The organism is Pseudovibrio sp. Ad37 (assembly GCF_001623075.1).
GTDB lineage: Bacteria > Pseudomonadota > Alphaproteobacteria > Rhizobiales > Stappiaceae > Pseudovibrio.
On the sequence record NZ_LMCF01000022.1, the window covers coordinates 1 to 57,247 of the forward strand.

General features: G+C 53.2%; 55 protein-coding genes (1 of these 55 cut by a window edge). 30 read left to right on the forward strand and 25 right to left on the reverse strand.

Features of this window, described 5'->3' with window-relative positions:
* The 12 genes from istA to PsAD37_RS05905 form a co-directional block, all read right to left on the reverse strand.
* Positions 1-1,204 (reverse strand): IS21 family transposase (istA, locus tag PsAD37_RS05850; RefSeq protein ID WP_063295424.1); only part of this gene is annotated, 1,204 nt, incomplete at its 3' end.
* Between the two features lie 737 nt (positions 1,205-1,941).
* Positions 1,942-3,207: an NAD(P)/FAD-dependent oxidoreductase gene (locus PsAD37_RS05855; protein ID WP_063295354.1), complete on the reverse strand. Its 1,266-nt coding sequence runs from the start codon at positions 3,205-3,207 to the stop codon at positions 1,942-1,944.
* Positions 3,208-3,312: 105 nt separating this feature from the next.
* On the reverse strand, positions 3,313-4,014 hold the full coding sequence (locus PsAD37_RS05860) for a c-type cytochrome (RefSeq protein WP_063295355.1): 702 nt from the start codon (positions 4,012-4,014) through the stop codon (positions 3,313-3,315).
* Entirely contained in the window at positions 4,011-5,072 is a 1,062-nt protein-coding gene (locus PsAD37_RS05865) for a c-type cytochrome (RefSeq protein ID WP_063295356.1), read from the reverse strand. Before PsAD37_RS05865 ends, PsAD37_RS05860 begins: the two co-directional genes overlap by 4 nt.
* Positions 5,056-6,321 carry a sulfite dehydrogenase gene (gene soxC / locus PsAD37_RS05870; protein ID WP_063295357.1) on the reverse strand — a complete coding sequence of 422 codons (1,266 nt, stop codon included), beginning with the start codon at positions 6,319-6,321 and terminating at the stop codon, positions 5,056-5,058. The genes PsAD37_RS05865 and soxC overlap by 17 nt, the downstream gene beginning before the upstream one ends.
* Before the next feature lie 39 nt (positions 6,322-6,360).
* Complete coding sequence (gene soxB, locus PsAD37_RS05875; RefSeq protein ID WP_063295358.1) at positions 6,361-8,043, reverse strand: thiosulfohydrolase SoxB; 1,683 nt, start codon at positions 8,041-8,043, stop codon at positions 6,361-6,363.
* 138 nt (positions 8,044-8,181) lie between these two features.
* Positions 8,182-9,024: a sulfur oxidation c-type cytochrome SoxA gene (gene soxA / locus PsAD37_RS05880; protein ID WP_063295359.1), complete on the reverse strand. Its 843-nt coding sequence runs from the start codon at positions 9,022-9,024 to the stop codon at positions 8,182-8,184.
* 27 nt (positions 9,025-9,051) lie between these two features.
* The gene (soxZ, locus tag PsAD37_RS05885) at positions 9,052-9,381 is read right to left on the reverse strand and encodes a thiosulfate oxidation carrier complex protein SoxZ (protein WP_057463825.1); all 330 of its coding nucleotides are present in this window, start codon (positions 9,379-9,381) and stop codon (positions 9,052-9,054) included.
* A gap of 23 nt (positions 9,382-9,404) precedes the next feature.
* Positions 9,405-9,839, reverse strand: a complete 435-nt coding sequence (soxY, locus tag PsAD37_RS05890; RefSeq protein WP_063287072.1) for a thiosulfate oxidation carrier protein SoxY — start codon at positions 9,837-9,839, stop codon at positions 9,405-9,407.
* Positions 9,840-9,967: 128 nt separating this feature from the next.
* Positions 9,968-10,426: a sulfur oxidation c-type cytochrome SoxX gene (soxX, locus tag PsAD37_RS05895; RefSeq protein WP_057463823.1), complete on the reverse strand. Its 459-nt coding sequence runs from the start codon at positions 10,424-10,426 to the stop codon at positions 9,968-9,970.
* A gap of 128 nt (positions 10,427-10,554) precedes the next feature.
* Entirely contained in the window at positions 10,555-11,127 is a 573-nt protein-coding gene (locus PsAD37_RS05900; RefSeq protein ID WP_063295360.1) for a thioredoxin family protein, read from the reverse strand.
* A gap of 64 nt (positions 11,128-11,191) precedes the next feature.
* On the reverse strand, positions 11,192-11,929 hold the full coding sequence (locus PsAD37_RS05905) for a cytochrome c biogenesis CcdA family protein (RefSeq protein WP_063295361.1): 738 nt from the start codon (positions 11,927-11,929) through the stop codon (positions 11,192-11,194).
* 78 nt (positions 11,930-12,007) lie between these two features.
* Here PsAD37_RS05905 and PsAD37_RS05910 point away from each other — a divergent pair, with 78 nt between their 5' ends.
* The 9 genes from PsAD37_RS05910 (at position 12,008) to PsAD37_RS05950 (ending at position 21,732) form a co-directional block, all read left to right on the forward strand.
* Entirely contained in the window at positions 12,008-12,367 is a 360-nt protein-coding gene (locus PsAD37_RS05910; RefSeq protein ID WP_244272491.1) for a thioredoxin family protein, read from the forward strand.
* A gap of 64 nt (positions 12,368-12,431) precedes the next feature.
* On the forward strand, positions 12,432-12,938 hold the full coding sequence (locus PsAD37_RS05915) for a heme-binding protein (RefSeq protein WP_063287075.1): 507 nt from the start codon (positions 12,432-12,434) through the stop codon (positions 12,936-12,938).
* A 146-nt stretch (positions 12,939-13,084) separates the two neighbouring features.
* Entirely contained in the window at positions 13,085-13,432 is a 348-nt protein-coding gene (locus PsAD37_RS05920) for a helix-turn-helix transcriptional regulator (RefSeq protein ID WP_063295362.1), read from the forward strand.
* Positions 13,433-13,470: 38 nt separating this feature from the next.
* Positions 13,471-14,529 carry a YeeE/YedE family protein gene (locus PsAD37_RS05925; RefSeq protein ID WP_063295363.1) on the forward strand — a complete coding sequence of 353 codons (1,059 nt, stop codon included), beginning with the start codon at positions 13,471-13,473 and terminating at the stop codon, positions 14,527-14,529.
* A 337-nt stretch (positions 14,530-14,866) separates the two neighbouring features.
* Positions 14,867-15,493: a bifunctional nicotinamidase/pyrazinamidase gene (gene pncA, locus PsAD37_RS05930; RefSeq protein WP_063295364.1), complete on the forward strand. Its 627-nt coding sequence runs from the start codon at positions 14,867-14,869 to the stop codon at positions 15,491-15,493.
* Positions 15,490-16,782 (forward strand): nicotinate phosphoribosyltransferase, encoded by a 1,293-nt coding sequence (pncB, locus tag PsAD37_RS05935; protein WP_063295365.1) that lies wholly within the window; start codon positions 15,490-15,492, stop codon positions 16,780-16,782. Before pncA ends, pncB begins: the two co-directional genes overlap by 4 nt.
* A 115-nt stretch (positions 16,783-16,897) precedes the next feature.
* Complete coding sequence (locus PsAD37_RS05940) at positions 16,898-18,523, forward strand: FAD-binding oxidoreductase (protein ID WP_063295366.1); 1,626 nt, start codon at positions 16,898-16,900, stop codon at positions 18,521-18,523.
* 24 nt (positions 18,524-18,547) lie between these two features.
* Positions 18,548-20,197, forward strand: a complete 1,650-nt coding sequence (locus tag PsAD37_RS05945) for a glycerol-3-phosphate dehydrogenase/oxidase (RefSeq protein WP_063295367.1) — start codon at positions 18,548-18,550, stop codon at positions 20,195-20,197.
* Positions 20,194-21,732 carry an FGGY-family carbohydrate kinase gene (locus PsAD37_RS05950; protein WP_063295368.1) on the forward strand — a complete coding sequence of 513 codons (1,539 nt, stop codon included), beginning with the start codon at positions 20,194-20,196 and terminating at the stop codon, positions 21,730-21,732. The genes PsAD37_RS05945 and PsAD37_RS05950 overlap by 4 nt, the downstream gene beginning before the upstream one ends.
* Here the strand turns inward: PsAD37_RS05950 and PsAD37_RS05955 are convergent.
* Positions 21,729-22,991, reverse strand: coding sequence for a malonyl-CoA decarboxylase (locus tag PsAD37_RS05955; RefSeq protein WP_063295369.1), 1,263 nt, complete (start codon positions 22,989-22,991; stop codon positions 21,729-21,731). The two genes, PsAD37_RS05950 and PsAD37_RS05955, sit on opposite strands and share 4 nt — an antisense overlap.
* Positions 22,992-23,175: 184 nt before the next feature.
* On the opposite strand from PsAD37_RS05955, the gene PsAD37_RS05960 reads away from it, so the two are divergent.
* The gene (locus PsAD37_RS05960) at positions 23,176-23,856 is read left to right on the forward strand and encodes a cupin domain-containing protein (protein ID WP_063295426.1); all 681 of its coding nucleotides are present in this window, start codon (positions 23,176-23,178) and stop codon (positions 23,854-23,856) included.
* Positions 23,857-23,865: 9 nt separating this feature from the next.
* Here PsAD37_RS05960 and PsAD37_RS28655 read toward each other — a convergent pair whose 3' ends face one another.
* Entirely contained in the window at positions 23,866-24,015 is a 150-nt protein-coding gene (locus PsAD37_RS28655) for a hypothetical protein (protein ID WP_208991722.1), read from the reverse strand.
* On the reverse strand, positions 24,016-25,299 hold the full coding sequence (locus tag PsAD37_RS05965) for a sterol desaturase family protein (protein ID WP_208991723.1): 1,284 nt from the start codon (positions 25,297-25,299) through the stop codon (positions 24,016-24,018). It lies immediately after the preceding gene.
* Positions 25,300-25,819: 520 nt separating this feature from the next.
* Between PsAD37_RS05965 and PsAD37_RS05970 the strand changes: the two genes are divergently transcribed.
* The 6 genes from PsAD37_RS05970 to PsAD37_RS05995 all read left to right on the forward strand — a co-directional run bounded on the left by PsAD37_RS05970 (position 25,820) and on the right by PsAD37_RS05995 (position 29,649).
* A complete protein-coding gene (locus tag PsAD37_RS05970) occupies positions 25,820-25,990 on the forward strand; it encodes a XapX domain-containing protein (RefSeq protein WP_057463812.1) in 171 nt (56 codons plus the stop codon).
* A 175-nt stretch (positions 25,991-26,165) separates the two neighbouring features.
* A complete protein-coding gene (locus PsAD37_RS05975; protein ID WP_084407672.1) occupies positions 26,166-26,744 on the forward strand; it encodes an NADPH-dependent FMN reductase in 579 nt (192 codons plus the stop codon).
* Between the two features lie 460 nt (positions 26,745-27,204).
* Complete coding sequence (locus PsAD37_RS05980) at positions 27,205-27,855, forward strand: LysE family translocator (protein ID WP_208991724.1); 651 nt, start codon at positions 27,205-27,207, stop codon at positions 27,853-27,855.
* A 135-nt stretch (positions 27,856-27,990) separates the two neighbouring features.
* On the forward strand, positions 27,991-28,203 hold the full coding sequence (locus PsAD37_RS05985) for a hypothetical protein (protein ID WP_063295371.1): 213 nt from the start codon (positions 27,991-27,993) through the stop codon (positions 28,201-28,203).
* A gap of 5 nt (positions 28,204-28,208) precedes the next feature.
* Entirely contained in the window at positions 28,209-29,153 is a 945-nt protein-coding gene (locus PsAD37_RS05990) for a hypothetical protein (RefSeq protein WP_063295372.1), read from the forward strand.
* 43 nt (positions 29,154-29,196) lie between these two features.
* A complete protein-coding gene (locus tag PsAD37_RS05995; RefSeq protein WP_153039679.1) occupies positions 29,197-29,649 on the forward strand; it encodes a type III secretion system chaperone in 453 nt (150 codons plus the stop codon).
* A 9-nt stretch (positions 29,650-29,658) separates the two neighbouring features.
* On the opposite strand, the gene PsAD37_RS06000 is transcribed toward PsAD37_RS05995, so the two are convergent.
* Positions 29,659-30,501, reverse strand: a complete 843-nt coding sequence (locus PsAD37_RS06000; RefSeq protein WP_063295374.1) for an alpha/beta fold hydrolase — start codon at positions 30,499-30,501, stop codon at positions 29,659-29,661.
* 552 nt (positions 30,502-31,053) lie between these two features.
* On the opposite strand from PsAD37_RS06000, the gene PsAD37_RS06005 reads away from it, so the two are divergent.
* A complete protein-coding gene (locus PsAD37_RS06005; RefSeq protein WP_063295375.1) occupies positions 31,054-32,973 on the forward strand; it encodes a beta-N-acetylhexosaminidase in 1,920 nt (639 codons plus the stop codon).
* Positions 32,974-33,005: 32 nt separating this feature from the next.
* Here the strand turns inward: PsAD37_RS06005 and PsAD37_RS06010 are convergent, their stop codons facing one another.
* Positions 33,006-33,404, reverse strand: a complete 399-nt coding sequence (locus PsAD37_RS06010) for a VOC family protein (protein WP_063295376.1) — start codon at positions 33,402-33,404, stop codon at positions 33,006-33,008.
* Between the two features lie 58 nt (positions 33,405-33,462).
* Positions 33,463-34,230 (reverse strand): GntR family transcriptional regulator, encoded by a 768-nt coding sequence (locus PsAD37_RS06015; RefSeq protein ID WP_063295377.1) that lies wholly within the window; start codon positions 34,228-34,230, stop codon positions 33,463-33,465.
* Positions 34,231-34,602: 372 nt separating this feature from the next.
* On the opposite strand from PsAD37_RS06015, the gene PsAD37_RS06020 reads away from it, so the two are divergent.
* The 10 genes from PsAD37_RS06020 to nagA all read left to right on the forward strand — a co-directional run bounded on the left by PsAD37_RS06020 (position 34,603) and on the right by nagA (position 45,544).
* Positions 34,603-35,496, forward strand: a complete 894-nt coding sequence (locus PsAD37_RS06020; protein WP_193778224.1) for a carbohydrate ABC transporter permease — start codon at positions 34,603-34,605, stop codon at positions 35,494-35,496.
* Position 35,497: 1 nt separating this feature from the next.
* Positions 35,498-36,340 (forward strand): carbohydrate ABC transporter permease, encoded by an 843-nt coding sequence (locus PsAD37_RS06025; RefSeq protein ID WP_057463806.1) that lies wholly within the window; start codon positions 35,498-35,500, stop codon positions 36,338-36,340.
* 40 nt (positions 36,341-36,380) lie between these two features.
* Entirely contained in the window at positions 36,381-37,601 is a 1,221-nt protein-coding gene (locus PsAD37_RS06030; protein ID WP_063295379.1) for a sugar ABC transporter substrate-binding protein, read from the forward strand.
* A gap of 125 nt (positions 37,602-37,726) precedes the next feature.
* Complete coding sequence (locus tag PsAD37_RS06035; RefSeq protein WP_063295380.1) at positions 37,727-38,827, forward strand: ABC transporter ATP-binding protein; 1,101 nt, start codon at positions 37,727-37,729, stop codon at positions 38,825-38,827.
* Positions 38,828-38,836: 9 nt separating this feature from the next.
* Positions 38,837-40,021, forward strand: a complete 1,185-nt coding sequence (locus PsAD37_RS06040; RefSeq protein ID WP_063295381.1) for a Gfo/Idh/MocA family protein — start codon at positions 38,837-38,839, stop codon at positions 40,019-40,021.
* A complete protein-coding gene (locus PsAD37_RS06045) occupies positions 40,018-41,028 on the forward strand; it encodes an SIS domain-containing protein (RefSeq protein WP_063295382.1) in 1,011 nt (336 codons plus the stop codon). The genes PsAD37_RS06040 and PsAD37_RS06045 overlap by 4 nt, the downstream gene beginning before the upstream one ends.
* Positions 41,029-41,048: 20 nt before the next feature.
* On the forward strand, positions 41,049-42,155 hold the full coding sequence (locus tag PsAD37_RS06050) for an SIS domain-containing protein (RefSeq protein WP_063295383.1): 1,107 nt from the start codon (positions 41,049-41,051) through the stop codon (positions 42,153-42,155).
* Position 42,156: 1 nt separating this feature from the next.
* On the forward strand, positions 42,157-43,092 hold the full coding sequence (locus tag PsAD37_RS06055; protein ID WP_063295384.1) for an ROK family protein: 936 nt from the start codon (positions 42,157-42,159) through the stop codon (positions 43,090-43,092).
* Positions 43,089-44,402 (forward strand): class II D-tagatose-bisphosphate aldolase non-catalytic subunit, encoded by a 1,314-nt coding sequence (locus tag PsAD37_RS06060; RefSeq protein WP_063295385.1) that lies wholly within the window; start codon positions 43,089-43,091, stop codon positions 44,400-44,402. The genes PsAD37_RS06055 and PsAD37_RS06060 overlap by 4 nt, the downstream gene beginning before the upstream one ends.
* On the forward strand, positions 44,399-45,544 hold the full coding sequence (nagA, locus tag PsAD37_RS06065) for an N-acetylglucosamine-6-phosphate deacetylase (protein ID WP_063295386.1): 1,146 nt from the start codon (positions 44,399-44,401) through the stop codon (positions 45,542-45,544). Before PsAD37_RS06060 ends, nagA begins: the two co-directional genes overlap by 4 nt.
* Before the next feature lie 24 nt (positions 45,545-45,568).
* On the opposite strand, the gene PsAD37_RS06070 is transcribed toward nagA, so the two are convergent.
* The 3 genes from PsAD37_RS06070 to PsAD37_RS06080 form a co-directional block, all read right to left on the reverse strand.
* Positions 45,569-46,879 carry an HlyD family type I secretion periplasmic adaptor subunit gene (locus tag PsAD37_RS06070; protein ID WP_063295387.1) on the reverse strand — a complete coding sequence of 437 codons (1,311 nt, stop codon included), beginning with the start codon at positions 46,877-46,879 and terminating at the stop codon, positions 45,569-45,571.
* The gene (locus tag PsAD37_RS06075; protein WP_208991725.1) at positions 46,876-49,095 is read right to left on the reverse strand and encodes a type I secretion system permease/ATPase; all 2,220 of its coding nucleotides are present in this window, start codon (positions 49,093-49,095) and stop codon (positions 46,876-46,878) included. The genes PsAD37_RS06070 and PsAD37_RS06075 overlap by 4 nt, the downstream gene beginning before the upstream one ends.
* A 484-nt stretch (positions 49,096-49,579) precedes the next feature.
* Positions 49,580-50,476 carry a LysR family transcriptional regulator gene (locus PsAD37_RS06080; protein WP_063295389.1) on the reverse strand — a complete coding sequence of 299 codons (897 nt, stop codon included), beginning with the start codon at positions 50,474-50,476 and terminating at the stop codon, positions 49,580-49,582.
* A 145-nt stretch (positions 50,477-50,621) separates the two neighbouring features.
* On the opposite strand from PsAD37_RS06080, the gene PsAD37_RS06085 reads away from it, so the two are divergent.
* From PsAD37_RS06085 to PsAD37_RS06095, 3 genes are all read left to right on the forward strand, one after another.
* Positions 50,622-51,536 carry a hypothetical protein gene (locus PsAD37_RS06085; RefSeq protein WP_063295390.1) on the forward strand — a complete coding sequence of 305 codons (915 nt, stop codon included), beginning with the start codon at positions 50,622-50,624 and terminating at the stop codon, positions 51,534-51,536.
* Between the two features lie 116 nt (positions 51,537-51,652).
* Positions 51,653-52,393: a gamma-glutamyl-gamma-aminobutyrate hydrolase family protein gene (locus PsAD37_RS06090; protein ID WP_057463794.1), complete on the forward strand. Its 741-nt coding sequence runs from the start codon at positions 51,653-51,655 to the stop codon at positions 52,391-52,393.
* A 61-nt stretch (positions 52,394-52,454) separates the two neighbouring features.
* A complete protein-coding gene (locus PsAD37_RS06095; protein ID WP_084407667.1) occupies positions 52,455-53,768 on the forward strand; it encodes an FAD-binding oxidoreductase in 1,314 nt (437 codons plus the stop codon).
* A gap of 8 nt (positions 53,769-53,776) precedes the next feature.
* On the opposite strand, the gene PsAD37_RS06100 is transcribed toward PsAD37_RS06095, so the two are convergent.
* The 4 genes from PsAD37_RS06100 to PsAD37_RS06110 form a co-directional block, all read right to left on the reverse strand.
* A complete protein-coding gene (locus tag PsAD37_RS06100; RefSeq protein WP_063295391.1) occupies positions 53,777-54,412 on the reverse strand; it encodes a hypothetical protein in 636 nt (211 codons plus the stop codon).
* A 120-nt stretch (positions 54,413-54,532) separates the two neighbouring features.
* Complete coding sequence (locus tag PsAD37_RS27980; protein ID WP_153039680.1) at positions 54,533-54,760, reverse strand: hypothetical protein; 228 nt, start codon at positions 54,758-54,760, stop codon at positions 54,533-54,535.
* A gap of 189 nt (positions 54,761-54,949) precedes the next feature.
* Positions 54,950-55,870: an SDR family oxidoreductase gene (locus PsAD37_RS06105; protein WP_063295392.1), complete on the reverse strand. Its 921-nt coding sequence runs from the start codon at positions 55,868-55,870 to the stop codon at positions 54,950-54,952.
* Positions 55,867-57,247: the 3' portion of an NAD(P)/FAD-dependent oxidoreductase gene (locus tag PsAD37_RS06110; RefSeq protein ID WP_063295393.1), read on the reverse strand. The gene runs 2 nt beyond the window's last position; the window shows 1,381 of its 1,383 coding nt (coding positions 3-1,383); its start codon straddles the right edge of the window (only 1 of its three bases is visible, at position 57,247); its stop codon occupies positions 55,867-55,869. The genes PsAD37_RS06105 and PsAD37_RS06110 overlap by 4 nt, the downstream gene beginning before the upstream one ends.

Here is a 57,247-nt window from a genome sequence, read left to right on the forward strand (position 1 = left end):
GCTGGCCTACGGCTTCATAGAACTCCAGTGGGCGTTGACTTACACCGCTGTGTTTGGCTGGTTCTTTCCCGCCACGGCGGCGCTGTGTTGTCCGTGGAAGGGCTTTACGATGACGTGGGTCAACCTGGCGCTGGTTCTTGCCTTCCAATACCAGGTGGGTGGCAACAAGTTGACCCTCTTCATAGATGCGAACCTCTTGAGGGTGATGCTGGACTTCAACCCTGCGCTTCTTGACGGTATCCGGCACTGAATAAAGGTTCCCTGCAACTGAGACCATGCCTTCATGTGTCACGCATCGTTCCACCAGCAAAACAGCATCATAAGGGTGTGCTGGCAAAGGGATCAGAGCAGGCTGTTCCTCACTGAAAGCCTCCTGCACGACACGATTGGTGGTGGCATGAACGCGGGCATTGGCAAAGCCCTCACACCATTCGGTGAACTGGGCATTGAGATCATCCAGATCGCGGAATGTGCGAGCAAGAAAGAAATCCTGACGGATGTAGCGAAATGGGCGCTCGACCTTGCCTTTGGTTTTTGCCCGGTATGGCTGGCAAGCATCCGGCTGAGCGCCATAATGATCCAAAAGAGCGACAAGAGATGGATTAAAGCGAACAGTGCCATCTGGATCCTCTCCCAGTACGGCTGTCTTCATGCGATCATACAGCACCTCCAGTGTGGCACCGCTGAAAGCTTCAAAGGCTGCAATATGACAGCGCAGGACCATTTCCAGTTTTTGATTGGAACAATAGCGTCCCCACACAAACCGAGAATTACCAAGGACAATAGAAAACAAAAAGACTTTGCGCGTCACGCCCGGTTCACAGGTGAACTCCACCTGTGCCTGTTGGCCGGGTGCTGTCTCAAAGCGCTGTTCGAACGGGCGTGCCGGAGCTGGGCGAAGCTCGCGAAGATACTCAGTTACAGTGGAGTAACCGCCTTCAAATCCCAGGGCCTTTACCTCACGGTGTAAGCGCCGGGCAGACAGGCCAGGGAACCGCTCCAGGCGTTCGAGCAAGTAGTCTTTGTACTCCTCCAGCATACGCCCATCACGTTGACGAGGTCCGTAAACAGGGGCTTCAAGGCCTTGGTGCAGATATTTAGCGACTGTCTTTCTATTCAGGCTCGCTTTGCGCGCTATGGCACTTATAGACAAGCCTTGCTGCTTCAAATTATGGATCATTACGATCTTCCCGAGATTGACCACCCCCTTCCGCACCCCTTTTTCCAATCGGAACGTGAGGGAGAGTTTGGCCAACTTTTGATTGAAGGGGCATGCCCCTTCAATCAAAAGTCAAAGCTGCGAAAGTGGGGAATTTTCAAGCAGCACAAATGGGGAAAATACATCCAGCACTGACAGCAATCGTGCGTTCGTTTGCGTTATTAGCGTTGGGACTGCGTTGCTATGTCTATACAGCTCGCGAAAGTAGCTCTGGTAACACGTCAACGATAGACCGCGTTCTGTAGGATAACTCCAGCTAGCATCTGCTCTACACTGAGGCCACGAAAAGGGGATAGAATTAATCTATCCTCCCTATCTCAGATGAGGTCGATGAAATGCTCTGGAATGCAGGCCGGGGATAAGTGATTTGAGCTCATCGGGTCTCAAATGCAGTCAGTTAACAACAACCCAACCCAATCCTGCTAGCTTGTGAACTCCTCACATGTACGGTGATAGCATGGCACCTTCCTGATACGTGTTCGAGATAACTGCTGTGGCTATCCTTCCAAACCCAGCAAGAGAGCCATGCCGCTCCGTGAATCTTCAGCTCTCATAAGCCAGCAGGTACGTGCCCGCAGCTCTGAGGAACCAGCCAAATCAAGCGTCCCACACATAAGCAGGTGTTCAATTCACTTCAGCCCAGTTCTGCCACCACCAACAAGGTGCTCAGCAGTCCTCTCAGCATCACCTCAAACCCGCTGCGCACTCCGCAACTCAATCCCTTACCCAAACATGTCCGCAGTCATGCCAGCGTACCAGCCGAGGCTTTCCTCGTAGGTTTGCTTGCGCAGGGCGTCGTCCTCGTTGTTTTGGGAGATGAAGCCGTCCACTTTGGCGATCTTCTCATCCGTGGCAACATAGCTTGCACCAACCTTCACGCCGTTGTCTGGTGAGATCAGCGACCAGCAGGTGTTGGAGAACCGTGGTTTGAACGCCCGTGAGCCGGTGAGGGCGTGACGGATTGCCATGGCCGCAGCTTTGGCCTGACTGTTGGCAGAATAGCCGGACTTCGGCATGTCGCCGTTCTGGGTCGCATCACCAAGCACATGAATGTTTTCATCCATACGGCTCTGCAACGTTGCCGGAACGATCGGACACCAACCTGCCTCGTTGGTCAAACCAGCTTGCTGGGCAATGCTGCCAGCCTGCATGGCTGGGATCACGTTCACAACATCTGCTTTGATGGTCTCGTCTTCCAACACAATTTCCATGGTGTTCGGGTCAACACGCTGAACACCTCCGGTGAACTCGTCCGTTAGCCAGTCCACCATGCCTGCATAATGGTTCTCCCAGCCTTCCATGAACAGGCCTTGCTTGGAGAACTTCTCTTTTGGATCAAGAATGAGGATCTTGGCAGTCGGGTTCCGCTGTTTCAACACATGGGCAACCATGGAGATGCGCTCATAGGGGCCGGGAGGACAGCGGTACGGGTTAGGTGGAGCGACCATCGCAAAGGTGCCACCTTCCGGCATGGCCTCAACCTGCGCCTTGAGCAGCTGGGTCTGCGTGCCAGCCTTATAGGCATGAGGCATCTTGGTTTGGGCCGTTACATCCCAGCCTTCAATAGCCCCTTTTACAAAGTCGATACCCGGAGACAGGACAAGGCGATCATAGGAAATGGTGTCGCCGCCTGCGAGCCGGACCACCTTTTTCTCGCGGTCTACGGCAGAGGCCCAGTCATGCACGACGGTTACGCCATAGTCGCTGGCCAATGTACCGTAGGAGTGTGCCAGCTTGGACATAGGCTGGAAACCGCCAATGGCCAGGTTGGAGAAGAAGCATGTGTAGTAAGTGCGAGAGGGTTCAATGAGGATCACCTCAATAGCACCGTCGGAATCTTTGGCAAGGTAGCGGGCAGCGGTTGCCCCGCCAGCACCACCGCCAATGATGACCACACGGGGCCGCTTTTGCCCCAGAGCGATAGGAGAGGACAAGAGAGCCGCACTTGCAGCTGCAGTCCCTAAAAAACGACGTCGGTTCAGTCTCATATGTCAATTCCTCCCCTAAAGCGTATGCCCGGAAGTATCTCCGGTTTTGATAGAAATACGCGTGAAAACAATTTTTTGAGCGACGCCTGCCCAAAAGGCCTCGCTCTAATGCAATTCTTTAAAATAAGCCGCCAGCGCAGCAATCTCCTCCTCCGAGAGCCGTTTGGCGATCATCTGCATCACAGGATGAGGCCGATGTCCCTTTTTGTAGGCCCGCAGTGCAATCACAAAGTCTGGTTGCGGCCAACCTGTGATGGAAGGGATCCCTTTGTCCGCTCCGCTGGATTGATGGCAACTGGTACATTCGCCAGAAAGATATTCGCCATACTCAGCATCTCCATCCAGATAAGTCTCCTCGTGAAGGCTTGGCGCATCCTGTTGTAACAGGCTGGCAGAAGCCTCTGGAATATTGGCAGGACTCACGGAAAACTGGCGCAGGTAAGCGAGCAGATCAGAGCGATCCTTCTCCTTTCTCATTCCCCGGTAGTTCATGCGTGTACCGGAGACGAGGTTCTTAGGGTTCTGAATGTAAATGTTCAGCGTGTCGATTGTCCAGCGCAGACCATCAGCACCAGCACGCTTCATGGCCTTTGAGTATGTCGCACCTTCAATGGTTGCAGCCTTCCGGTCAAACACACCATTCAGGTGAGGGCCAATGCGGTTCTTTGCGTCCTTGCCAACGTCATGGCATCGCAAACAAGCATTGAACAAGCGTTCCCCACGCGCAATATCCTGAGCAGAGGCAACCGAAGTTGCCCCTGACAGGAAGCCAAACGCGAGGACGAGGGCAGGTATCAGTGCTCTCATTGGGAGTGGCTCTTCAGGAATTCGATAAGGGCAATGCGGTCTTTTTCCTTCTTGAGGCCAGCGAATGTCATCTTGGTGCCCTTCACAAACTTTTTCGGCTTGGTCAGGAAGACATCCAGATTTTCGTCAGACCAGACAAGGCCATCACCATTAAGCTTTTTAAGGGCCTTTGAGTATTTGAAGCCGGAAACCACAGCCGCCTGCTGGCCGATAATATCATTCAGGATCGGACCAACCTTGTTCTTGGCCTTCTCACCCACTTGATGGCAGGCCTTACACTTTTTGAAAACCTTGGCGCCTTTCTTAATGAGTGCATCATCAAGAGCAACGGGTTCCGGCATTGGAGCAGTCTCTGCAGCAGGCGCTGGTTCAGCCGCAGTCACAACTTCGGCCTCGGGCTTTTCAGTTGTAACTGCTGCTTCCTCAGCTGCTTTCGTCTCTTCCGGTGTCACATCCAGAACCTGAGCCCGTGCGGTGATCTTCACGTCCGCTTTACAATCTTTCATGCAGACATCGCGCTTTTTGAAGACCGGCGACTCTTCGCGGTCATCCATGTAAAAGCCGTCTTCATTTGGCAGGCGAACGGAGGTGAAATTCTCCTGGCTCAGCTCAAAGTCATCCTCAACAAGATCATTGGCATAAAGCAGGAAGGCCGTGATGGCGTAGACTTCATCTGGCTTCAAAGACTGAGCCTCGCCAAATGGCATGGCACGGTTCACATAGTCAAACACGGTTGAAAGATACGGCCAGTAAGAGCCGATGGTCTTAACCGGGCGTGCGGAAGTCAGTGTTCCATCCCCACCAGAAAGAACCGGCCAACGATCTACACCCTCCGCGAAGTCTCCGTGGCACACGGCGCAGCGCTCAGCAAAAATCTCTTCGCCTTGCTCCACGTTTCCGCGTCCGGCAGGCAGTCCCTGTCCATCAGGGCGCACATCAATATTCCATGCGGCAACTTCAGCAGGGGTGGCTGCGCGGCCAATATTGAAAGAACCGGCTGTCGCCGCGCTGGTAAGTAGTAACGTTCCAGTCGCAAGAACACTAAGAAATTTCAACATTTTCCGCCTCACCATTTTCGTCAACGTACCAGGTGTGGATTCCGTTGTTGTGGTAGATGGAGTTTTCGCCGCGAACAGCGCGAAGCTCATCTTTTGTTGGCTGTACGTAGCCCGTGGAATCGTGTGCGCGAGATTGCAGCAGTAACGGTTTTCCATCCCAGTCAAACTCGAAGTAGAAGCGGTGCATGGACTTGTCGAAACTCAGGCCATCCATACGGGCAGCATGCCAGTTCTTACCGCCGTCCAGCGTGATGTCCACGCGCGGAATAGTGCCGCGGCCAGACCATGCCAGACCAGTCAGGACCGTATGACCGCTCTTATGCAGGATAGGGGCCTGCGGGCTTGGATTGGTGATGATCGACTTACAGTCCATTTCCCAGGTAAAGCGACGAGCTTTCCCATTCTCCATCAGGTCGGTGTACTTTGAAGTCTCTTCCCTGTGGTGCCACGGCTCATCACCCACCTCGATGCGGCGCAGCCACTTGATCCACATGTTGCCTTCCCAGCCTGGAACCACCAGACGCAGCGGATAGCCTTGCTCAGGGCGTAGAGCTTCACCGTTCATCTTGAAGGCAACAAGGCAATCATCCAAAGCCTTCTGCAGGGGAATGGAGCGGGTCATGGCTGAGGCATCGGCACCTTCCGGCATCAACCACTTGGCGTTGGTCTTCAGCCCGGCTTCTTCCAGTAAAAGCCAAAGCGGAACGCCGGTGTACATCACGTTATGGATCATGCCATGGGTGAACTGACAGCCATTGAGCTGTGCCCCGCGCCACTCCATGCCGGAGTTAGCGGCACATTCCAGAAAGTAGATCCGGTTCTCTCGCGGAAACCGAAGGATGTCTTCCATGGTGAACACAAGTTCTTTGTCCACCAGACCGTTGATCATCAGGCGATGCTGGGCAGGGTCAATATGAGCCGCCCCGCCATGGTGACGCTCAAAGCACAGGCCGTTCGGCGTGATGATGCCGTCCAGTTCATGCAGCGGCGTAAAGTTGATGGAACTCACGCGGTCAGCCGTCAGCCATTCCACAGTGCGCCGTTTCACATGCGCCTCATATTGCGAGGGCACGCCATAAGGCATGGCATCAACACCGTCTCCCAGCTCCTGCATCCACGGCTGCAGATTGGTGATGGCAGGGTCATTCGCCCGAGCTGGAAGTGCAGCGCCAGTCAAGGCAGCTCCACTCAGTAAGGCCCCGCCTTTCAGGAGGTTTCGGCGGGTAGGTGACTTTAGTCTTTCACTCATGTCAATTACTCGTCATCTCAAAATCTGTCAGGGTTCGCCTCACACGCCTGTAACGCGAACGGTAGAATTGGGGTCCATTGTGATGGTGCCTTTACGGCTTATGTAATCTTCAACCACTTGCCAGATCTCAGGCCCCTCGGTGTCCTCTCCAACAGAGGCCCAGCCCGAAACCACATAGGTCTTGGCAGGATCAATGGTCTCGCCGGTTTTCAGCAGCGTCATGTTGGTCACGCGTTCACCCACCGGCTTGGAAACGTCGATGGAGTAACCCATGCCACCCACGCGAACCATGTCACCACCCTGCTGGTAGTAAGGGTCTGGGTTGAACAGGTTGTCGGCCACATCCTCCAGAATTTCATGCAGGTATTGCCCGGTCATCTCAGAGCGGTAGGCATTTGGGTAGGTCATGCTGGTGGCATTGTGGATGTCTTCGCGGGTGATGTTGTCACCCGGCAGCAGGGATGGTCCCCAGCGGAAGCCCGGAGACAGCGCAATGTCTGCTTCCCGCTCCTCAATCAGCGCCTGACAGATCAGGTCATCCCACGTACCGTTGAAGTTGCCACGGCGGTAAAGCAGGCTGTCGGTTGTGCCGATGACTTCTTCCAGCTCCTCCTTGAACGGCGCGCGCTCTTTCTTTATCAGAGCTGCCATCTCAGGGTCGGGAGCAATCACATCGGCAAACACCGGGATCAGCTTGTAAGTGAAGTCTTTGATGCCGTTCTTGTCGACGTCAAGATCCAGACGAGACACAAACTTACCGTTGGAGCCAGATGCGATGATCATGGTCTCACCGACCTTCACCGGCTCCGGCACCGCATCATGAGTGTGGCCGCTCAGGATCACGTCAATGCCGGTAACCTGCTGCGCAACCTTGCGGTCCACGTCAAAGCCATTGTGGCTGAGCAGAACGACAACATCAGCGCCTTCCTGCTTCACTTCCGCAACCATTTCCTGAATACGTGCTTCGCGGATGCCGAAGGAAAGGTTCGGGAACATCCAGCCCGGATTGGCGATTGGCATATAGGGGAAGGCCTGCCCGATCACAGCAACTTTGGCACCGCCGCGCTCGAAAATCTTGTAGGGTTCAAACGCTGGTTCGTCCCATTCATTGTCAAAGATGTTGGCGCCCAAAAACGGGAAGGGCAGTTCCTCAACAATCTCGTTCACCCGGTCAATGCCGTAGGTGAACTCCCAGTGCGAGGTCATCGCATCGGGGCTCAAGGCATTCATCAGGTTGACCATGTCCTGGCCTTGGGTCTTCGTGGCTGTCATGGACCCATGCCATGTATCACCACCATCAAGGAACAGAGCATCTGGACGTTCTGCCCGGATCGATTTCACGATAGTCGACACCCGGTCCAACCCGCCCATCTTGCCGTAGCTGCGTGCAAGTGAGACAAAATCCTCAGAGGTGAGGGCATAGGCTTCCGGCGTTCCGGTCTGGTAGTTGAACGCCTTCAGCAGGTCCTGACCAGTGATGTGCGGCAGCAATCCCTTTTGGGCACCCACACCAATATTCACGGAGGGTTCACGGAACCAGACAGGCTTCACCTGCGCATGACAATCCGTAAAGTGGATGATGGTCACATTGCCGGTGGTTTTGAAGTCCAGAAGTTGGTTCTGTGTCAGGGCCTGACGCGCGGCCAGCACTGGAAAACTACCAGCCCCAAAAATAGCGGCTGCAGCGACACCAGCCTGCAAGAAATCACGGCGCGAGATCATCTCCGCACCCTCCGTAGGTTATTAGAATTTCGAAAATTGTTTTAGATCAGGAGGTTGCTGTAAGTGAGCAACCTCCAAAATCACTATTTAGCATGAGCGAATTCTTATCACTTGATTTCTCAATCAAGTGGAATGCGCCTAGTTACGAACAGATGGGGTCTCGACTGAAAGTCCCATCCCGCGAGATGTTACATAAGCTTCCAGAGCAATGAACTCATCACTTCCGCGCTTGTAAGGCTCAGCCCGCACCTGATCCATACAGCCTTTAAACCGGCGATGAATGGACCCAAGTCCGCCCCACTTCAGACGATACACCGGGAACCCGTTGATCTGTCCCTGACTCAAATGGTCAGCACGGATCATGTTGCCGTAATTGTCTTCGTGGCAGTTGGCACAGGCCATATTCAGCAGGCCAACACGGGTGTAGTAAAGCTCCTCACCCTTCTTGACCCAGTCCGCAATCGGCCCGTCAGTCTTCATGGCAACCGGCATGCCGCGGGATTGCAAACCGATCAGAGCCGTCATGGCCAACATCTCGGCGCTTTCCCATTTCCACGGCTCTGCTCCCTGATGCGTCTCGATGGACGCATTGATCAGCATTTCCATGGTGGCAGGCTTGCCCATCTCGTCATTCCAGCGCGGCAACTTGGTCCGCAAACCGGTAAAGTTATTCGCATCTCCATGACAATCCGCGCAGGACTGATTGGATTTTCCGGCGGGCGTTTCCCAAATTTCCTCAGCATACTCAATGGCCACAAATGCTGGATTCTCGAAATCATCCATTTGCAGTGCCTGAGTTTCAGCAGAGCGAAAACGCCAACCTGAAATCAGCTCGTCCAGTGGATGGTCATCCGCCGGAACAGCAGTGGTTGCAATTGTTTCGCCGTCGATGACAAGTTCGCGTCCGTCATCTGCAAGCGCAGCAGTGCTAAGTGTGCCGAAAAGAAGCCCCCCAGCGAGTATTGAAACCGTCCTTTTCATACCCTTCTCCTCCCAAAGAATGGCTGCCTAGGCGACCGTGATTTTCTTTTCCATGTCGTAGACGGAGCCGTCATCATCCGTCCATTCAAACCGAACCGCACCAGACTCTGGAATCCGCATCTGAAACTCGATGTAAGGGTTCGCAGAAACAGAAGGTTCAATATCTGCCATGAACACGGGCTCGCCATTGAAGCTGGCAGCAAACTTATTGATGATCTTGCGTGGAATGGTCTCGCCGGTTTTCTTGTCCTTGCGCTGACCAGATTCCATTGGGTGCGAGATCAGTGTCTTGATGGTCACGACCTCGTTTACGCTTGCCTTTTTAGGCACTTTGACGCGTGGTTTTACCTTTGCCATGTATTTCTCAATGCCTTTTCTGATTAACCGCCACAGCCACCGATGGTGACCTTGACACTACGCTTTGTCATGATGGCGGACCCGTCCGGCATCTTTGCAATGGCGACAATGTCCTGCGTTTTTGCAAGGCGAATACGGGTCTTGGCTTCCTGAGCACCGGAAAGAGCGCTGAAATGGAATGTCGCAACACCTGGGCTCGGGTTGCCTGCTGCAAGCAGCATGATGGAGGCTGCACCCGGCGCAGACACTTCAATCGGAACAGTGTTCCCGTTTTCAGCAATCTCTGGCGCACCAATGGTAATGTCACCGCTTCCCGGCTTTGCGCCGCCAGTGAACTCCACAATTGCATCTTCAACAGCATTGCCCGCTGCAAACGCCGGCGCGGTAAAACGCAGTGTCGTCAGAGCGGCTGCGCCTCCCACTGCCAAACCAAGCGCTTCACGTCTGGTAACAGTCATTAAAAATCCTCCTTGGAGCGTATCTCCCCAACAGGCGCTGAGCACTCTTTGGGAAAATACGCTTAAGCAATAATTCTGAGCGTGCTGCGTAACCGGTCAGCAACGCAGCACGCTCAAGGCAAACGCGCCTATTCTTTCAAAGTCGCCAGATAAGCGACGATGTCTTCAACTTGTTCTGCTGAAAGAATGGTCTTTCCCGCAAACTTCTTTGCCACGCGGTTCAAACCTTCGCTCTTGTAGAAGGCAGGCATAATGGTCGCTTCCCCGAAGACTTCCTTCGAGTTGACAACAATCGCCCGCAATTCCGCTTCGGTATAGGTGTCTCCGATACCCTCAAGGTATGGACCTATCTCTCCGTGGAACTGCTCTTCAGCAAGATCATCATTCGCGTGACAGGCAAGGCAGTTTCCCAGTTTCCGGTTGGCGAACCATTCCCGTCCTTTGGCTGGGTCACCAACCGCACCGGTCAAAGACACCGGCACAGCCGCCTCGACAAATTGAACGTCACCTGGAGCAACAACTCCGGCAACGGCACTTCCTGAAATTAGCAGCGTTGCAGCCGCTATAGTTTTGGCAATCGCCTTCATTGCTCCCTCCCAATTACAGCGATTCAATATTTTTATGCTACTCAGATACGTAGAAACACTCAACTTAAAATTCACATAATTGAATATGTTAATATATCGACCTTAGTCTAAACAGTTGAGTGAAAACGCTATTCTGAGGCTGCTTTTTGTTTCAAAAATTCACGTGCATGAAATTTTTGAAAATGTTCTTCGCCCTCATAGCCCTTCTGTTTGACCCAGCGGAGCATGTTGAGGGTGGTCCATTTTCCAAATGAACCAGGCATGGTCTGCACAGAGGCAGTCCCTGCTGTTTTGCCAGTCCCAACCTCTTCAGGCAGGAACAGGAAGGTGGGGGTGAACACAACGCCCCAGCGACGTGCGATGTTCTTCTCGGTTTGAACTTCCCCGTCGAAGTCCGTCACCTCTTCATCGCCAAACAGGTTCATCTGAACCACGAAGTAGTTGTCTTCAATGAATTTGCGAACCTCTGGATCGCTGAAGACATTCTTATGCAAGCGTGAGCAATAAATGCAGCCGCGTTGCTCAAAGAGAATAACCATGCGTTTGCCTTCTTCATTGGCAGCAGCAAGGTCCTCTCTAAGGTCTTTGAAGGTTAAGCGAAGCCAAGGCTGTTTGTGGAGACCGTCCTCTCCAACCTCAGCAAAGCTCAGTGTAATGCTGGCGAAAATCATCGCTGCAGCAAGCATTAATTTTTTAAGCATCGATCCCTCCCATAACGCACCACTCCCGAGAACCCCTCAATGGTTTTCAAGAGATGGATACGCCTCAGCTTAAAGATGTCAGTCCTGGCGCATACTCAATCATTTGCTCTGCAATCCAGGAAACGGTGTTCGTCCCAATCAACACCGCGAAAATAATCAAAAGAACGCCCATGCCTTTTTCGATGGCACCAAGGTACTTCCGAAAACGGCCCATGAAACTCAGGAATGGCTTTGAAAAAACAGCTGCCAGAATGAACGGTAGCGTCATGCCGACCCCATACGCAAACAGCAGCAACATACCCTGAGAAACATCATCACTGGCACCTGCCGTGAATAGGATAGTTGCCAGAACAGGACCAACACAGGGGGTCCAGCCAAAGGCGAAAGCCAGTCCCACAAAGTAAGCGCCAATGATTCCAGCTGGGGCCGAAGAGCTGTCGAGCCGGGCTTCTCTCAGCAGCAGATTGAGCCGGATGATGCCGACAAAATGCAGGCCAAGAACAAAGATGACAGCAGCAGCCATGTAACGCAGCACGTCAAACCAGTCTCGCAGCAACTGGCCGAAGACCGTTGCTGTCGCGCCAAGGCCAACAAAGATTGTGAGAATACCGGCAGCAAAGAAAAACGATGTAAAAACAACACGTCGCTGGATGGCAGGGGTGACCCCGTCACCGGAAAGCTCATTCATTCCAATGCCTGCAATGTAGCAAAGGTAGAACGGCACAATCGGTAAAATACAAGGCGAAAGGAACGAGAGTAACCCCGCGCTCCCCGCCGCAATGATAGTTAGATCTGGATACATATGGGCACTTGCTAAAAACACATTCTATTATTAGAATATTTAGATATCATAGTTTTTAAAATGTCAATCGTGGATATCATGAGCACTTTTGGTTGGATCTCATTTGTCATTTTCGCCCTTCTTTTCAGCAGTGCCCAGGCGGCCGGTTCGACCATGAAATTGCTTCTGGTCGAGGACGAAATCTGCCCTTGGTGCGAACGCTGGGAAGAGGAAATTGGTGGAGCCTACGGCAAAACAGAGGAGGGGCAAAAAGCTCCTTTGATGCGGATGGATATTGATGATCCGATTCCCAAAAACGTGACCCTGAAAGGAAAGGCACGGTTTACGCCAACCTTCATCCTTTTAATTGACGGCGCCGAAGTCCAGCGGATTGAAGGTTACCCGGGAGAAGGTTTCTTCTACCCCGCCCTGAACCAGATGCTTCAGTCAGCTCAATAATAATATTGAAAAGAAATTCATCTTTCCCGGTCAGTCCGGGGCATAATTCAATTGGGAGAACTCCATGAAATCATTCATCACAGGGGCGGCATTGCTTGCAATGTCCGCAGGCTTCAGCGTTGCGCAGGCAGAAGATGAGTCCGCCTTTGTCAGCTTCAAATCTTTGAAGCCGGAAATCGCCATGAAGCTCGCTGTTGCCACCATGGAAGCTTGCCGCGAAGGTGGCTATCAGATCTCTGCTGTTGTCGTCGATCGCTTCGGCCAGACACAAGCAGCAATCAGGGATCGTTATGCTGGCGTTCATACAGTCGACACAGCACGCGGAAAAGCATGGACAGCCGTCAGTTTCCGTGGCTCTACACTGGAAATTCAGCAGGAGATCAAGGCAGGAAATCTGTCGGCAGGTCTGCGTGACATCCCGGGTGCTGTGGCACTGGGTGGTGGCCTCCCAGTCGAATCTGCAGGTGCAATTGTTGGTGGAATTGGTGTCTCCGGTGCGCCCTCTCCAAAAGTTGATGAGGAATGTGCCCAAAGTGGCCTAGAGGAAATCTCGGATTTGCTGGACTTCTAAAAGGTATTCGCGGTGCAATGGTTGAAAAATGATTGCATTCAGCGTATGCCACCACTTCAAAGGTGTGCTGTAAGGTCAGCTGTAATTTATTCAACTTTAACTGACCTTGCTCACTCCGTTCCAAATGGTCTGCAGGATTTGGTTTAATGGCTATACCCATGATTGAACGTGGGATGAAAGAAGAAGACATCGAACGCATGGTTGGCCATGCTAAGGATGCAACTGATTTCCTGAAAGCATTGACACACGAAGGCCGATTGATGATCCTGTGTCATCTCGTTACGGGCGAAAAGTCAGTAACAGAGCTGGAGCAGCTTCTGTCGTCTCGTCAGTCTGCGGTCAGTCAGCAACTTGCACGTTTGCGCTTGGATGGTCTGGTAAATTGCCGAAGGGACGGTAAGGCAGTCTATTACAGCCTCAAGGACGAACGGGCAGCTCGGGTTCTGGACCTGATTTTCGAGTTGTTCTGCACCGAAGGAAACAGCGATAAGTAATATTTAAGCTCCGGCGTTTTGGTCTTGGGAGGGATCAAATGTCCGAGGATATTCTGGCGGCACTCGCAGGCCTTGCGGGTGGTGTTTTGCTTGGCCTTGCTGCACGCCTTGGCCGCTTCTGCACACTTGGCGCGATTGAAGATGCTCTTTATGGCAAAGAGTGGCTGCGCATGCGCATGTGGGCCTTCGCCATTGCCATCTCCATCGCATCGACGTTTCTGCTGGCTCACCTTGACCTGATCGCGCTGGACCAAACCATTTACCTCACCCAAAGCTGGAACCCGCTCGCCTGCATCGTCGGCGGCTTGATGTTTGGCTATGGCATGGCAATGGCTGGATCCTGCGGTTTCGGTGCGTTGGCACGCTTAGGTGGCGGAGATATGCGGTACTTCGTGCTCTCCCTGGTGATCGCCATTTCAGCGGCCATGGCCGCGGGTGGCCCAACAGCCTACCTGCGTGTGTTCCTGTTCCCGACCGAACTCTCAGAGGTAAGCTCAACAGGCATCGCGCACGCTCTTGCCCAACGACTGGAGCTTTCCGAACTGACAATCGCCCTGGTTATTGCCGGAGCCATTAGCCTTTTCGCTGTCAGCAACAAAGAGTTCCGCCAAAGTCCCAAAGCTATTATTGCCTCACTGGCTGTCGCTGTCGCGATCCTCCTCGGTTGGGTTGCAACCAGCTATCTCTTTGAAGAAAGCTTTGAGGAAGTTGCAGTGGCCAGCCATTCCTTCACAGTTCCGGTGGGTGATACCCTTATGTATCTCATGACCGCATCTGGTGGCGGCCTGTCTTTTGCCGTCGGCTCAGTCATCGGCGTCCTCAGCGGGGCGTTTCTTGGTTCACTCATAAAAGGCCATTTCAGATGGGAAGCCTGTGACGACCCGCGCGAACTCAGACGACAGATCCTCGGAGGTTTTTTGATGGGCACTGGTGGCGTGATTGCTTTGGGCTGCACCATCGGGCAGGGCATATCAGCCTTCTCGACACTCGCAATCAGCGCGCCTGTAGTCATGCTCTCCATCATCGCCGGAGCCGCTATAGGCCTTCGTCAACTCGTTGTCGGCTTTCAGTTCGCCTTCTGGAAGCAGTCATCCTGACGGAGTACCCGCAATGACTTGTGCATAAAGATGCCCTTGGAGTAAGGCGGCCAAGACACACATTGCCTAAATTATAGATTTTACCTCTGGTTGCTGATTAATCCCGCATATTTTGCTTGAGTTTGGCGGAGATTATCGCAATATTTCGCGCTGGCCACTTCGGTGTATCTAAACGTCCTCGCATTTTGCTCTGCGAAAAATACCGCGTATCTCCGAAAAGTGGATGCCGGTTTTCGGAAAAAAGATACGCGAAAGCAAAAACTAAAGCAGCTCAACTAGTCCAGCTTAAATGCGAGCTGCTTTGAACAGGACTACTCATCGCGAACAGGAAGCAACCATGACACGACCGACAAACGAAGCTCTGATTATGATTGATATTCAGAACGATTTCTGTTCGGGCGGAGCTCTGGCTGTGAAGCACGGTGAGCAGATCGTCCCCTTGGTCAACGAGCTGCAAAACGAGTTTTCCGTCAAAGTGTTGACGCAAGACTGGCACCCGCAGCATCATAAATCCTTTGCGGACAATCACGACGCCAAGCAGCATTATGATATGACCGATATGCCCTATGGTCCGCAGGTTCTCTGGCCAAACCATTGCGTGCAGGGCACAAACGGCGCAGCGTTTCACAAAGACCTGAAGACCGACAGCGCCGACCTCGTTCTGCGCAAAGGCTTCCGTCCGCATATCGACAGCTACTCCGCGTTCTTCGAGAATGACCACACCACCCCAACCGGCTTGTCGGCTTACCTGCGCGAGCGCGGTGTCGATACCCTGCACATGGTTGGTCTTGCGACAGATTTCTGCGTCCGGTTCTCAGCTGTGGATGCGGCAAAACTGGGGTTCAACGTGATTGTGCATCTGGATGCTTGCAGAGCGATTGACCTGAACGGATCCCTGAAAGAGGCTTTGAATGAGATGCAAAGCCACGGCGTCAAATTCTCTGGCGAGATGGTTGCACAATGATTGATATTGCTTCCCGCGTTTATAACCACAATTGGAAAATCGATCCGATTGTTCGTTCCCTGATCGACACCGACTTCTACAAGCTGCTCATGGCACAGTCGGTCTTTCTGAAAAAGCCGAACACGCAGGTCACCTTCAGCCTCATCAACAGAGCGCAGCACATTCCGCTGGCAAAGCTCATTGATGAGAAGGAACTCCGCGATCAGCTGGACCATATCCGCACACTCTCCCTGTCTCGCGGGGAAAGCACATGGCTGCGCGGCAACATGTTCTACGGCAAGCGGTCCATGTTCCGCGCCGAGTTCCTTGAGTGGTTCGAAAACCTGCGCCTGCCGCCCTATCATCTGGAAGTCAACGACGATCAGTACGAGCTCACCTTTGAAGGCGACTGGCCCGCCGTGATGCTCTGGGAAGTCCCGGCTCTCGCTGTACTGATGGAACTGCGCTCCCGCGCCGTGCTCAAAAACATGGGCCGGTTCGAGCTGCAGGTCCTGTATGCCCGCGCCATGACCAAACTCTGGGAAAAAGTCGAATGCCTGCGCAAGGTTGAAGACCTGTCACTGGCAGATTTCGGCACCCGCCGCCGCCACTCCTATTTGTGGCAGGACTGGTGCGTGCAGGCCATGATGGAAGGCCTCGGCAAAAAGTTTGTCGGCACATCCAACTGCCTGATCGCAATGCGCCACGAAGTGGAAGCAATCGGCACCAACGCGCACGAGCTACCTATGGTCTATTCCGCTCTGGCAGAAAGTGACGAGGAACTTGCCGAGGCCCCGTATCAGGTGCTGAATGACTGGCAGGAAGAACACGACGGTAACCTGCGTATTATTCTGCCAGACACGTATGGGACCGAAGGTTTCCTGAAACGCGCTCCGGGTTGGTTGTCCTCCTGGACAGGCATCCGCATCGACAGCGGTGACCCAGTCAAAGGCGCAGAAGCAGCAATCAAATGGTGGAAAGCCTGCGGAGAGGATCCAACACAAAAGCGCGTCATCTTCTCTGATGGGTTGGACGAAGACATGATTGCCCACCTCCAGCGCAAGTTTCATGGCCGCGTCCGGTGTAGTTTTGGTTGGGGAACCATGCTTACCAACGACTTCCGCGGGCTGGTGCCAGATGATGCCTTAGCTCCGTTCTCACTGGTCTGCAAAGCCATTTCTGCAAACGGCAAACCAACGGTCAAGCTCTCCGACAATCCCAATAAGGCTATGGGATCACGGGAAGAAATTGAACGCTACAAGCGCGTTTTCGGGGTTGGCAAACAGATGAGCCAGAAGATTATCGTGTAACGCAGCGTATTTTAGTCATCACTCAAAATAATCCACTTGCATAGTTTCCCTATGCGTAAACTCTGTGTAGCATGCGTCACGCAGCACAGTTTATACGTGTGGGGGAGCGACAAAGATGAGAAGATGGAACGGTTGGGGCGATGATACGCACCAGGCTGAGCTGGCCGATTTTGCTAAGGCCTTGATCGCAGAGCTTTTAGGCGAAACACATCCGCTATCTGATGCCACCTTGCAAAGCGCTATTGACCGCGTTCCAGTGTCTCGCGCGCCAGACCACCCCCTGCTGGATAAAACGCCCGCAACACGTATCAGACATGCATCTGGCCAGAGCTTCTCGGATTGGCTGCAAATGCGCAGTGGCATGTTTGAGAACATCCCCGATGCTGTCGCTTTCCCGGAAACCTCCCAGCAAGTTCGGGAGCTTATGGACTGGGCAGCGCAGCAAGATGTGATCCTCGTCCCGTATGGCGGAGGCACGTCCGTTGTCGGCCATCTGGCGTGTCCGGCGAGTGAGAAACCGCAGATCACCATCGCACTCACACGCATGAATCGCTTGCTGGACTTCGATAAGGAAAGTCAGATCGCGACTTTCGGAGCTGGCGTGCGCGGGCCGGATCTAGAAGCTCAACTGGCGGCCATCGGTTACACGCTCGGTCACTTCCCGCAAAGTTTTGAGCTCTCCACCGCTGGCGGTTGGGTCGTCACACGTTCCTCTGGTCAGCAATCTCTGCGGTATGGCCGCATTGAACAGCTCTTTGCTGGTGGTACGCTGGAAACGCCCAAAGGCACATTGAAGATTCCAAGTCTTCCTGCATCATCTGCTGGCCCAGATTTGCGCGAGATGGTGCTCGGCTCAGAAGGCACACTTGGCATCCTGACTGAAGTAAAACTGCGCGTTACGCCATTGGCTGAAACCGAGCAGTTCTACACGGTCTTCATGCCGGATTGGGAAAGTGGCGTTGCTGCTGTCCAAGCCATCATGCAGGGCCGCATTCCGCTCTCCATGATGCGCCTGAGCAATGCGACAGAAACCGATGTGAGCCTGAAGCTGGTTGTGCCGGAGAAGAAGCTCTCCAAGCTCAACATGCTCTTCAAACTCAAGGGACTGACCGATCAGAAATGCATGCTCACATTCGGGCTGACAGGATCAAAGAAGCAAGTCTCCGTAAACCAGAAACTTGCGAACACCTGCCTGAAGCAGCACGGCGCCAAGCGCGTTCTTTCCAAGATGCTGGGCGATAAATGGAAGGAAGACCGCTTCAAAGGCCCATACCTGCGCCACCCATTATGGGAACATGGTGTGGGCGTCGATACCTTTGAGACGGCAATGGACTGGTCAGCCCTGCGCCCCTACATCAACGTGGTTGAACAGAGCGTCACCAAAGCACTGAAGGAGCAAGGCATTCCAGTGTTTGCGTTCACGCATCTGTCTCACGTCTACCCGCAGGGCTCCAGCGCATACACCACCTATCTGTTCCCCGTTGCCAGCACCTACGAAGAGACGCTGGAACGCTGGAAAATCATCAAGAAAGTCGCATCTGAAACCGTGGTTGCCCATGGCGGTACCATCAGCCACCAGCATGGTGTCGGGCGTGACCACGCACCGTACTTGCCTGCAGAAAAAGGCGCGCTGGGCATGAGTGCCTTAAAAGCACTGAGCCACAATTTCGATCCTGACCAGCGCATGAACCCCGGCGTTTTGATCTCCGAGGAAACCGTAGGCAACACCGAACCCGCATAACTCTCAATATTGGAGGAGGGTGCAATGGCAAATACAGGGCAACTCAGCAGGCACGAAAAACTGTCGCTCATAAAACAGCGCAGTAAGCCTTGGGACATGGTTGTTGTTGGCGGTGGCATCACCGGAGCTGGTGTTGCGTTGATGGCAGCGCGAGCTGGCCTCGATGTTTTGCTGCTGGAAAAGCAGGATTATGCATGGGGCACGTCCAGCCGCTCCTCCAAGATGGTGCATGGTGGCTTACGTTACCTGTCTCAGGGCGAGTTCCGGCTGGCACGGGAATCTGTACGGGAACGTGAAAGGCTGATGAAGGAAGCCCCTGGTCTCATCGAGCCTATGAGCTACCTTTTTCCGTTCCGCGAAAAGCAGTTCCCAACCCGCCGTGCCTTCTCTGTCCTTCTCAACATCTACGGATACTTCGCCAGAAAGCGTGGCCACAAATATTTGGACCGCGACCAGACCATCGCTGCTTTGCCGGGGCTCAATGAACATGGTTTGCTGGGCTCAGCGCAATATACTGATGCCCTCACAGATGACAGCCGCCTTGTCCTGCGCGTCCTTGCTGATGCCAGACGCAGCGGTGCAACCACACTCAACTATGTTGCTGTGAAGATGATCCATAGTGATGGGGAAGGATCAAAACTCCTTGAAGTGCAAGATCAGGAAACCAGCGAAGTCTTTGCCATCTCAACCAAAACAGTCGTCAACGCGACCGGAGTTTGGGCGGATGGCCTGCGCGAGCAATTGGGCCAGACCAAACGCATTCGCCCTTTACGTGGCAGCCATATCATGGTCCCGTCCTGGCGCATGCCAGTGCATCAATGCCTGACCTATCTGCACCCGCAGGACAAGCGCGGCGTCTTCATCTACCCGTGGTTGGGCCGCACGGTAATCGGGACGACTGATCTGGATCATTCTGAGGATCTGGATCAGGAAGCCGCTATCAAATCGGAGGAGGTGGCGTATCTGCTTGATGGTGCCAACCACAACTTCCCCGGCACAAAGCTTACTGAGAAAGATGTCATTTCAACATGGTCTGGCGTCCGGCCAATTGTAGGCAATGAGGGCGTTGACCCTAAAGAACTGCATCCGTCAAAAGCCAAACGCGACCATGTGGTGTGGGATGATGATGGCATCATCACAGTGACAGGCGGCAAGCTCACTACCTTCCGCGTGATGGCCGAGCAAGTGCTGGAAACCTGTGCGACTTATCTGAAAGGCAAGAGCATTGCGCGGGCAGGCGAGTGTGTGTTCGAACCTCCCATTGAAACGAAGGACAATATCGGGTTACCAGAAGCCGAACTCAAGCGATTACAGGGCTACTATGGTGCTGACTTTCCAGCGCTTATCGCAGAAATGTCTTCCAAGGGTCTTTCCTTCATCAGTGGCACAAACCGCATTTGGGCAGAGCTTGAATGGGCCGTCGTGAATGAAGAAGTCGTGCATTTGGACGATCTCCTTTTGCGCCGTACGCGAATTGGCTTAGTGTTGGAAGAAGGCGGGGCAGCATTAGCTGATGAGCTGGAAACACAACTGAGAGATAAACTGGGGTGGTCCATGGACAAATGGCAGGATGAGTGGTCGCGATATCAGAAGATTTGGCGAGACCACTACAGCTTGCCAACAACACGCGGGCCCCAAGAGCAGGAAATGATGCATGAGGTGACCGCAGGATGACCGAAACGCTTCTCGCCATCGACTGCGGCAGCCAGAGCATCCGCGCCTTGCTGTTCTCTCCAGACGGGACGCTGCTGTCCAAGGTACAAAAGCCAATCACGGATTATCGAAGTGATAATCCCGGTTGGTCAGAGATTGATCCGCTTATCCTGTGGGAGCTGCTGGGCCGCTGCTGCCGTGAGCTGTGGGATAGAGGAGCTGATCCTACTGCCGTCAAAGCCATGAGTGTCACCACACAGCGCGGCACGCAAATCTCAGTTGATGAGAGAGGCATCCCTCTGCGTCCTGCCATCACATGGATGGACGAGCGCATTGAAGACCAACAGAAACCATTGCCATTGCTTTGGAAAACAATCTTCGGCGTGGCAGGCCTGTCCCGGTCTATTAAGAGTGTACGCAGTGAATGTGAGGTGAACTGGATCGCAGTCAACCAGCCCGGAATTTGGAAGAAAACCTATAAGTTCCTGCAGGTTTCCGGCTATCTCAACTTCAAGCTGACAGACCTTTTTCGCGATTCAACAGGCGCACAGGTTGGCTACATTCCCTATGACTACAAAAAGCAGCAGTGGGCGAGTGATAACCACTTTCTCTGGAAGCTCTTCGCCTTCAAACGCAACCACCTACCAGAGCTCATAGAACCCGGAAATCCAATCGGCTATGTGAGTGAAGAAGCTGCCCAGCACACTGGACTTCCGGAAGGCTTACCAGTCATCTCTGCAGCTGCTGATAAAGCATGTGAAGCCGTCGGCTGCGGCGCAGTGGATGCCAGCGTTGGTTGCCTGAGCTACGGCACACGGGCAACGGCGACCATTCATTCCACAAAGTACTTCGAGGTGGAACGCCCTCTACCTGCCTATGCTGGCGGAATGCCGCGTATGTTCACCCCAGAAACCTCCGTCATTCTGGGGTACTGGATGGTCAACTGGTTCAAGGAAGAGTTCGGCCACCCGGAGCAGGAAAAAGCCAAAGAGATTGGCAGTCCGGTCGAAGTGTTCTTTGACGACCTGCTCAACAGCACGCCTCCCGGGTCCCATGGCTTGACGTTATTGCCCAAATGGGGCCGCGACAACGGGCGTTCCACGCCAGTGAAAGGCGCGATTATCGGCTTTGGGGATGTGCACACCAGAGGCCACATCTACCGCGCTATCATCGAGGGCATCACGCTGGAATTACATCGCGGTCTGAAGCGGATCGAGCGCAAAAGCGGTGAGAAGATCAAAGTCCTGCGTGTCTCCGGCGGCGGCTCTCAGTCGGACGCTATCATGCAGATCACAGCAGACATCTTTGGCCTGCCCACCGAGCGCCCGCATACCTTTGAAACTGCTGGTCTGGGCGCTGCCATTGCCGCAAGCGTAGGCGCTGGGGTCCATCCTGACTTCACGCAGGCCATGAAAGCCATGACACGGCAAAACGAGGTGTTTCAGCCGGACCCGAAAACGGTTCAGCTCTACAAGAAGCTGTTTGAGGATGTCTACCTGCCCATGCCGCGCAGGCTTGCCCCGCTGAACAAAGCACTCAGAAAGATTGTCGGCTAGGCAACATCGCTCTTGGGCTGGGATGCTGTCTGCACCACACCTGCTTTCGCAAGCGCCTGTACGCGTTTGGAGGCCACTATTTCTTTTTTATTCGCAAACACTTCGTGGTTCTGCGAGATCTTTTGCAGGTCATACAGGTAGTTCACCATCACCCCCGCCGATTGCTTTTTGCCATTCTCGGAAGTGTCCGCCCCCACATGCACATCATGCACCAGCGCACCGTTGTAAAGATGGAACCGCGCCACCGGATCAAACGGCATATCGTTCTTCCGCTTGCCTTCAAGAAGGTAATAAGCAGCGAGTTCTTTTAGGGCTGCATCAGTCTCCGGCAGCTCAATCTCTTGCTCTTTGGCCCACTTGCAGAAAGTAGGGATCGGCGATAGCGTCACAAACGTCTTCAGTTGGCTAAGCTCACGCGAAAGATCCTGCACCACTTGCTTGATCAGCGAGTTGCCAAAGGAAACACCGGCCAGCCCGCTCTGACAGTTGGAGATCGAGTAGAAAACCGCCGTATCCACCTCATCAACCGGCACAATATCCCGTTCTTCTGCAAGCACGCCTTGGATGGAGGAGGGCACCCCCTTGGTCAGCGCCACTTCAACAAAGATCAACGGCTCATCTGGCAATGAGGGATGGAAGAAGGCAAAGCACCGCCGGTCTTCCGGCTGCAAGCGACGGCGCAAATCATCCCAACTATCAATGGCATGCACGGCCTCATAGGCGATGATCTTTTCCAGTATCTGTGCAGGACTATCCCAGCTGATAGGACGAAGGACCAGAAAACCGCGGTTGAACCACGAATTGAACAGGTGCTGGAAGTCCAGATCTGTGCGCGCCAGATTCGGCTGCTCCTTCATGAAGCCCAGCAAGTCCTTGCGCATGTGCACCAGCTGATGAGTGGCACCGGGAACCTGATTGAGCCGCCGCGCCAACTCCTGCCGCTTAGGCTCCGCAGCTTCCACAAGTTTTCGGTAATTGGCTTCCGTCCGCTCTGTTTTATAACTGGAAACAACGGTCTCCAGCTTATCTGGATCGATGTCCATCTCGCGGTTCAAATGCTCAAAAAACGCCTGCTTTCCCTCAGTATCAGTGGTCGCGTACCCGTCCAATATCTCGTGGGCAATGGCAGCTCCGGAAACGTCTCCCTGACTGCTCATCAAGGCATTGCAAAGCTCGGTAAGGGGACGCTCATCCCGCTTGCCCATAAAAACATAACGACGATCAAAAAGAGTAGAAAGCAAATCTGCCAGCAGGCTCATGGTCAGGCGTCCCGTAGTTGCACAGCGCAGTGCATCAGAAAATCGCCGGAAGCCTAACAAGGGACTGCTGGGAACGGAATGCAACAAACAGCTTAACAATGAAGTGATCCCTAACAGCACGCTAACATCTGTAAATGAGCGGCAAGTGTGCTTAACTTGAGAGCATCATGTGATGGAGGCTTCAGTGAAGATCAACGGTGATTTTTCAAAGCGAGTGGTTGAGTTCAGCGACGATATTCCTTGGGTCGCGTCCCCAATGAAAGGCGTTGAGCGCAGGCCGCTTGATCGTTTGGGAGATGAAGTTGCACGAGCAACCACCGTTGTTCGCTTCGCACCCGGCAGCCATTTCTCTGAGCATGTCCACACTGGCGGAGAGGAGTTTTTTGTTCTGGCGGGAGTATTTCAGGATGAATACGGGGATTTCCCGGCTGGCTCCTACATCCGTAACCCACCTGAATCCAAACACACACCAGCCTCTGAACCCGGCTGTACCATCCTCGTCAAACTCTGGCAGTTCGACCTCGCAGACCGCACCCATGTGCGTGTGGACACCAACAAACTTGGCCGCGTAAACGATGCCACACGCGAAGGCGTTACCGTCTCACCTCTGTTTCAGGATGAGCGCGAGAACGTGCGCATGGAGCACTGGCAGGCAGGTGCAAACCACGCGGTTGAGGCCGAAGGCGGAGCAGAGATCTTCGTGCTGGAAGGCTCAATCATCGAAGACGGAGAGGACCTTCCCAAACACGCATGGCTCCGCGTTCCCGTCGGTTATGACCTCAACATCACAGCAGGAGAAGAGGGCGCCAAGCTCTGGATCAAGTCCGGACACCTCCCCTATGTCACTGCCCCGCATGGGGGATAAGAAGACCGCCTAAAGCTGCTCCTGCAACCAGACCCGACTGCTTTCTTCCAGCGCGTTGCGAGCTGATATGATGTTCGCAACATGCTCCGGGAAAGAGGATAGCTCATAGCGCAGCGTATATTCCAGCTGTCCTTGCTCCCCGTCAGGATGCCACGTCACCTACTGCACCGCAGGTGTGCTGCCATCCAAAACCGCTGGCTTCTCCAACCACGGTAAAGCAGAAAGCGTTGTTTCTTCAGAGAGTTCAATCTCAGGCGAAACCCCTTTTGCAACAACCATCCGCTGCGAGACCTGCGTCGAAATCGGCAAAGTCCAAAGCACGATGAGAAACCAGAGCAGAGCTGGCACGCGCGCGACCTCAACAAAGCGCAGTTGATACTTGCCCTCCAGAAACTGCGAGATCATCACGAGACCAGCCAGAATAAGCACCACACCAAACGCCAGCTCCCGCGCGCTCAGTTGAGGGGACAGGAAGATAAACATGGTCACCAGCAGCACCAGCAGCGCAAATGAAATTCCACAATACAGCTTGGTCAGAGGTGAGATCACCGGATCAAATTTTGGGCGATTGGTGACACCTGTTTTCTGCAGTTTACTGGTGTTCCGCCGCCTGTCTTCCGGTCGCCATCCCGTTGGTTTGAACCACAGCCGGACCTTGTCCCACCAGCTGCGCGTATGAAGGCTGTCGCGAAACAGCATGGACCAGTGCTGCAAGTTGGCTTTCACCGGATTCCACGTTTTCAGCGGCGTTGTGGTGCCATAATGGCAAGGGTGCTCTGCCTCCTCCGGCTGCCAACTGCCAAACATCCGATCCCAGATCACCAGCGTGCCGCCGAAGTTCTTGTCGATGTAAATCGGGTTCTTGGCATGGTGGACACGGTGGCTTGAGGGCGTGGAAAACACACCTTCCATCAGAGGGATACGATCAATCGCCTGGGTGTGTAGCCAGAACTGATATGCCTTCAGCAGCATAAATTGCACAAGGAACACTTCCGGCGGGCAGCCGAGGAAGGCGAGAGGCAGATAGAAGACCCACGAGAACGCATACTGAAACGCACTCTGCCGCAGTGCCGTGGTCAGGTTATACTCTTCACTTTGGTGGTGCCCCACATGGGCGCCCCAAAGAAAATTGTAGGTGTGTGCAATACGGTGGAACCAATAATAGCAGAAGTCCACGCCAAAGAAGAACAAGACCCATGTGGCCCAACTGGTCGAGCCAAAGTCAAATAACCGATAGGACGACCACGCCCAGATAAACACCGAGAATGTAAAGGTTTTTAGCAGCGCATCTGAAACCAGCAGGCAAATGCCCATGGAAAGGCTGGCAATGTTATCGCTAAATCGGTGCAGGTCCCGCCCGCTCATACGCAGGTAGGCGTATTCCATCAGCATAAAAAACAGAAACAGCGGGATAGCCAGCGCCGTCACATTATACTCTGCCATTTTATTCCCCCTCGCACTGCATTCCAAAGAATGGTCGTGCAACAAAAAAGCGTCGAGCTGCAGGCCTGAGCGAGTACCAGTAAAGGACCGCAAAGGCGCTTATGTTGACTTTAACGTAAAGGCAGAGAGGTGGGCTGACAACACAAATCTGAGCTTGTGAAAATGGCGATAAGTACGAGTGCTGTAAGAAAACGCAGGAGTTTTGCGCAGAACTAACATAAATGATTACTGATCAACATATTGATTTAAATGAACTAATAAAAATGACAGTGCGGCAACTGATCGCATTTTGAATATTTTTTCTGTAAATGATTTTTTTTGCGTTAAAAGTGCAATTACAGGGTAGGGTCCGCCTTGTCGGGCGACCTAAATAATCAAGGACCTTAGCTGGCTGTCCTTCACGGTTTTCGGTCATACACTCAGGGGACTGCAGGGGTATGGGCGCGCAGTAAAAGCAGGGGCTGTAGTTCAAAGAAAACAGAGTTTTCTGAACAACAAGAAAGAATTAACGGGAGACACCATGGCTGAACTGCTTATGTCAACACTTGCTGGCTTCATTATTGGAGCGATCTTCACCGCAATCAAACTGCCTATTCCCGCTCCACCAGTTCTGTCTGGTTGCGTAGCGATCCTTGGTGTTTGGGGTGGTCATCAGATCATGCTGCAGATCACTGAGCGCTTCTTCTCCTAAAGCGCGTTGGTTTTATTGAGGCCAATCAAATGCTAAGTGCTCGCTAGAATAAAGAAGTGTTTACGATCAAATTTCAAAAAGCGGTGCTGAAGTTCAGTACCGCTTTTTTTGTACTTGCATAATAAAGAAACAAATATGTATATAAAAATAAAAATATTATCATATGGAGTTTCCCATGCATATCCTCCTCATCTCAGGAAGCACCAGAGAAGGCTCGTTGAATAAGAGCCTGCTGGATGCCGCTGAAGAAGAAGCGCATAACCTGAGCCATCAGACAACCAGCTTGCCGCATCAGCTTGCTTCATTTCCTCTCTTCCACTCCGATCTTGAAGCAGATGCCGCCGTTCAGAACCAGCTCTCGATGCTACGACAACAGATTGAAGCTGCTGATGTAATTCTGATCTCCTCTCCCGAATACAACGGCTTCCACACCCCGCATCTCCATAACATATTCACCTGGGCGTCCAGGAGTGCTGCTGGCAAATCCCACTCCGTGCTTGAGGGAAAAGTAGTTGGTCTGCTGGCCGCTGCACCGGGTCCGTTCGGGGGGGTAAGAATGCTTCCGCGACTGTCGTCGTTTGCAGCTGATCACGGTTGTTGGGTGCATCCGCGATATGTCGCTGTCGGTAATATGGCGTCAAAGACCAATGACGACGGTCAGCTAACCTGTTCTGAGACAAGACAAAAACTGCGCAATCTAATCAGCCAGACCTGCAAAATGGCCGAACCTGTAAAGATCACAGAACCTGCCTGAACAGGCCTGCTGCATCTCAGAAAAAGACAAACCCGGTGTCTCAAACGCCGGGTTTCTTTATGCCTGATTGCTTAGCCGGTGGGCAATCTGATCAAACAATGGGCAGTATTATCGATTTCTTGGATACTCCTTCAATAAGTCCCATCCGGAAATATACACATATTCATCAATGAGTTATCAGAAGTTCAGCACGTCACCACCAGTTTGGCACGCCCCTTGCGATTGTGCCGACCAACAGAGTTTGCACAAACAGCGCGCGGAGAGGGGGCAGCTACAGAAACTCACAGTGCCACGTTTGGAGAGGCGGGCCTTAAGGCTTACGGCAAGTGAGTTTCTAATCCGCGCGCGAGGGGAGATGAACCATCAGTCATCTCCCCTTAGCCTTCCAGAATTTGGATTGCGTTCGTATGTGCGTTGCTTTGCGTTATTTATGTGTTTCTAGCGTTGAATTGGAAAAACCATGGAGCTTCTTCGCTCTTTTGATGCCACACTCATTTTTGGTTCTATCGTCACCTTCATGGCGCTCAATTTCACACCTGGTCCCGCGGTCCTGAAAGTGGTTGGCGACAGCATCACAAACGGTATTGGTAAAACCCACGCCAGCATGGCGGGTGTGTTCGGAGCCAACCTCATGTATGCACTCCTCGCTGCGGGAGGCATGAGCGCGCTGCTACTGTCTTTCCCGGTTCTGTTTGAGACCGTCAAATGGATTGGCGTAGCTTATCTATTGTACCTTGCATATGGCTCCTTCAAAGCTGCCTTCTCAGCCTCGCTGGGCAAAGCGAAAGAACAGAAGCCAGCATCCACTCTGAAGCTGTTCCTCACCTCATTCGCAATGCAGGGTGCAAACCCGAAATCCGTCCTGTCATTCGGTGCAATGCTGCCTGTGTTTGCTGGCGAAGGTGATGGCATGGCCCTGCGCATGATGGCACTGGCCGTCTTCAACATCGCGCTCGAATATCCGGCATTGCTGTTTTACGCCTATCTCGGAACTCGGGCCTCTAAATTTGCGGTCTCCGCCCGTTCTCGCGCAGCTATGGATGCCTTCGCCGGCACAGCATTGGCAGGTGCTGCTTATATGATCTCAAAAAGCACGCTTAAAACACAGTAAGTGGTCTCTGATGACGTCAACCAAGAATTGAACTGTCAATATCTTACTGAGTGTGCTGATTGTAACTGATCAGTTTTGCAACGAATGCTTTCTTTCAGATCGAGATTTCTGTTGATTTGATTTAAGGAGCATACTTTGACCGTTGAAAACGTACGTGCAGCCATCACTCAACTTGGAGTTTTTCAGTCCGACAGCAGCGCCAAGCTGGATTTTGACTTAGAGACCTCCCACCGGACCTTGCTGAGTAACAAGCACAAACTTGTTGTCAGTGATGCCTCCGGTATATCGGGCAGTTCCCAGCCAAACTTGAAGCAGGAAGCTGGCGTTTATAAAAACTGGATAAACTAGTTAGCTTGATTGAGAAAAATCAGGGTGGTTTGGATCGAGCCTCTGATTTGCACAAACTTTCAAACCTTCATAAACTGGTCTCTCAGTCGCAGACACTAACCAATGCCCATCGTGCGTCTATCGCAGGCCGTTTAGAAAGCCTTGATGTGCTGGCCAATCTTGCAGATGACAAAGCTCACCATAAGCAGGCAAGCTGGGAGGGAAGCCAGTACGCTCAGTTTGCTCAGTCCGTTCAGGCTCGTACTGGAGGGAAAGTTGATGCTCTCTCAGAAAAGCTTTTATACGGCGAAACTGGAATTAAAACGCAGAGTGAAGTCCTGCGCGAGGTAAAATCCGGTCTTGATCTTTCAGTTCTTGATGAAAGGCGCGCCCATGATTTCCTGTCGGATTTAGAAAAGAAAGCTGACGCAGGTCAGTCAGTGAACATTCCCAAGTATTATCACTGTACTAAAGAGGATGGCCTGTTTGGTGTTGCCTCTGAAGGGAAAATTAAAAAAATACAGCCAAGGTCAGGCACGGGTGCAACAGGTGCATGGGTTTCTACTAACCCTCAAACCAAAGCCTATGGACGGAATATTTATGCGCTCTCTGCCCGCTTAGATTACCTAAATTCTCCAGCTAATCTTCCAACCAACGAAGTAATGAAACTATCATCAAACCAAAGTGGTGGTACTGATATCGGACTGCAGCAACATATCTATATCTCAGAGCAAAACTCTCAGAGCGTAGCCAACACAGCCCTTTCGCTGATCGGTGTTGATGATCGCTTACCAAACTTCGATAGCAAAAAGGAGACCCTTGCGTTGACACTCGGAAATGAGTTGCGTTTTGAGACACCTGAAGGAAGAGAGGACTTTGCAGTGTTTAAAACATCAACAGTCCTCAAGATGCAACAGTTGATAATAGCCAGCCAACCGCCACTGACAACAGAAGCTTGGAAAGCGGTATGATTAGCAACCGGTGGCTGCTCGCTTCAAGGTGTTTGAAGAAAAGATGAGTAGAGTTTTCTTCAAAGAGACCATGGAAAAGCTTTCGGCCTCATGGCAGGGTGCCTATTGCCGTGAGTTAGACGATGCCAGTTGGCTTCTTGTTTTCTCGCAAGACCTGACTGCCTCAGCAGATTATTGTCCATTTACTGAGCAGCTGGTTCTCTTCGCTCCAGTTATCACGTTGGACTCGCAAACCAGAAATGCCAATTTTCTGCTGCGCTTGCTCAATGCAAACTTCAGTTGGGATGAGACAAAGGGCGCATGCTTTGCAATCGAGCAAGATATCGTTGCTTTGGTGTGGCGCCATCCGCTCAAAGCGTTGGAGCATGTAGAACTGCAAGATGCACTTTCTTCTTTCTCCGAGACGGTAAGCAACTGGAAACCCAGATTAGCAGATGTTGAACAAACAGCAGAAATGACCGCAAGTTCAGTCCCTGATAATGGACTGATATGCTGAGGCAGCTAATCAGTCATTAAGAAACCCCAGAGCCTTCTCATTAAAGAGCGCTGGGGTTTCTAACATCAGAAAGTGGCTCCCACCATCGGCCTCGCGGATCACCTCAAGAGAGGCATTGTGCATCGTCTCCGCGATGAACTGCTGTGAAGCCAGCGGATGCCAACTGGCCTCGTCTGTAAACACCAGAGTGCGCTGGTGAATGTTAGGTAAAAAGGCCCGCCAGTCCTGCATCATGAGGTTTTCGATAAGCGCAGCAGCATGCACGCGGGGCAATTTCAGGTTCTCGGCTGCCAATGCGCGCAAGGCAGCATCACTAACCCTGCTGGTGAACATCCCGCTAATAATCTCAAGATGATCCTCAACACTGCGGGTCCTGCGAATAGCCACCACCATCTCATCAAGTGACTCCAAAGTGGGGTGGATAGAACCTGCCTCGTTGATCTCTTGTTGTGTCCAGGAGGGCCGTGCCATGAGGGCCGCTGGCTCGTCGATAAAAATCAGACGGCGCGCAGGGCGTTCAGCCCCGAACATATCCAGATATGCCCAGAGCATGGCGACGGAAAGCGAATGGCAAACCGCGTCGAAATCGCGAAGGTCCAACGCCTCGACCACATCAAACAAATCCTTGGCAAACCGATGGATCCGATAACCATCCGCGGGCTTTTGTGATGCGCCGTGCCCCCGGTTCTCAAGGGCATAAACCGTATGGCCCTGGCAAAAGTCGGCGAACTGTCCTTCATATACAGATGCCGTCTGGCTCCAGCCACCCAGCAAAAAGACAGGCCGTCCTTGCCCGCCTGTCAGATACGAGAGTTCCACCCCATCTCGGGTCCGTACACTCTTGCGTTCCATCCTCTTTGCCTTTCGCAGACAACTCAGCACTCTCCTGCAAGTATAGAATCCAACACGTTACCCAGCCGCAAATGAGGTCTTAATCGCGAAGTGAGGAAGGCCCCCTTGAATAACTGGTCCTAAATTTTGCAGGCAGATTGCCTATCAGCCGGAAAGCTCTAACAGCCATCAGGCCATACTCCGGAGTTGGTGCGACAGGGCAGGCCATCGCGTTGGAAAACAGAATTGTAGTCAAAGACTTACACAACCTGAAAAATTTGTTTTTGATTTGTCACCATGAGTGTTTGTGTAAGTTTCAGTTGTGCAAAATATAGTAACTATCCGCGCATTTTGAAATTAATACCAATTCAAAATTATGGATCTATTTGTCTGCCAAGGTGTTGACAGCTCCAGCCAAGTAGAAGCTATGCTACTGCGTGTTCTTCAGGAAATGAAATCTGGGTTTCTAACAAGGACAGTCGCAAATTCAAGCAGTTAGAGCATGCGCTCAGGCAACCCGTTGACTTTGGTGTGCTCACTGCAACATCCTGAAATTGGTGAGGAGTCGTGGGCATGGAAGCTGCTGCCTGTGCTGATACTACAATCAGAATGGAAACGTGGAGAACGGAGGATCGGCAGATCAACTGCATCCTCTCCGCCAAGTGCGATGCACCCATCTCCAACTACACTTTATGCTTCAGCATGCTTGCGCCTTGTGAGGTGATTGAAGGTGCCTCTGTCAAGAAAATGACTGCGGGCTACATAGAGCTTGGCTTCGACAGGGATGTTCTGGGAACAGGGCAGGCTCTGGCGTTCACGCTCAAATACAAGCGAGGCATGAACCCCTCCAACTGCAGCTGGCTGCCAAAAGGTGCTTATCTGCGCATGGAGGATGGCAGCATTCTGCCAGTGCAGATTGCATCACGCGGCATCGATCAGGCTTTCAGCACCAAGTTGCCAGAACAGCAAGCCGATCCTTTATCCGATCAACTCATGCTCGTCCCAGCCCCGCAAAGCTGGAAACCTTCCGACAATCAATTGGATGTGAGTGCCGGTTTTAAGCTGGATCGCTCATGGGAGGGGGACGGCGAAACCGACAGTGCTGCCTCCGTTGACGCCCTCGTAGAGCGCAACAACATTGGACCATTCCTCTCCGAGGATGGCGTCACCCTCCGCTTTGCCAAAAACGAAGGGCTCGCCGAAGACGCCTACGAGCTGACAATCACCGCCGAAGGCATCACACTCTCAGCGTCCGCCGCTACTGGTGTATTTTATGGCGCGATCACACTCCTCAATCTCAAGCTGATTTATGGTGGAACCATTCCTTGCGGCCATATCGCAGATGCTCCCCGTTTTGAGTGGCGCGGCCAGCATCTGGACTGCGCACGCCACTATTACGAGCCGGAAACCCTGCTGCGGCTGGTGGATATGATGGCGCTGTTCAAGCTTAACCGCTTCCACTGGCACTTCTGCGATGATGAGGCTTTCCGTCTTGAGGTGGAGAGCTATCCAGAGCTCTGGAAGAAGTCTGGCATGCGCGGCGAAGGACGTGTCGTTCCCGGCATCTATGGGGCTGCGGATGGCCCGCAAGGTGGTACTTACTCCATTGCCTTTGCCAAGCGACTGGTCGCCCACGCAAAAGAGCTGAACATCGAAATCCTGCCGGAAATCGAAGTGCCTGCTCACTCCTGGGCTGTGCTTCAAATCCACCCAGAACTGCGCGATGCAGCGGATGAAAGCGGTGAAATCTCCGTTCACGGCTACCTGAACAACACCATCAATCCCGCCTTGCCAGAAGCGTGGACCTACATGGAAACTCTGGCCGAGGAAATTTCCGGCATCTTCCCATTCGCTCACCTCCACCTCGGCTGTGATGAGCGCCCGCCAGCAGCATGGACCAGGTCTCCCGCCATCGAACAGTTGAAGACTGAGCAGGGCCTCAAAACAGCAGATGACGTGCAAGGCTGGATGATGGACAAACTGGCGTTGTATGTGCGTTCGCTGGGCGTACGCCCCGCAGCGTGGGAAGAAGCGGCCAAAGGTTCCAATGGAGGCATCAATAATGACGCCATCCTGTTCTCGTGGACACAGCAGGGACCGGGGCTGGAAGCTGCCCGTAAAGGATACTCGGTGGTGATGACCCCAGCTGCGCACGCCTATTGGGATATTGCTCCCTCCAGCAACTTCAACGAGATCGGCCTCAACTGGGCAGGTATCACCAGCCTTGCAGACAGTGTGAGCTGGGATCCGGTGCCGGAAAATGAACCGGAGCTGGAAGGCAAGATCATTGGCGCCCAAGGCTGCCTGTGGTCAGAGGTCGTCCTGCAAGATGCCAACATGGAAACCATGATGGCTCCGCGCATTCTGGGTATCTCGGAAATTGGCTGGGCAGCCCGCACCAACAAGCCGGATGTAGAGACAATCACGCAAAAGGCGGCATGCTACAGCAAGCTGTTCTCTGCCATCGGGTGGCGTCAGGATGTAAGAGACTAACATACAGGTGTGATCTGCTGGCTGGGCGCGACCTACTGGTTTTGCTCAGCCACGAACTCGACCTTTATACGATCTGGGTCTTCAAGATAGAGGGCGTAATAGTCAGTTCCTCCGTTCGCAAATGGATACTTCTCATCGTAGAGCATTGGGATATCTTCGGTGCGGCAGTGCTGCCTGATCAGGTCTACCTGTTTTCTACTTTTGACTGAGAATGCGAGATGGTTCAGACCAACACCGCAACGGTGGTAGGCGTGGGACTTATATTGCGGGCTGACTTGGACAAAGGTGAGATACGCGTCTTTTCCAGTCGAAAGCGTAAATCCATCATCCCAAGACGCAGTTTCTTTGTACTCCACGTGGGAAAGAATACTGGACCAGAAATGCCGTGAAATCTCTTTATCCGAAACGTAAATCTCAACATGATGCAGCAAAATTCTACATCCTTTTACTAGAAAGAAAATCTAGGATTTTGCGGAGATAGTTAGGGTCTTACGCGTTGCGCAATTCCGCAACAAAATCATAAATATCACCGCGGTACACGCCAGTGGTCAGTTCAATCACCCGTCCGCTGGAAAGGTAAGCTGTGCGGTCAATGTAAAGCGCGGCATCCCCTTCACAAACTTCCAGTAGAGCCGCTTGCTCTTCTGTCAGTTTACAGGCCGAAATGCGCTGAATAGCACGGGAAGGGCGCATCCCTTCCAATGACAGTTTCTCATAGAGCGACGTTTCAATCCGCGACGGATCAGGCACAAACTCGGTTGAGAGCGAACTGGTCTCGATCGCCAGAGGAATACCATCCGCACGGCGCAGACGGGTAATCCGCGAAACCTGACCGTCAGACGCAAGCCCAAGCGCAACAATCTCCTCAGGTGAGGGAAGGTAGATCCCGCAGGACAGCGTCTCGGAGGAAGATGTTTTCCCGCGTCGCTGCATGTCCTCGGTAAAGCTGGTGAGCGCAGATAATGACTGCTCCATACGCTTCATCTGAGGGGCGACATAAGAGCCAGAGCCCCGGCGTTGAATCACCAGACCATCCACCACCAGCTGCGAAATGGCTTTGCGAATCGTCACGCGGGACAAGCCGGTCAATGTGGCCAGCTCACGCTCGGCGGGCAGAGTGGTCGCTGCTGCTAACCGTCCATCTTTAATGGCAGATTCAAGGTGTCGGTAAAGCTGTAAGTAGCGTGGACCGCCACTCCTTTGCTGCCAGGACGTCGTTGAGAACAGATCGGTATGGGTATCTTCTTGTGCGCTCATTCTGCTCATCTTTATGTGAATCCGTATTATCTATAATACCTTTTTGATACCAATGCAAAACAATACCGATGGGATACCAATGAAAGAAATGAAGCTTATCCCCTTGCGATTTTCTTGAAAAATCGGAGTTTTTTCGTCTGAAACAGAAATATTTCACAGAAGGTACTGAAATGGTAGACAAATGGATTTGTTTTGGTATTATTTTGGTGCTCGCAAAAAACACGCGGTTCGTCTCCCTGGCGATAACAAGACGCAAGCGGCGAGTGACAAGCGATCACCTTTGGGAATTGGGGAGAGCGCATGACACATGCGTCAGGGGACCTGCTGCCTTATCAGGGCGAGCGCGGCGGTTCGGCACAAAAGAAACAAGGGATGCTGCAAGGGCTCATGCGCTCACAGGCAACCTTTGCATGGCTACTGATTGCTCCGGCAGCATTGTATCTCGTATTAGTCGTGGCCTGGCCGCTGGTAGAGACAGTCCGTTTGTCTTTCACCAACGCCAACATTGGCGGCGAAGCCTACATCGGCACTGCCAACTATGAGAAGCTGCTCAGCTCTCGCAAACTCGGTCAGACAGTGTCCAGAACGTTCTATTGGATGTTTCTGTCTGTCTCATTCAAAATCATTTTCGGTCTGATCGGTGCAACACTGCTCAACGCGGCAATTCCGGGGCGGGCGCTGTTCCGTATGCTGGTCATGCCGCCGTGGATCGTGCCTGTCGCGATTGGCTGTTTCGGCTGGTTATGGCTCTACAACGGCCACTTCGGCATCATCTCAGGAGCCTTGCAATACGTAGGCATTCTGGATGGCCCGTTTGAGTTCCTCGCTTACAAGCAAAGCGCGTTTTACTCCGCTGTTGTTACCGATGTCTGGGTCGGCCTGCCCATGGTGACCATCTTCATGCTGGCCGCCATGCAGGGCGTGCCGCGTGATCTTTATGAAGCTGCCTATGTGGACGGGGCGTCCCGTTGGTACCGCTTCCGCCGCATCACCATTCCGCAAATTCTACCGGTGATCATCACCATGTCGATCCTGTCGATCATCTGGACCTTCAACTCCTTTGAGATCATCTGGATCTTGACGGAAGGCGGCCCGCGCAGCGCAACCACAACGCTGATCATCGACACCTACAAGATGGCCATTGCAAACTTCAAGTTCGGGCAGGGGGCAGCCCGTGCTGTGATCGTGGTGACACTGCTTAGCGTGTTCTCACTGGTCTATCTGTTCGCTCTTCACCAGATCAAAAAACGTTTCGAGGCAGCCTAAAATGATGGATCGTTACTCGCTGCCACATAAAGTATTTCTCTACTTCTGCGTGGTGCTTTTCCTCGGCTTCATTCTGCTGCCGTTTTTTGAGATGTTCATGACCTCGCTGCGGCCACTGGAACACCTGTTCCGCTCGCCCTACCAGTTCTGGTCAGACGACTTCTCGTTCAAAGCCTACTCCCAAATGTGGGAGACAGTGCCAATGCTGCCGCGTTACATCGCAAACAGCATGCTGATCTCCATTTCGGTGACAGCTCTGGCTTTGGCGTTCGTCATTCCCGCCGCTTATGCCTATGCCCGGTTTGACTTCAAAGGCAAATCACTCAGCCTCGGCATCTTTCTGGCGGTTAACATGTTCTCCGGTGCTGTCCTGCTTATTCCGCTTTACAAGCTCCTGAGAAACTACGGCCTACTGAACACCTACTTCGCGATGATTGTTCCCGGTGCAGCGTTTCTGGTGCCAATGGGAATCTGGCTCCTGAAATCCTATCTGGAGAAAATCCCGCGCGAACTGGAAGAAGCAGCTTTCATGGATGGCGCCAGCCGTCTGTACACTCTGCGCCGCGTTGTTCTGCCTTTGGCGGTTCCCGGTCTCATTGTCGTGGGTGTGGCTGTGTTCCTGTCAGCCTACGCACAGCAGTTCTTGTTCGCTATCACGTTCAACAGCGTCAAGGAGTTCATGCCTCTGCCAGCGGGCATCCTCGAGTTCATTGGCTATCAGTCAGTCAAATGGAACCAGATGATGGCAGCAAGCATTGTTGGAATACTGCCCGTACTCGTAATTTTCCTATTTTTACAGCGCTACTTGGTGGCCGGCCTCACAGCCGGTGCGATCAAGGAGTGATTTTCAAAAGTGTCAATGGTTACTACTGGGAGGAGAAACCATGAGAACCAAACTACTATTTGCAGCGGCTGCAGGGGCAGGCGCAATGATGGCAGCAGCATCTGCACAATCAGCTGAGCTACATTTCATCCGTTGTGGGGACAACGGGTTGGATGAAGATCGCAAGGTTATCGCTGCATTCGAAGCTGCCAATCCAGGCAACACAGTCAACATGGAAAGCCTTCCATGGGGTACCTGTCAGGATAAGTCTCTGAAACTTGCATCTGCTGGCAGCCCGCCATCTGTGTCGTACATGGGCTCTCGTACGCTCAAACAGCTGGCAGACAACAACCTCGTTGTTGACGTGAAGATCTCAGAAGATCAGCAGAAAGCCTATCAGCCAGGCGTTTTGAACACCGTGAGCTATCGCGACAAGTTCTGGGGCTTCCCGCGTGCATTTTCCACCAAGGGTCTGTTCCTCAACTGTGACATCTTCGAGGAAGCCGGTCTTGCATGTGAAGCACCAAAGACCTGGGACGAAATGTATGCGGCTGCGAAGACCATCAAGGACAAAACTGGTAAAGCAGGTGTCGGTCTGACGGGCAAAGACTTCGACAACACCATGCACCAGTTCCTGAACTACCTGTATTCCAACGGCGGTCAGGTCATCGATCCATCCACCAACGAAATCACTCTGGATTCCAAGAACACTCTGGAAACTCTGAAGTTCTACGGCAAGCTGGTGGAAGTTGCTCAGGAAGGCCCAACCGCATTTGAACGCACGCAGGTCCGCGATCTGTTCAACGACAACAAAGTCGGCATGTACATCGACGGCCCTTGGGCACGCGGTCAGCATAAAGAAGGCATCACCACCAAGGCTGCACCAATTCCAGCAGGTCCAAGTGGTGTCAGTGGTACGCTTCTCATCACCGACTCCCTCGCTGTCTTCAAAGGCTCTGGCCATGAAGAACTGGCGATGGAATTTGCGCGCATGATGACCACAGGCGACTCTCAGTACACGCTGGACAAACCAGATGGTTGGGGTCTGACACCAATCCTGAAATACGAAGAGCTGGGCTACGAGAAGCCTTACTACATGGATGATCCATACTGGGCAGTCTTCGTAGACTCCATCCCAACAGGTGGTCCGGAGCCTCTCTTTGTTGATTACAAAGCGATGCAGACAACCATCAACTCCATGATTCAGGGCATCATCCTGAAAGACGATACTGCTGAAAACCTGGTGGCAATCGCCGCTGAAGAACTCGAAGAGTTCAAGTAAGCGTACTCCCGAAAAGTGGATACCGGTTTTCGAAAAAAGAAGACGCGGCAACGACTTTTCTGAGCCAAACCCGGAGAGGCTGCCTGCAGCCTCTCCCCGTTATCAAGTGCGAGAAGACGAATATTATGGCCACGCTTCAGCTACAGAACATCGTAAAATCATTTGGACCAACAACCGTATTGAAGGACGTCAGCCTGTCCATCGAGGACAAGGAGTTCGTCGTATTCGTTGGCCCCTCTGGCTGCGGGAAAACAACTTTGTTGCGCATCGTGGCAGGTTTGGAGATTGCCTCCGAAGGCTCCATCATCATTGATGGAAAAGACGTTTCCGACGACCACCCTATTGACCGTGGCATCTCCATGGTGTTCCAGAGCTACGCGCTCTATCCTCACCTCTCAGTTTTTGAAAACATCGCTTTTCCGCTGCGCGTTGCAAAGCGCCCGGAAGAGGAGATCAAGGACCGCGTCAACAAGGCTGCTGCAATCCTGCAACTTGAAGAGCGCCTGAACCACAAGCCGGGACAGCTCTCCGGTGGTCAGCGCCAGCGTGTTGCCATTGGCCGCTCCATTGTTCGCAATCCAAAAGTGTTCCTGTTTGACGAGCCGCTCTCAAACCTTGATGCAGCGCTGCGCGGGGACATGCGTGTGGAACTCTCCAAGCTCCATAAAAGCCTCGACACCACAATGATTTACGTCACCCACGATCAGGTGGAAGCCATGACCATGGCCGACCGTATCGTGGTGCTCAACGGCGGTGTGGTGGAACAGTGCGGCACCCCGATGGACCTGTACCTGCGCCCGCGCAACAAATTCGTGGCGGGCTTCATCGGCCATCCAAAAATGAACTTCCTGCCTGCCATCGTCAGCCGCGTTGAAGACCGCATGCTGCACGTGAAGCTCGCCAATGGTGGTGTCATGAGCATGCCAGTGTCGTCTGAGGGTGTGAAGGCTGGTGACAACGTGGATATCGGCATCCGCCCTGAGCATATGCAGCTTGATGAGAATGGACCAGTTTCCATGCATGTAGAAGTGCTGGAGCGTCTGGGAGCCCATTCCATCGCCTACGGTAAAGTTGAAGGGGATGGTGCGTTTTGTGCATCCTTGCCTGGCATGGCTGAGATTCCGGAAGGCACAACCATAAAACTCAGTATCAAGCCGGAGGATGCCTACGTCTTTGACGAAAGAGGAGTTGCACTGCAACGCCTTGGTGCTCTGGAACTGGCATAGGAGAAACACATGCGTATCATCGTTGTTGGTTTGGGTTTGCGAGCTGTCAGTGTTTTGGAAAGACTGCAAGCTCACATGAGCGAAGCGGAAGTGGTGGCCTATGTAGACCCCAAACCGCACCAGATTGAACGCCTCAAAAACCACGAGGCCATCAAACCCTACGGCACGCTGGAAGAGATGCTGGCTGGTGAAAAGGCGGATCTGTTGTTCGTCAGCTCTCCAAACCACATGCATCTGGAGCACATCCGTCTGGGTCTGGAAGCTGGCATCCGCATGTTTGCAGAAAAGCCTGTCGTGATCTCCATGAGCGAGACCATGGAACTGGCAGAGCTGCTTTCCAAACACGGTGCAGATCAGGTGCTCATCGGTTTGGTTCTCCGCTACGCCCAACATGCAAGAGACCTGCGGGACGCGCAGGCAGCTGGCCAGATCGGTGATGTGGTCTCCATTGAGGCCAACGAGCATATCGCGCCGTATCATGGGGCTTTCTTCATGCGTGACTGGCGCCGTCATGAAAAATACTCCGGCGGCTTTATGCTGGAAAAATGCTGCCACGATCTTGATATCTACAACATGGTGACCGGCTCACGCCCAAGCCGTGTAGCCAGCTTTGGCGGCAGAAAGTCTTTTGTCCCAAGCAATGCACCAGCAAAAGAAACAGATACGAAAGTGTATCATGTTAAAGAGTCCATCTGGGAAGCTGCGGAAGACCCGTTCCTCTCCGATGGCGATATCGTCGATCACCAGACCGCGATCCTCGAATACGAGAGCGGCGCCACCATGGCCTTCCACACCAACATCAACGTACCGGACGAACACCGCCGGTTCTGCGTGATTGGTACCAAGGGCATGGCAGAAGGTGACTTCGTGCGCGGTTACCTGAAAGTGACTGATGCCCACACCCGCGGCACATTGGTGGATGAAGATTACAACAAGTCCATTGACCGCCCCGGCGCACACTACGGCGCTGATGACATGATGTGTCAGGACCTCTGCGCCTATCTGCGCGGTGAAATGGACAGCCTGCCAGTTTCTGTCGTGGATGCGCTGGAAGCAGGCGTTGCCGCACTGGCACTCGATCAGGCGCGCACAACTGGTCAGGTCGTGGACCTGACGTCCTATTGGCAGAAATTCGACAGTTTCAACCTGCGGGAAACCGCAGCAACAACAAAAAAGATGGAATCAATACAGTGACCAAACTCCCCGGCGCGTACATGCGCGCTGAGATAGATCAGGCAATTCCGGCATTCGCAGAAGGGGTCCGTCAGGACCTCACAGAGAGTGTCAAAGCAGCAGCGCTGGACAAGCTCGACACGTTCTACACCATTGCGCGTGGAAGCTCAGATGCCGCCGCCAACTTGATCTCCTATGAACTGATGGCCGAACTGCAAAAGCCGGTAACAACACTGCCGCCCTCTGTGTTCAGCCTGGGGAATGGATTGCAGTTGGGCAATGCTGGCGCCCTTATTTTCTCCCAATCCGGAGGAAGCAAGGATCTGGTCAGTGCTGCAATCGGGTTCAAAAACGGTGGTGGTAAAACGCTCGCCATCACCAACACTCCGGGTTCTCCGTTAGCAACTGAGACGGACGCCTGCGTTGATATCAATGCAGGGCTGGAGCAAGCTGTTCCGGCCACCAAAACAGTAATCTGCACCATTGCCGCCGGAATGGCTATGTTGGCCGCCCTCAAACCAGACTACGCTAAAGCCTGTGAAGCAGCAGCAAAAGCCATGCTGGCCAGCGCTGAGGCGAAACTTGAGCAGGCTGACGAGATCATTGAGGCAGTGAAGTCCACGCCGCATGTGTATGTGATCGGACGCGGTTGTGGGTTCGGCGCAGCGCAGGAAGTTGCGTTGAAACTGAAGGAAACAACAGCCATTCATGCAGAAGCGTATTCCGCTGCTGAGGTGCTGCACGGTCCGCTGCAACTGGCCACAAAACCGCTCTGTGTCCTTATTCTGGATACGGGGGAAGAGGTCAGCAATCAGAGCCTGAGCCTGGCTGAGGAGCGGTTCCGCTCTGTCGGCGCAAATGTTTTCCGCCTGACACCAGAAACCGTTGGTGCGCAGGGCCTTACTCCCGCAGCAAGCTCGGCCATGCTGCTGCGTGCATTGTACCCAGTGATTTTAGAAACTGCTCTCCAGTTAGGTCTGGATCCAGACCAACCGGAAACACTTTCTAAGGTAACTGTAACTATTTGATTCTATGAAGGAATGCTGCGATGGTCGATTTGACCAAATGGGCAACTACGCGCGAAATTCATGCGCAACCGCAAATCTGGGCAAATTGGGGACAGGAACTCGCTGCATCCTTAAGTGATCTGAGCGAGTGGGTTGCCAACTCCGGGGCTACGGAAGTTTGGTTCTGCGGGGCAGGCACATCCGCCTATATCGGCGACCTTCTGTGCAGAGCGCTGGACGCAACCTCCGTGCTGCCAATGCGCTCCGTTCCTTCAACTGATCTCGTCAGCGCCCCGCATACCTTCAAACGCAATGGCGTGATCCCGCTGGTTGTCTCCTTCGGACGCTCAGGCAATTCCACAGAGTCCATCGGTACGCTGGACTTGCTGGACGCAATCTTCCCGGAAGCGCCACGGCTGAACATCACCTGCAACAAGGACAGTGCACTGGCAACCCGCCAACCTGCCTCAAAGGCCAGCCAACGCGTAATTGTTCTGCCGGACGAATGCCACGACAGCGGCTTTGCCATGACCTCCAGCTTCACCACCATGATCCTGACAGCCATGGCAGTGTTTGGACAGGAGACGCCAGAAGAGTTCACCGCCAACATGAATGAGATCAGCCATGCAGCTGAGATTGTGTTGGCGCAAGCGGATCAGCTGGCAGGCAAGCTCACCATCCCGCAGCGCGCCGTCTTCGTAGGCTCCGGCCCGATTGCCTTTGTTGCCCGTGAAAGTGCGCTCAAAGTGATGGAACTGGCCGCAGGGAAAATCCCGTCTATCTGGGACAGCTCCCTCGGCTTCCGGCACGGACCAAAGTCTTTTGTTGATGCACAGACCAAGGTCTTCGTGTTCCTCTCCAACAACCTGCATTCCCGTCGTTACGACGAGGATCTGGCAGAAGAAGTGAAGGCACAGTTCGGCGAGCAAACAGTTACCACCATTGGCAATTCTACAAAGGCAGATGTGCACATTCCATGCAAACTGGAGGATGGCTGGATGTCCGTGCTCCATGTACTCATTGCCCAATGGCTGGGTGTGGCTTGGTCTGATCAGCTTGGCTTCAACGTCGACAATCCGTTTGAAGGGCAGGGCACGCTGACCCGCGTTGTCTCGGGCGTAAAGCTCTACGCATTGGAAGAGGCCTGATATGGTTCGAGCTGGCGGTATTGATCTGGGCGGCACCAAAATCGAGGCAACCGCTTTTGATAGTGATTGGGCGGTGGTTGAAACCAAACGCATCCCAACTCCTCAGGATTCCTACGAAAATCTGGTTGACGCTCTCTGCGAGATGGTCGTGTGGCTGGAAGAAACCGCAGGCTCAAAAGGTTTGCCGGTTGGCGTCGGTATTCCCGGCTTCCATTCCAAACGAACCGGCAAGTTCCTCACCGCCAACCTGCTGGCCTCAGGCCGCACCGTCCATCAGGACCTGATCGACAAGTTGGGCAGGGCCGTCGCGTTCGAAAACGACTGCAACTGCTTTGCCCTCTCTGAAGCCATGCTCGGCGCTGGGCGCAGCTACGCCAGTGTCTTCGGCCTGATCATCGGCACAGGCGTCGGCGGAGGCTATTGCTCCAACGGCACGTTGATCTCGGGTCTGAATGGGGCTGCTGGAGAATACGGTCACCTCGGCATTCCCTACATGACCATGAAGGAACTCGGGCTTGACGGCATCCAATGCGGCTGTGGTCGCACCGGCTGCTTTGAGACTTATCTGGCTGGCCCCGGAATGCGCCGCCTCGCCAAACATGTCACCGGCAAAGACGCCGATGCGAAGACCATCACCACGGCAGCCGCTGCTGGTGATCCGCAGATGCAGGAAGTCATGCGCATGTGGGCCCGCATTGCGGCTGAACTGGTTGCGGCGCTTCAATGCACGGTGGACCCGGACTGCATTGTGCTCGGCGGTGGCCTTTCCAAGATCCCGAACATCGACCGCCTCATTGCGCAAGCTCTGCCCGGCCATTTGCTGGACCAGACCGAGCCGCCGGAGATCCGCGTTGCAGAATACGGTGACAGCAGTGGCACACGTGGGGCGGCGCTTGCTGCTGTCCAAAACTATCAAATACTGGAGGAGCCGTCATGAGCAACCCTTTGCTTGAGGTGATCACTGCCAACCGTGCAGGCGCCAGAGCCGCGCTTCCCTCCATCTGCTCCGCTCAGCCTGATGTCATCCTTGCCTCCGCTCTGCTCGCAGCAGAAAAAGGCACGACCCTGCTGCTGGAAGCGACCAGCAACCAAGTCAATCAGGACGGCGGCTACACAGGCATGAAGCCAGCCGACTTTGTCAGCTACGTCAAAAGCATTTGCGCCACTGCCGGATTGCCGGAGGACGCGCTCGTCCTCGGCGGCGACCATCTCGGCCCGCAAGCCTGGCGCTCCATGCCAGCTGATCAGGCCATGGCAAAAGCCAAAGAGCTGATGAAAGCCTATGTGCAGGCAGGCTTCACCAAAATCCATCTGGACTGCTCCGAAGGGTGCGCAGGCGAAGAGGCTCAGGTCGGTGATGAACTCAGCGCCAGCCGTGCTGCGCAATTGGCTGCTGTTTGCGAAGAATATGCACCAGACCCAAGCCGTCTCAGTTACATCGTCGGTACGGAAGTTCCTCCTCCCGGAGGCGCGCGTGAAGAAGGCGAGGCTCATAGCATTGAGCCAACCCCACCCGCGCGTGCCTCCCGTACCTTGCAAATGCATTTTGAGAAGTTCGACGAGTTGGGTCTGCAGGATGCAAAAGGCCGTATCTGCGGCCTTGTCGTGCAGCCGGGCGTGGAGTTCTCACCCTTCCACATCGATCATCTACCCGCTGATGACGGCAAGGCCCTGCGAGCAGCGCTTGACCCGTTCCAGAACGTTGTGTTCGAAGCGCACAGCACCGATTACCAGCTGGACAGCGCGTTCCCACGCCTCGCCAACATGGGTTTTGCGATCCTGAAAGTCGGCCCTGCGCTCACCTTCGCCTACAGGCAGGCCATCTATGGACTGGACCAGATGCTGGATTGGCTGGAAGAGGACAAACGAACAGCGCCAAAAATCTCAAAGATTCTGGAAGCTGAAATGCTGTCAGAGCCCAAGTACTGGCGCTCCCACTATCAGGGATCGGATCAGGAACTGCGCTTGCTGCGCCACTTCAGTTATGCAGATCGCATTCGGTATTACTGGCCTCAGGAGAAGGTACAGGATGCCCTTAAGGCACTCTTTGCTGCCCTCCAAACCCATGAGATTCCAAAGGTACTGCAGCTTCAACTGTTTGCATCTCGCACTGTTGAACGAGCACGGGCTTTGCAGCGCCATGGTTTTGGCATAGAGAAGGCGCTGGTGATTGCTGAAATCCAGCAGGCACTGGACCCATATTTCTTTGAGAGAGTTGAGACACCTCAGCTTGAGGAGGCTCTATGAGCACCGCATCGGGCAACCAAGACATCTGGCTGTGTCCAGATCAGCTGTTTGACGGCCAGAACCTGCTGACCGATACCGCCATTCATCTCGTGGATGGCCAATGCACAGGCTTGTCTTCAGCAGACCAGTTGCCCGTCGATGCGACCGTGAAAAAGCTCTCTGGCCTCATCACACCGGGTTTCTTTGATATCCAGATCAACGGCGGCGGCGGTGTTCTTTACAACACCTCTCCATCACCCGAAGGTCTGGCTGCCATTGCAGCGGCGCACCGCCAATTTGGTACCACAGCCTTGCTGCCTACAGTCATCACCGACGCGCCAAATGTGCTGGAGGAAGCCGTTGAGGCCATGAAGGATGCTTACGGCACCCATGGCATCAAAGGCATTCACATAGAAGGCCCGCACATCAGTGTGGAACGCAAAGGCACCCACGAAGCCAGCTGGGTCCGTCCACTCAACGAGCGCAGTTTACAACTGGTCCGCGATCTGCGAGATCGGGACATCCCGGTCCTCATGACGGTCGCACCAGAAGGCGTTGCCAAAGGTGACGTTGCCAGACTGGTCGAGATGGGCGCAGTTGTCTCTATCGGCCATACTGATGCAGGCGCAGCGCAGATCAAACCAGTTCTGGAAGAAGGCGCAAACCTCTTCACACACCTGTTCAACGGCATGTCCCAGATGGTCAACCGAGAGCCCGGTGCAGTTGGAACAGGCATCAACAGCACCGCCTATTGCTCGCTGATCGTAGACGGGCATCACGTTGCCGATGACATGCTCCGCCTCGCCATACGCGCACGGCCTGTCAAAGATCATATGATCATCATCAGTGATGCGATGCCAACTGTTGGCGGACCGGAAAACTTCAACCTTTACGGTCATCAGGTTTATCTGGAAGACGGCAAGCTCATTAACAAAGCCGGGTCTCTGGCAGGGGCGCACGTCACCATGCTGGAGTCTGTTGCGCGCATGATAACTGAGCTTCAGTTCCCGGCTGAAGAAGTGCTGCGCATGAGCCTGTCCAACCCGGCTGCCCTGATGGGACTTCAACAGTCCGTGGCCTCTCTGCAAAACACTGACTTGGCCGATATGCTGTTGCTCGCACCGGACTATAAATCCTTCTCATTCCTCTCGCATATGCTCTAGTTTGCTGCGAGAGGAGCTGCTGTCTCACCGCTCGCGAAATGCTTCCGCTTTCACCTTGAGCAGTGGTTTGGCGAGATAGTTCAGCACGCTTTTCTCACCGGTCAGAATATCAATGCTCGCAGTCATGCCCGGCGTGATGGGCAACGGATTTTGCTCTGATCCCAGATGGTTTTGCTTGGTCCGCACAATCACCTTGAAGAATGCTTGCCCCCGCTCGTCCTCTGATGTGTCCGGACTGATCCGCTCCAACACCCCATCCAATCCGCCATAGATAGAATAATCATAGGCCGTGATCTTCACGCTCACATCCTGGCCCGGATGCAGGAAGGCCACATGTTGCGGTTGGATTTTTGCTGCAATCAGCAATGTGTCTTCCAGTGGGACAATCTCAATCAGTGGCTCGCCAGTCTGAACCACCGCACCAATGGTACTGACATTAAGTTTGTTGATCACCCCACGCACCGGTGCCACCAACGCACTGCGATGCACCCGATCCTCCGCCCCGCGCAACCGCTCTTCAATCACAGCAAGTTCCGCTTTGGTCGCCACCAGATCCGATTGTGCTTGAGAGGCAAACGTCGTTTGCGCGGAAGCTACCTTCTGTAGAACTTCTTCTTTGGCAGAGCGGGCACTTGCAAGAGAAGCCTCCAGCATCTGCCGCTCCCCCTCCAGAGTTGTGTACTGCCGCTTGAGCCGCAAAAACTCGATCTCTGGCAGGACACCACGTTTATAGAGCTGCTGGTTGATCTCCAGTTCCCGCGCAATGATGGTAAGATTGGCGCTGAGCATCTGTGCCTCAGCTTCAAGTTGCTTCAGATCCTGCTCTTTCTGGCTGAATTGACTGCGAAGCACGGCAACTTCCGCAGCAAGTTGCTCTTTGCGAGCCTTATAAACCGCCAGCTCTCGCTGTAAGAACGCGGCAATGTCGGTAGGCGTGTTTGAAAGATCAAGCGCCAGATTTGCCTGACGGGCCTCAGCGGTCAACCGTGCAAGACGAGCCTGCAACGCATATTTCTTCTGCAGTAGCTCCCCTAATTGAGAGGCAAAGCCGGTATTATCCAACTTCACCAGAACCGCGCCTTGCTCAACGATTTCGCCTTCATAGAACAACACCTCAGAGACAATCCCGCGTTCTGGAGCTTGCACAATCTGCATCTGACGGGAAGGGATGATGCGTCCATTGCCTCGTGTGACTTCTTCCACATGGGCAAATGCAGACCAGACGAACAACAGCAGCATAATTGCGGCACATGTGAAGATCAGAATTCTGGACTGCTTTTGGCTGTGAAACTCTGGCAAATGCAGCGGTGTAACGGGAAGCGACCAGCCCTTCATGCTCTCAGCCTTTCTTCAATCGGAACCTGCGCAGGCTGTGGCACTTCATGCAGACGCGGTTGCTGCATGGATTGCTTCACTTCCTCGCTTGGCCCATCTGCAATGATGCGGCCCTGATCCAGAGCGATCAGCCGATTGGTGAGCTTCAGGAGGGAAGGGCGGTGTGTGCTGATAATGAGTGTCAGAGAACCGTTGTTATAGCGCCGCAAGCCACGCAACAAACGCTGCTCAGCGGAAAGGTCCAGCTGACTGGAAGGTTCATCCAGAAACAGGATCTTAGGTTTACGCAAAAGAACACGAGCCAAGGCCACACATTGCCGCTGCCCACCAGAAAGAGCAGCCCCGTTTTCCCCCACAATCAGATTATAACCAGTTGGATGCCTGTTCACGAGACTATGTAGCCCCGTTACATGGCAAACTTCCTCAATCTCCTCGTTGGAAAGGTGTGGCAACCCAAGGCAAAGGTTGTCTCTCAACGTGCCTTGAAACAACGTGTTGTCCTGAGACAGATACCCAACAAAATGGCGCAGGTCTGATGGATCAAACTGGCGCGTATCAATTCCATCAATGAGAACAGCACCCTCAGAAGGATACCGAAGCCCGCTCATCAGTCGTCCCACGGTCGATTTTCCTGACCCGACACACCCAACCAGCCCAATCGTATCTCCCGGCTCAATCGAGAAATTGCAGTGGGTCAGGCTGGCTTTCTCACTGAGGGGATAAGAGAAGCTGACATTTTGAAACTGAACCTCACCACGGCAGCACCGCAGGTTTGCAGTAGCTTTTCCTGTCTTGCGTTCTGTTGGCTGGTTTAGGAGATCTCCAAGCTGACGATAGCTGTGCAGGACTTGACGAAACCGGACCAACGCATTGGCGATAGAAGAGATTGGCGCCAACACACGGGATGACAGCATCATCGCAGCAATGAGGCCACCCATGTTCACAGCACCTGCCTCAACCTGATAGACGCCCCAGACAATAATCAGCACCGACACCATGCCTTGCACATGCCCTGTTCCCACCATCGCCAGATTGGACCAGTGACGGCTCTGCAACAGGATCTCGCTGCTGCGCTCAACAGACTGCTCCCAGCGGGATTGCATGTGGGCTTCTGCATTGAGGGCACGCACAGTCTCATGCCCGCCCAATGTCTCCATCAAAATGTTCTGCCGCTTGTTCCCCTCAAGGCTTGAAGCTTGAACGGTTTGCTCCAAAGGCAATTGAGCCGCCAGATTAAGCAGGCAAACCACGGGCACAGCAAGCAGGGGAATCCAGGCGATAGGGCCAACGATGAAAAACAGGATGCAGATGAAAAGCCCGACAAAGCAAAAATCCAGCAGGGCGATTAACGCTGTTGAGCTGAAGAATTCTCGGAGTTTCTCATAGTCATGAACAGTCCCGGCATACTCACCGGCACTCTTGGTTTTGGCAGAAAAGTCAATGTTCTGCACATGAGAGAAAATCTTGGAAGCCAGCCGCTGATCTGCCTTTTTACCAAGGCTGTTGAGGATGGATGATCGCGCCACCTTCAGCAAACTATCTCCCGCCAGTGCCAACGCCACGCCAATCGTCAGAGCCCATAGCGACGCCACAGCGAAGTTGGGCAGGATGCGGTCATAGACATTCATGATGAACAAGGGGGAAGCGAGGGCAAGGCAGTTGATCAGCAATGTCCCGAACGCAACATTGCCATAGTCAGGCCAGAACCGTGTGAACTCGGACCAGAACCAATGCTTGTTGTCTTGATGAACCTGCCCACTGCTGTCGCGTGCATGAAGAGATGAAAACAAGATCGCATACCCGGAGTATGCCCGTTGCAAAATATCCAAGCTGAGATACTGCGGTCTTTCCAAATCTAAGGGGTCCAGCAGTTTTGCCTGCCGTGTGGCAGCGTCATAACCCACCAGCAGGCGCAAGGCTTTGTCATGAAACACCAACAGGCACGGAAGGCTGCTACTGGAGATCTTGCTAAGAGCAAGCTGTTGCTTGTTGGCGTGTAACCCGCAATTCTCTGAGGCTTTTTCAACTTGAGAGAATTGTAACCGCCCATTGATCAGCGGAAGCCCGGCAGTCACCGCAGTTTTACTGAGGAAATTCCCATGGGCGCGGGAGACATAAGCGACGCTTTCAAGCAGGGCGTCCAGCACCTCATGCATTGGATGGCTACCTTCCTCAGAATTGAGGGCATGAGGGCTGGACAAGCGAAAATCACTCACGGCGTGTTCCCTTGATTTATGACAGTAATCGCAGTTTCAATTATTTGTTTTTCGAGGGGCCACGCTTTGTTTGATATTCTTGCGAGAAGCAGAAAGATTAGGAGATACAACGCATTACAGGTATCAAGTAATCTCTCAGTTCCCGCTAAGAAGTTTCGGTGTTCTTGTGGGATCTAAGAAAACACCCTGAGTAAAATGTGGCAATCTCGGGAACTTGTACTGTCAAATAAAGGGGCAAAAATAGCAGGAGTGTATTTGCCAAGGCATTCGCTATAAGATCAGCGCCTTAAAATTCTGATTGTTCGGAATCGCAAGTTTCCCAATGAACACAGCATTTCCCTCCAAACCAACATATCCAAAAGTTTGAGAGTGAGCGTGTGTACGAAAGGGGATAGTGGGATAATTTCCCCTACGGCAAGTTATCCCATGCATTCTTAGGGGTAAAACGCGAGACCCGTGAGGTTTAGCACCCAGAAGCTCTCAATCACAATAGCTTAGGCAGTTTCTCGGCTAAAAAGTCAAAAAGAAGCTTTATGCGTGGAATTTGTTTGAGAGTATGCGGCGAAGCCAGCCAGACGGGCAAAGCAGGCAATGGATCCTCCAAATCGAGGCGTACAAGGCTGTCATCCTCCAGGCCGATTCCGATCTGACCGAGTCCAACACCACATCCGGCACGCACCAATTCCCAATAAGCCACCCTGTCATCACAGCGCACACTAAAGAAGTCCCGATTGACGTTCAGGCCAGCTTCCCGCATCCCGCGTAGGATCAGGTCAGATTGGTCATAGCCGATCCAGTCCAGCGCAAACAGCTCCTCTCGCGTTGTCGGCATACCAACCCGCTCAATAAACGTGCGGCTTGCAAATAACCCCAGCGGTGTCTCACCAATCTTCTTAGCAACGATGTCCAGCTGTGTCGGAGTAAACATGCGCACCGCGATGTCAGCTTCCTGAAACAACAGATTTTGCGCATCGTCAGAGGGGAGGAGGTCAATCTGGATCTCAGAATAGCTCTGCCGAAACTCGGCGATCAGCTTTGGCAACACGTAGTTAGAAATCACCTGACTGGCCGTGACGCGCACAGGCCCAGCAAACCCGCTTTGCTTGCGCTCTTCTGCATGAAGCAGAAACTGTGCTGCTGCTGAATGCATAGCCTTGGCGTGTGGCAGCAATGCTTGGCCATCTTCAGTCAAGCCAAGCCCGCGTTGATGACGGTAGAACAAGGAGACGCCCAGCTCCACCTCAATCGCCTTCACTTGCCGCCCGATTGTCGGCTGGCTCTGGTTCATCTGCTTGGCTGCAGCCGAAAGACTGCCCGTCTCCGCAACGACCACAAAAACACCGATCAAATCCCAGGAAAGATGATGTAGTCTACTATTCATAATTGAATATCATATCTGCAATTCATTCGAATTTACATAGTAAATGAAGCGCCTACTATCTTGCGTAAAGCGTATTCCCGAAAAGTAGTGCCGGTCTTCGGCTAAGAATACGCAATTTAGAAAAGTGTGTTGGACAGGAGCGGTCATGAGACCTGTAGCTTTGATTTTAGGTGCCTCTGGCAGATTTTCAAAAAATATGATTGAGCAGTTGAAAGCTGCTGGCTGGGAAACCCGAGCCTTTGATCGTGCTAATCAAGATATGAAAAAGGCGGCAGAAGGCGTTGATGTCATCGTGAATGGTGCAAACCCGCAATACCCGCAATGGAAGCGGGATGTGCTTCCGTTTACCCACCAAGTGATAGAAGCAGCCAAACATGCCAATGCCACGGTTGTCATCCCGGGAAACAACTACTGCTTTGGCCCAGGCATGCACTCACCCATCGGCCTGCAAACACCCCACAATGCAACCAATGAGCTGGGCGTGATCAGAATAGAACTGGAACGCCTTTACAAGACATCAGGCGTTCGGACTATTCTGCTCAGAGCTGGAGATTTCATCGACACCTCCGCCAGCGGCAACTGGTTTGATCTGATCATGACCACCAGGTTGGAGAAGGGAAAGCTCATCTATCCCGGCAAAACCGATGTTCCTCATGCCTGGGCCTATCTACCGGATATGGCACGTGCTGCCGTTCAACTGCTGGAAATGCGAGATCAGTTGAACGCTTATGAAGACATCTCCTTCCCCGGTTACACTTGGACGGGCAACGAACTCAGCAAAACGCTCACCACTGTCACCAAACAGAATGTGACCATCAAACAGTTCAGCTGGTGGATGATCCGCCTGAGCCAGCCTTTCTGGTCCTTGGCAAAACACCTTTTGGAGATGCGATATCTCTGGGATACCCCGCACTGGATGGACACCATCCGCTTTGACGAACTGCTACCTGACTTTGAAGCAACGCCAGAGCAGGAAGCCCTGAAGCATGCGATCGGTCACTTACCTGCCTTCCAGCTGAGCAAACTGATCCTGACGAGGCAGCACAAAAGTGCAGCATGAGAATTTGCCTGATGTGGCCTCCAAGAGTTTACATAGGCAAAGCCGACAGGATATAACTAAGCAGTCCAATCCGATATATTATGCGGCGTTTGCCTCTTTGAATTTTGGAGTGCTCTTTGACCTTTAAACTTGGAATTTTGGAAGTTGGCCGACCACCCGAAAACCTGAGCAAGACATTCGGTGATTACCCGTCAATGTTCGAAACGCTCCTGAAGGATCAGGGGGGCAACTGGCATTACATGTCTTACCCTGTAGTGGATGGCCAACTGCCTCAAAACGTTCATGACTGCGATGGCTGGCTGATCACGGGCTCCAAGCACGGTGTCTATGATGATCTTGAGTGGATCGACCGGCTTAAGACCTTTCTGAAAACAGCCTATGATGAGCACGTGCCAATTGTCGGCATTTGCTTCGGACATCAGATCCTTGCAGAAGCGCTGGGCGGCAAGGCTGAAAAGTCCAACAAAGGTTGGGGCTGCGGGGTCTTCACCTACTATGTTCTGGAAAATCCCAATTGGGTGCCAGAGGGGCTGACCAGTTTCTCCATTGAAGCTTATCATCAGGATCAGGTGACAAAACTGCCAGCAGATGGAGAGGTTATCGCGTCCTCAGATTTCTGCGAGTTTGCAGCGATTGATTACAAGGGCAGGGCACTCACCCTACAAGGGCATCCTGAGTTTAATAAAGACTACTCTGTCGCCCTGTTTAAAGAACGCCGCGGTGACACACTGCCTGAAGACATTGCCGATCATGCAATCGCCTCCTCGGAAGCGCCCATGCAGATTGGCGAGGTCGCACACATGATCGTAAACTTCATTCAGCAGGCAGCAGTGAAAGAAAAGCAAGAAGGGCACTAACTCCTGTCCTGCAGCGTTTCAGAGGCTCGGGTATAGGCCCTGAGCCTCCTCAGGGATGTACATGGCTATTTCGCAAGGTTTTCTTCACGCCAATGATAAGGCAGGCCAATACCCAGCCTCCTACTACGCTGCGACAGCAAACAAGCAACTCTCCTTTCCAACGCTGGAAGGTGAGCATACCTGCGATGTTTGCGTCATCGGCGCTGGCTATACGGGCCTGTCTTCTGCGTTGCATTTGGCTGAACGTGGTTACAAAGTCCATCTTCTCGACGCGCACCGTGTTGGATGGGGAGCCTCAGGCCGCAACGGCGGTCAACTCGGCAGTGGCCAGCGGAAAGATCAGGACGAGCTGGAAAGCCTTGTTGGTCTTGTACGCGCCAAAGAACTCTGGGGCCTTGCTGAAACCGCCAAGTCCCTGACGAAAGACCTCATCGCCAAATACCAGATTCAGTGTGATCTGAAACCGGGTATCCTCCACGCAGATCACAAACAAAGCTATGTAAATCACAGTAAGGCCTATGCTGAAAAGCTGGCAAACAAATACGGTTACGAAGAAATTCGCTTCGTAGACTCTGCTGAAATTCAAGAGATGCTTGATACAACGGCGTATCACGGCGGCACGCTGGATATGGGGGCAGCTCACCTGCACCCGTTCAACTTCGCGCTGGGTCTTGCTCAAGCCTGCCAGAATGCGGGCGTGCAGATCTTTGAAAATTCTGAGGTGTTGGAGATTGAAAAGGGTGAGCCAGCCAGGTTGAAACTCGCCAATGGACAAGTCACTGCCCGCTACGTGGTCTTTGCCTGCAACGGTTATATTGATAGCCTTGAAAAGCGCGTTGCAGCGCGGGTTATGCCCATCAACAATTACATCATTGCCACCGAACCACTGGGAGACGATCTGGCCCGCTCGCTGATCGCCAATGATGTAGCCGTGGCAGACTCGCGCTTCGTGATCAACTACTACCGTCTGTCAGCAGACAACCGTCTCTTGTTTGGGGGAGGGGAAAGCTACAGCTTCCAGTTCCCGCAGGATATAAAGGCTTTCGTCCGCAAACCTATGCTGCGGGTCTACCCGCAGCTCAAGGACGTACCCATCGAATACGGCTGGGGCGGAACACTAGGCATTACGCTCAACCGCATGCCATATTTCGCAAAACTCGCCCCCAACATGCTCAACGCCAGCGGCTTCTCTGGTCATGGTGTCGCTATGGCAACACTGGCAGGTCAGCTCATGGCAGAAGCGATCGACGGGCAAGCCAGCCGGTTTGACGTCCTGGAAAAAGTCCCAACCCACGTCTTCCCCGGTGGTCGCCATTTACGATGGCCCCTGATGGTCCTCGGCATGCTCTACTACAGCCTGCGGGACAGGCTTTAAGAGCAAGTTCAGACCGGTATGAAGACCTCTCGCACTGATGAGCTTCTGACGGTTTCAGCACCATCTGCTTCACCAAGAGCTCGGTATTGATGGGTGTCGCCGGAGAACACTTTGCCGAGGCCGTGGTATCCGGAAACTTCAGGTTGTTCGAAGCCAGCCTTTCTTAGATCATTCGCCAAGGACTGAGCAAAGGATTGCTCTCGCTCAACTTCAAAGAACAGGAAGCTCGTCGTTTTTGTTTCGGATGCGGCCTTCAAATCTTTAGGCGCAAAAGATTTGGGTATTCGGGCATCAGCGCTGAAACAGGATGTGACGCGAATGTCCGAGAAGGATTTGTCCAACCCTCCTTGAGCAAGTTGCTTTGCTATGTCTTTCGACCACGCGACTTCCCAGCCTTTCTCCTCAGAACCTGTCTTTGAGGTGATGCCATCTTCGCCCTGCCGCCCATGTCCTGCAACATAAAGCTTATCTTCTTCTCTTTTCAGATTTCCGAGAATTCCGGTCTCTTCATTACTGATAAGCTTCACACGCAGCAGAGCATCTGCCCGCCATGCATGATCACTCGCAGCCTTCAGCATATCTTCAAATTTCGTCGGCCCAACCGTGGTTATGAAGCCTGTTTCTGAAAGATCATTCGCTGCCATGTAAGAGTTAAAGCCAGAGGCAAGATCGCCAGCCTCTTTATAGTTCTGCTCAGCAAGTTCATGCTTGAGTGCTTCAAACCTCGCCTTGTCAGCGTTGGTTGCGACAATGAGAGGGCGCAGTTATTTGCTCGCGGTGAAGCGTGATAAGTTGGTACCAGAAACCATTTTGAGGACATCATCAGAGACGAACGGCGCATAGAAATATCCGGTTTTGTTGTCTTTTGCAGGTTTTGGATCTGGCCTCTGCTGAAAGATGTCTTGAGTTTCCACAGCGCGAACATCAGACGTGTTTTGTACCTGTTCACTGGAGGAGGAGATCGGTGATGAGGCTAAATTCGAAATAGGCATGGGGCACCAATGTTATAAATTAGATACCAACCATAGATGCCTACTTATGCGTGTACTGTGATATTTAAGGCATCCTGCATGTGGCGATGGGGCCAGTAAAGACATTCAGGTCTTTAAGTTATGTGATTGGCGTTTTGCCTTAAAGGACTGAGCGTCTTGCATTTATTCTTGGCAGTATGTCGTGAGTGCTCAGCTCTTCTCCAGCTCTTGCTCCATTTCAGGTTTGTCCAGATACAGCCGTTGCTGCTGATAAAGCTTGCCGTCAACTTCCACCAGCAATCCTTGCCTGCGCAGCGAGGCCACATATTTTGCCATGCCCCGTCGGCCTTTCTTCTCAAAGAACGGCAAAATGCGCGGCATCATATTGGGCAGCACCATGGCCAGTCGTGTCAGCCAGGCGTCACTGGCTTTTGGGTAACGCTCCAGACATGGCTTTTCCAGATGCTTCACGAACTGATCAGCTACCACGCTCGGTGACTGCGGCTCATCAATGAAGTTGAGTACGCTGCCACCTTCCAACGCTTCCTGGCGCAACATGTAGGTGTCCGTGGCTGTCGGTAAAACGCAGCTCACCTTGATACCGTGCAAGTCTTTATCCAGTGCAAAGGAAAGCATGGCCCCGCGTAGGCCAAACTTGGTTGCCGCATAAATCGGGGTTTCCCGAAGTGGCTGGATGCCGCCAAGCGAAGTGGTTGTGATGATGCGTGGATCATCACCTTTCAGCAGATAAGGCACCGCCAATCGGCTCAAGACCAACGGGGAGATCATGTTGATGGTGATCTCTTCTTCTATGCTTTCTGGCGTCCGTTCATGAAACCGATCCACTTTGGTGATCGCCATGTTGTTGATCAGCACATCCAAAACACCAAAGTTCTCCTCCACCTCGCGTAAAAGCCGGGTCATCTCCTCGCGTTGTGTCAGATCTCCTTCGAAGACATGCACCCGCAAACTGTCCAATTGGGCCTGAAGCTCCCGCGCGGCACGTCCATTCTTGTCTGCCAGAACAAGATTCATCCCTCGCTCGTGCAGGCGTTTGGCGATGTGCCCGGCGATGTCACCACCACCACCGGTTATCACCGCAGTACGTCCCTGAAAACGATAGGTGGTCATGCAGCCACCTCCGCTTTCTTCGGGCTCGACGAACCCTTTGGCTTAGGCGCAGCCCGCTTGAAGCGAATATCCTCCGGGAAGGTCCAGCCCATCCGCTTGTAAAGCTTCTTCACATACTTGGTGTGCGCTGTGGCATCACAATAACCCGCATGCCGGGCTGTCTTCAAAAAGTGGATGCCACCAGAAAGATCCGGTGTTTCACTGCGGATGATCGCGTCCAATTGGCTGGCACGAGATGGATTGTCTTGCTGGTCCTTCAGATAGTTGGCAACCAGTCCAGCCATATAGTCAAACCGCTTGTAGGCGCCCGAGTTGGTCTCGATATAGCTGATGCCAAACAGGTTTTTGTGCTCGCGGGAGGCTGCCTGAATAAACATCTTGGGCCGCCCACCCTCATAGCTAAAATACTCACCCGCAAAGTCCAGCTGCTGGTTGAACCCGGTCGCGCACAGGATCAGGTCAATCTCCTCCCGGCTGCCATCTTTAAACACCACGTGTGTGCCATCCAGTCGGTCCACATCCGGCTTCACCGTCACATCCCCATGCTGCAGCGAATGCACCAGTTGAGTGTTGAGCAGCGGATGCGTCTCAAACAGCTTATGATCCGGCTTGGGAATGCCGAACCGCTGCAAAGTGCCGTTAAACATACGCAGCAACAGCGTGAAGAACGGGCGGATCATCCAGACAGGCAGATCAGGGCCACCGTCAGCAAACACGTCCGCAGGCATGCCAAACACATGCTTGGGAATGATGTAATAGCCGCGCCGCATGGAGATGAAGGTCTTCTCTCCTAAAACACCCGCATCACAGGCAATATCACAGCCAGAATTGCCCGCTCCAATCACCAGCACACGTTTACCGTCAAACTCACGAATGTTCTTGTAAGTCTGGCTATGGCGGATCTCACCATCAAAGGAGCCTTGCAGCTCCGGCATGTTGGCCTGCCATTGCGAGCCCGTAGCGCAGACCACAGCCTTATACTCGCGGCACTCCCCGTTGGAGAGATGAACCTGCCAGCGATCCTTCTCAGTCTTGGTCAGTTTTTCGATCTTGGTTGAGAAGGTAATCTTCTCACGCAGCCCATAAGCCTCAGCGAAGTCGTGCAGGTACTTCAGGATCTCGGTGTGCTTGGGATAATCTGCGAAATGGTCTGGCATCGGAAAATCCGCAAAGCCAGACAAGCTGCGAGAGCTGATAAAATGCGTGCTCTCATAAATGGCTGTGCCATCGTGTTTGATGTCCCAGAGACCACCCACATCCGGGTTTGGGTCAAATTGATCCCATTCAATGCCGTTGTGCTGTAATGCGCGGGCCATCACAAGCCCCGCCGGGCCTGCACCAGCAATGCAAACCGCGTCACCCCTATCTATAATCTCC

Excerpts from the sequence above, each read along its gene's own strand:
- PsAD37_RS05855 (WP_063295354.1), bottom strand. The coding sequence starts at position 3,207 with ATGAGACTGAACCGACGTCGTTTTTTAGGGACTGCAGCTGCAAGTGCG.
- PsAD37_RS05860 (WP_063295355.1), bottom strand. The coding sequence starts at position 4,014 with ATGAGAGCACTGATACCTGCCCTCGTCCTCGCGTTTGGCTTCCTGTCA.
- PsAD37_RS05865 (WP_063295356.1), bottom strand. The coding sequence starts at position 5,072 with ATGTTGAAATTTCTTAGTGTTCTTGCGACTGGAACGTTACTACTTACC.
- soxC (WP_063295357.1), bottom strand. The coding sequence starts at position 6,321 with ATGAGTGAAAGACTAAAGTCACCTACCCGCCGAAACCTCCTGAAAGGC.
- soxB (WP_063295358.1), bottom strand. The coding sequence starts at position 8,043 with ATGATCTCGCGCCGTGATTTCTTGCAGGCTGGTGTCGCTGCAGCCGCT.
- soxA (WP_063295359.1), bottom strand. The coding sequence starts at position 9,024 with ATGAAAAGGACGGTTTCAATACTCGCTGGGGGGCTTCTTTTCGGCACA.
- soxZ (WP_057463825.1), bottom strand. The coding sequence starts at position 9,381 with ATGGCAAAGGTAAAACCACGCGTCAAAGTGCCTAAAAAGGCAAGCGTA.
- soxY (WP_063287072.1), bottom strand. The coding sequence starts at position 9,839 with ATGACTGTTACCAGACGTGAAGCGCTTGGTTTGGCAGTGGGAGGCGCA.
- soxX (WP_057463823.1), bottom strand. The coding sequence starts at position 10,426 with ATGAAGGCGATTGCCAAAACTATAGCGGCTGCAACGCTGCTAATTTCA.
- PsAD37_RS05900 (WP_063295360.1), bottom strand. The coding sequence starts at position 11,127 with ATGCTTAAAAAATTAATGCTTGCTGCAGCGATGATTTTCGCCAGCATT.
- PsAD37_RS05905 (WP_063295361.1), bottom strand. The coding sequence starts at position 11,929 with ATGTATCCAGATCTAACTATCATTGCGGCGGGGAGCGCGGGGTTACTC.
- PsAD37_RS05910 (WP_244272491.1), top strand. The coding sequence starts at position 12,008 with ATGAGCACTTTTGGTTGGATCTCATTTGTCATTTTCGCCCTTCTTTTC.
- PsAD37_RS05915 (WP_063287075.1), top strand. The coding sequence starts at position 12,432 with ATGAAATCATTCATCACAGGGGCGGCATTGCTTGCAATGTCCGCAGGC.
- PsAD37_RS05920 (WP_063295362.1), top strand. The coding sequence starts at position 13,085 with ATGGCTATACCCATGATTGAACGTGGGATGAAAGAAGAAGACATCGAA.
- PsAD37_RS05925 (WP_063295363.1), top strand. The coding sequence starts at position 13,471 with ATGTCCGAGGATATTCTGGCGGCACTCGCAGGCCTTGCGGGTGGTGTT.
- pncA (WP_063295364.1), top strand. The coding sequence starts at position 14,867 with ATGACACGACCGACAAACGAAGCTCTGATTATGATTGATATTCAGAAC.
- pncB (WP_063295365.1), top strand. The coding sequence starts at position 15,490 with ATGATTGATATTGCTTCCCGCGTTTATAACCACAATTGGAAAATCGAT.
- PsAD37_RS05940 (WP_063295366.1), top strand. The coding sequence starts at position 16,898 with ATGAGAAGATGGAACGGTTGGGGCGATGATACGCACCAGGCTGAGCTG.
- PsAD37_RS05945 (WP_063295367.1), top strand. The coding sequence starts at position 18,548 with ATGGCAAATACAGGGCAACTCAGCAGGCACGAAAAACTGTCGCTCATA.
- PsAD37_RS05950 (WP_063295368.1), top strand. The coding sequence starts at position 20,194 with ATGACCGAAACGCTTCTCGCCATCGACTGCGGCAGCCAGAGCATCCGC.
- PsAD37_RS05955 (WP_063295369.1), bottom strand. The coding sequence starts at position 22,991 with ATGAGCCTGCTGGCAGATTTGCTTTCTACTCTTTTTGATCGTCGTTAT.
- PsAD37_RS05965 (WP_208991723.1), bottom strand. The coding sequence starts at position 25,299 with ATGGCAGAGTATAATGTGACGGCGCTGGCTATCCCGCTGTTTCTGTTT.
- PsAD37_RS05970 (WP_057463812.1), top strand. The coding sequence starts at position 25,820 with ATGGCTGAACTGCTTATGTCAACACTTGCTGGCTTCATTATTGGAGCG.
- PsAD37_RS05975 (WP_084407672.1), top strand. The coding sequence starts at position 26,166 with ATGCATATCCTCCTCATCTCAGGAAGCACCAGAGAAGGCTCGTTGAAT.
- PsAD37_RS05980 (WP_208991724.1), top strand. The coding sequence starts at position 27,205 with ATGGAGCTTCTTCGCTCTTTTGATGCCACACTCATTTTTGGTTCTATC.
- PsAD37_RS05995 (WP_153039679.1), top strand. The coding sequence starts at position 29,197 with ATGAGTAGAGTTTTCTTCAAAGAGACCATGGAAAAGCTTTCGGCCTCA.
- PsAD37_RS06000 (WP_063295374.1), bottom strand. The coding sequence starts at position 30,501 with ATGGAACGCAAGAGTGTACGGACCCGAGATGGGGTGGAACTCTCGTAT.
- PsAD37_RS06005 (WP_063295375.1), top strand. The coding sequence starts at position 31,054 with ATGGAAGCTGCTGCCTGTGCTGATACTACAATCAGAATGGAAACGTGG.
- PsAD37_RS06015 (WP_063295377.1), bottom strand. The coding sequence starts at position 34,230 with ATGAGCGCACAAGAAGATACCCATACCGATCTGTTCTCAACGACGTCC.
- PsAD37_RS06020 (WP_193778224.1), top strand. The coding sequence starts at position 34,603 with ATGCTGCAAGGGCTCATGCGCTCACAGGCAACCTTTGCATGGCTACTG.
- PsAD37_RS06025 (WP_057463806.1), top strand. The coding sequence starts at position 35,498 with ATGATGGATCGTTACTCGCTGCCACATAAAGTATTTCTCTACTTCTGC.
- PsAD37_RS06030 (WP_063295379.1), top strand. The coding sequence starts at position 36,381 with ATGAGAACCAAACTACTATTTGCAGCGGCTGCAGGGGCAGGCGCAATG.
- PsAD37_RS06035 (WP_063295380.1), top strand. The coding sequence starts at position 37,727 with ATGGCCACGCTTCAGCTACAGAACATCGTAAAATCATTTGGACCAACA.
- PsAD37_RS06040 (WP_063295381.1), top strand. The coding sequence starts at position 38,837 with ATGCGTATCATCGTTGTTGGTTTGGGTTTGCGAGCTGTCAGTGTTTTG.
- PsAD37_RS06050 (WP_063295383.1), top strand. The coding sequence starts at position 41,049 with ATGGTCGATTTGACCAAATGGGCAACTACGCGCGAAATTCATGCGCAA.
- PsAD37_RS06055 (WP_063295384.1), top strand. The coding sequence starts at position 42,157 with ATGGTTCGAGCTGGCGGTATTGATCTGGGCGGCACCAAAATCGAGGCA.
- PsAD37_RS06060 (WP_063295385.1), top strand. The coding sequence starts at position 43,089 with ATGAGCAACCCTTTGCTTGAGGTGATCACTGCCAACCGTGCAGGCGCC.
- nagA (WP_063295386.1), top strand. The coding sequence starts at position 44,399 with ATGAGCACCGCATCGGGCAACCAAGACATCTGGCTGTGTCCAGATCAG.
- PsAD37_RS06070 (WP_063295387.1), bottom strand. The coding sequence starts at position 46,879 with ATGAAGGGCTGGTCGCTTCCCGTTACACCGCTGCATTTGCCAGAGTTT.
- PsAD37_RS06080 (WP_063295389.1), bottom strand. The coding sequence starts at position 50,476 with ATGAATAGTAGACTACATCATCTTTCCTGGGATTTGATCGGTGTTTTT.
- PsAD37_RS06085 (WP_063295390.1), top strand. The coding sequence starts at position 50,622 with ATGAGACCTGTAGCTTTGATTTTAGGTGCCTCTGGCAGATTTTCAAAA.
- PsAD37_RS06095 (WP_084407667.1), top strand. The coding sequence starts at position 52,455 with ATGGCTATTTCGCAAGGTTTTCTTCACGCCAATGATAAGGCAGGCCAA.
- PsAD37_RS06100 (WP_063295391.1), bottom strand. The coding sequence starts at position 54,412 with ATGGCAGCGAATGATCTTTCAGAAACAGGCTTCATAACCACGGTTGGG.
- PsAD37_RS27980 (WP_153039680.1), bottom strand. The coding sequence starts at position 54,760 with ATGCCTATTTCGAATTTAGCCTCATCACCGATCTCCTCCTCCAGTGAA.
- PsAD37_RS06105 (WP_063295392.1), bottom strand. The coding sequence starts at position 55,870 with ATGACCACCTATCGTTTTCAGGGACGTACTGCGGTGATAACCGGTGGT.